This is a genomic window from Moraxella sp. CTOTU48841, from assembly GCF_032061225.1.
GTDB classification, from domain to species: domain Bacteria; phylum Pseudomonadota; class Gammaproteobacteria; order Pseudomonadales; family Moraxellaceae; genus Faucicola; species Faucicola cinerea.
This window is the reverse complement of record NZ_DAMBFQ010000001.1, coordinates 104,611-162,281: the sequence shown is the minus strand read 5'-3', so window position 1 is coordinate 162,281 and position 57,671 is coordinate 104,611. Positions and strand designations below refer to the sequence as shown.

General features: G+C 43.2%; 52 protein-coding genes and 1 pseudogene (1 of these 53 running past the window's edge). 33 read left to right on the top strand and 20 right to left on the bottom strand.

Annotated elements, in window-relative coordinates; translation table 11 throughout:
• On the top strand, positions 1-694 hold the 3' portion of the coding sequence (locus tag RT034_RS00655) for a D-alanyl-D-alanine carboxypeptidase family protein (RefSeq protein WP_313012392.1). Its footprint begins 341 nt before the window's first position; only the last 694 of its 1,035 coding nucleotides appear in the window; its start codon lies off the left edge, out of view; the stop codon is at positions 692-694.
• Positions 695-804: 110 nt separating this feature from the next.
• Here RT034_RS00655 and RT034_RS00650 read toward each other — a convergent pair whose 3' ends face one another.
• Complete coding sequence (locus RT034_RS00650) at positions 805-1,131, bottom strand: TraR/DksA family transcriptional regulator (protein WP_313012389.1); 327 nt, start codon at positions 1,129-1,131, stop codon at positions 805-807.
• A 278-nt stretch (positions 1,132-1,409) separates the two neighbouring features.
• Between RT034_RS00650 and RT034_RS00645 the strand changes: the two genes are divergently transcribed.
• From RT034_RS00645 to ruvA, 4 genes are all read left to right on the top strand, one after another.
• A complete protein-coding gene (locus RT034_RS00645) occupies positions 1,410-2,600 on the top strand; it encodes a phosphoglycerate kinase (RefSeq protein ID WP_313012385.1) in 1,191 nt (396 codons plus the stop codon).
• 175 nt (positions 2,601-2,775) lie between these two features.
• Positions 2,776-3,180: a hypothetical protein gene (locus RT034_RS00640; protein ID WP_095355484.1), complete on the top strand. Its 405-nt coding sequence runs from the start codon at positions 2,776-2,778 to the stop codon at positions 3,178-3,180.
• Positions 3,181-3,390: 210 nt separating this feature from the next.
• Entirely contained in the window at positions 3,391-4,428 is a 1,038-nt protein-coding gene (gene fba, locus RT034_RS00635; RefSeq protein ID WP_239742214.1) for a class II fructose-bisphosphate aldolase, read from the top strand.
• Between the two features lie 108 nt (positions 4,429-4,536).
• Positions 4,537-5,157 (top strand): Holliday junction branch migration protein RuvA, encoded by a 621-nt coding sequence (ruvA, locus tag RT034_RS00630; RefSeq protein WP_313012377.1) that lies wholly within the window; start codon positions 4,537-4,539, stop codon positions 5,155-5,157.
• Positions 5,158-5,208: 51 nt separating this feature from the next.
• Here ruvA and accC read toward each other — a convergent pair whose 3' ends face one another.
• The 6 genes from accC to RT034_RS00600 all read right to left on the bottom strand — a co-directional run bounded on the left by accC (position 5,209) and on the right by RT034_RS00600 (position 12,948).
• Positions 5,209-6,576, bottom strand: a complete 1,368-nt coding sequence (gene accC / locus RT034_RS00625) for an acetyl-CoA carboxylase biotin carboxylase subunit (protein WP_313012376.1) — start codon at positions 6,574-6,576, stop codon at positions 5,209-5,211.
• 56 nt (positions 6,577-6,632) lie between these two features.
• Positions 6,633-7,052 (bottom strand): acetyl-CoA carboxylase biotin carboxyl carrier protein, encoded by a 420-nt coding sequence (gene accB, locus RT034_RS00620; protein ID WP_313012373.1) that lies wholly within the window; start codon positions 7,050-7,052, stop codon positions 6,633-6,635.
• Between the two features lie 168 nt (positions 7,053-7,220).
• Positions 7,221-7,712 (bottom strand): type II 3-dehydroquinate dehydratase, encoded by a 492-nt coding sequence (gene aroQ / locus RT034_RS00615; RefSeq protein ID WP_313012370.1) that lies wholly within the window; start codon positions 7,710-7,712, stop codon positions 7,221-7,223.
• Positions 7,713-7,722: 10 nt separating this feature from the next.
• Positions 7,723-8,904, bottom strand: a complete 1,182-nt coding sequence (locus RT034_RS00610; protein WP_313012366.1) for a tRNA nucleotidyltransferase/poly(A) polymerase-related protein — start codon at positions 8,902-8,904, stop codon at positions 7,723-7,725.
• A gap of 82 nt (positions 8,905-8,986) precedes the next feature.
• Positions 8,987-11,293: an NADP-dependent malic enzyme gene (locus tag RT034_RS00605; RefSeq protein WP_096488862.1), complete on the bottom strand. Its 2,307-nt coding sequence runs from the start codon at positions 11,291-11,293 to the stop codon at positions 8,987-8,989.
• A gap of 140 nt (positions 11,294-11,433) precedes the next feature.
• A complete protein-coding gene (locus RT034_RS00600; RefSeq protein WP_313012363.1) occupies positions 11,434-12,948 on the bottom strand; it encodes a protein adenylyltransferase SelO in 1,515 nt (504 codons plus the stop codon).
• 356 nt (positions 12,949-13,304) lie between these two features.
• On the opposite strand from RT034_RS00600, the gene RT034_RS00595 reads away from it, so the two are divergent.
• Both RT034_RS00595 and lipB read left to right on the top strand, forming a co-directional pair.
• Positions 13,305-14,642 carry a calcium-binding protein gene (locus RT034_RS00595; RefSeq protein WP_313012360.1) on the top strand — a complete coding sequence of 446 codons (1,338 nt, stop codon included), beginning with the start codon at positions 13,305-13,307 and terminating at the stop codon, positions 14,640-14,642.
• Between the two features lie 43 nt (positions 14,643-14,685).
• Positions 14,686-15,366: a lipoyl(octanoyl) transferase LipB gene (gene lipB, locus RT034_RS00590; RefSeq protein ID WP_313012356.1), complete on the top strand. Its 681-nt coding sequence runs from the start codon at positions 14,686-14,688 to the stop codon at positions 15,364-15,366.
• A gap of 46 nt (positions 15,367-15,412) precedes the next feature.
• Here the strand turns inward: lipB and RT034_RS00585 are convergent, their stop codons facing one another.
• Positions 15,413-16,366: a LysR family transcriptional regulator gene (locus RT034_RS00585; protein ID WP_313012354.1), complete on the bottom strand. Its 954-nt coding sequence runs from the start codon at positions 16,364-16,366 to the stop codon at positions 15,413-15,415.
• Between the two features lie 243 nt (positions 16,367-16,609).
• On the opposite strand from RT034_RS00585, the gene RT034_RS00580 reads away from it, so the two are divergent.
• The 3 genes from RT034_RS00580 to RT034_RS00570 all read left to right on the top strand — a co-directional run bounded on the left by RT034_RS00580 (position 16,610) and on the right by RT034_RS00570 (position 19,276).
• Positions 16,610-17,716 carry a DUF805 domain-containing protein gene (locus RT034_RS00580; protein WP_313012352.1) on the top strand — a complete coding sequence of 369 codons (1,107 nt, stop codon included), beginning with the start codon at positions 16,610-16,612 and terminating at the stop codon, positions 17,714-17,716.
• A 287-nt stretch (positions 17,717-18,003) separates the two neighbouring features.
• Positions 18,004-18,375: a hypothetical protein gene (locus RT034_RS00575; RefSeq protein WP_313012351.1), complete on the top strand. Its 372-nt coding sequence runs from the start codon at positions 18,004-18,006 to the stop codon at positions 18,373-18,375.
• A 172-nt stretch (positions 18,376-18,547) separates the two neighbouring features.
• Positions 18,548-19,276 (top strand): hypothetical protein, encoded by a 729-nt coding sequence (locus tag RT034_RS00570; protein ID WP_313012349.1) that lies wholly within the window; start codon positions 18,548-18,550, stop codon positions 19,274-19,276.
• A 153-nt stretch (positions 19,277-19,429) separates the two neighbouring features.
• Here the strand turns inward: RT034_RS00570 and RT034_RS00565 are convergent, their stop codons facing one another.
• From RT034_RS00565 to RT034_RS00555, 3 genes are all read right to left on the bottom strand, one after another.
• The gene (locus tag RT034_RS00565) at positions 19,430-20,626 is read right to left on the bottom strand and encodes a S1 family peptidase (RefSeq protein WP_313012348.1); all 1,197 of its coding nucleotides are present in this window, start codon (positions 20,624-20,626) and stop codon (positions 19,430-19,432) included.
• A gap of 83 nt (positions 20,627-20,709) precedes the next feature.
• Positions 20,710-21,312, bottom strand: a complete 603-nt coding sequence (locus tag RT034_RS00560) for a TerD family protein (RefSeq protein ID WP_313012346.1) — start codon at positions 21,310-21,312, stop codon at positions 20,710-20,712.
• A 67-nt stretch (positions 21,313-21,379) separates the two neighbouring features.
• Positions 21,380-21,958, bottom strand: coding sequence for a TerD family protein (locus tag RT034_RS00555; protein ID WP_065252628.1), 579 nt, complete (start codon positions 21,956-21,958; stop codon positions 21,380-21,382).
• A 577-nt stretch (positions 21,959-22,535) separates the two neighbouring features.
• Between RT034_RS00555 and tolQ the strand changes: the two genes are divergently transcribed.
• The 9 genes from tolQ (at position 22,536) to purF (ending at position 31,546) form a co-directional block, all read left to right on the top strand.
• Entirely contained in the window at positions 22,536-23,264 is a 729-nt protein-coding gene (gene tolQ, locus RT034_RS00550; protein WP_313012342.1) for a protein TolQ, read from the top strand.
• Positions 23,265-23,324: 60 nt separating this feature from the next.
• A complete protein-coding gene (gene tolR, locus RT034_RS00545) occupies positions 23,325-23,792 on the top strand; it encodes a protein TolR (protein WP_313012339.1) in 468 nt (155 codons plus the stop codon).
• Between the two features lie 132 nt (positions 23,793-23,924).
• Positions 23,925-24,890 (top strand): cell envelope integrity protein TolA, encoded by a 966-nt coding sequence (tolA, locus tag RT034_RS00540; protein ID WP_313012337.1) that lies wholly within the window; start codon positions 23,925-23,927, stop codon positions 24,888-24,890.
• 138 nt (positions 24,891-25,028) lie between these two features.
• Positions 25,029-26,339: a TolB periplasmic receptor gene (locus RT034_RS00535; RefSeq protein ID WP_313012336.1), complete on the top strand. Its 1,311-nt coding sequence runs from the start codon at positions 25,029-25,031 to the stop codon at positions 26,337-26,339.
• Between the two features lie 61 nt (positions 26,340-26,400).
• Positions 26,401-27,432, top strand: a complete 1,032-nt coding sequence (locus RT034_RS00530; RefSeq protein ID WP_313012333.1) for a hypothetical protein — start codon at positions 26,401-26,403, stop codon at positions 27,430-27,432.
• Between the two features lie 74 nt (positions 27,433-27,506).
• On the top strand, positions 27,507-28,019 hold the full coding sequence (locus tag RT034_RS00525) for a DUF4870 family protein (RefSeq protein WP_313012332.1): 513 nt from the start codon (positions 27,507-27,509) through the stop codon (positions 28,017-28,019).
• A 278-nt stretch (positions 28,020-28,297) separates the two neighbouring features.
• The gene (locus RT034_RS00520; protein ID WP_313012329.1) at positions 28,298-29,341 is read left to right on the top strand and encodes a quinone-dependent dihydroorotate dehydrogenase; all 1,044 of its coding nucleotides are present in this window, start codon (positions 28,298-28,300) and stop codon (positions 29,339-29,341) included.
• Positions 29,342-29,365: 24 nt separating this feature from the next.
• A complete protein-coding gene (locus RT034_RS00515) occupies positions 29,366-29,872 on the top strand; it encodes a CvpA family protein (RefSeq protein ID WP_313012327.1) in 507 nt (168 codons plus the stop codon).
• A gap of 138 nt (positions 29,873-30,010) precedes the next feature.
• Positions 30,011-31,546, top strand: coding sequence for an amidophosphoribosyltransferase (gene purF, locus RT034_RS00510; RefSeq protein ID WP_138019256.1), 1,536 nt, complete (start codon positions 30,011-30,013; stop codon positions 31,544-31,546).
• 43 nt (positions 31,547-31,589) lie between these two features.
• Here the strand turns inward: purF and RT034_RS00505 are convergent, their stop codons facing one another.
• The 5 genes from RT034_RS00505 to yajC form a co-directional block, all read right to left on the bottom strand.
• The gene (locus RT034_RS00505) at positions 31,590-31,961 is read right to left on the bottom strand and encodes an AzlD domain-containing protein (protein ID WP_313012326.1); all 372 of its coding nucleotides are present in this window, start codon (positions 31,959-31,961) and stop codon (positions 31,590-31,592) included.
• Between the two features lie 62 nt (positions 31,962-32,023).
• The gene (locus RT034_RS00500; RefSeq protein WP_313012325.1) at positions 32,024-32,731 is read right to left on the bottom strand and encodes an AzlC family ABC transporter permease; all 708 of its coding nucleotides are present in this window, start codon (positions 32,729-32,731) and stop codon (positions 32,024-32,026) included.
• A 69-nt stretch (positions 32,732-32,800) separates the two neighbouring features.
• A complete protein-coding gene (gene secF, locus RT034_RS00495; protein WP_409566268.1) occupies positions 32,801-34,051 on the bottom strand; it encodes a protein translocase subunit SecF in 1,251 nt (416 codons plus the stop codon).
• 10 nt (positions 34,052-34,061) lie between these two features.
• Complete coding sequence (gene secD / locus RT034_RS00490) at positions 34,062-35,957, bottom strand: protein translocase subunit SecD (RefSeq protein ID WP_313012324.1); 1,896 nt, start codon at positions 35,955-35,957, stop codon at positions 34,062-34,064.
• A gap of 155 nt (positions 35,958-36,112) precedes the next feature.
• Positions 36,113-36,457 (bottom strand): preprotein translocase subunit YajC, encoded by a 345-nt coding sequence (gene yajC, locus RT034_RS00485; RefSeq protein WP_081454568.1) that lies wholly within the window; start codon positions 36,455-36,457, stop codon positions 36,113-36,115.
• Positions 36,458-36,802: 345 nt separating this feature from the next.
• Between yajC and RT034_RS00480 the strand changes: the two genes are divergently transcribed.
• Both RT034_RS00480 and RT034_RS00475 read left to right on the top strand, forming a co-directional pair.
• A complete protein-coding gene (locus RT034_RS00480; protein ID WP_313012323.1) occupies positions 36,803-37,312 on the top strand; it encodes a hypothetical protein in 510 nt (169 codons plus the stop codon).
• Between the two features lie 215 nt (positions 37,313-37,527).
• Positions 37,528-40,560, top strand: coding sequence for a LysM peptidoglycan-binding domain-containing protein (locus RT034_RS00475; RefSeq protein ID WP_313012321.1), 3,033 nt, complete (start codon positions 37,528-37,530; stop codon positions 40,558-40,560).
• A 161-nt stretch (positions 40,561-40,721) separates the two neighbouring features.
• On the opposite strand, the gene RT034_RS00470 is transcribed toward RT034_RS00475, so the two are convergent.
• Entirely contained in the window at positions 40,722-40,994 is a 273-nt protein-coding gene (locus tag RT034_RS00470) for an HU family DNA-binding protein (RefSeq protein ID WP_099808014.1), read from the bottom strand.
• Between the two features lie 449 nt (positions 40,995-41,443).
• Here RT034_RS00470 and RT034_RS00465 point away from each other — a divergent pair, with 449 nt between their 5' ends.
• The 8 genes and pseudogenes from RT034_RS00465 to fdx all read left to right on the top strand — a co-directional run bounded on the left by RT034_RS00465 (position 41,444) and on the right by fdx (position 48,226).
• Positions 41,444-42,106: a hypothetical protein gene (locus RT034_RS00465; protein ID WP_313012318.1), complete on the top strand. Its 663-nt coding sequence runs from the start codon at positions 41,444-41,446 to the stop codon at positions 42,104-42,106.
• Between the two features lie 225 nt (positions 42,107-42,331).
• Positions 42,332-42,763 (top strand): annotated as a pseudogene (locus RT034_RS00460) (Rrf2 family transcriptional regulator); the annotation flags it as partial.
• 152 nt (positions 42,764-42,915) lie between these two features.
• Positions 42,916-44,133 carry an IscS subfamily cysteine desulfurase gene (locus RT034_RS00455; protein ID WP_065252640.1) on the top strand — a complete coding sequence of 406 codons (1,218 nt, stop codon included), beginning with the start codon at positions 42,916-42,918 and terminating at the stop codon, positions 44,131-44,133.
• 101 nt (positions 44,134-44,234) lie between these two features.
• Positions 44,235-44,618 (top strand): Fe-S cluster assembly scaffold IscU, encoded by a 384-nt coding sequence (gene iscU / locus RT034_RS00450; protein ID WP_050324430.1) that lies wholly within the window; start codon positions 44,235-44,237, stop codon positions 44,616-44,618.
• A 108-nt stretch (positions 44,619-44,726) separates the two neighbouring features.
• The gene (gene iscA / locus RT034_RS00445; protein ID WP_065252641.1) at positions 44,727-45,047 is read left to right on the top strand and encodes an iron-sulfur cluster assembly protein IscA; all 321 of its coding nucleotides are present in this window, start codon (positions 44,727-44,729) and stop codon (positions 45,045-45,047) included.
• A 57-nt stretch (positions 45,048-45,104) separates the two neighbouring features.
• Positions 45,105-45,737: a Fe-S protein assembly co-chaperone HscB gene (locus RT034_RS00440; RefSeq protein ID WP_313012314.1), complete on the top strand. Its 633-nt coding sequence runs from the start codon at positions 45,105-45,107 to the stop codon at positions 45,735-45,737.
• A gap of 158 nt (positions 45,738-45,895) precedes the next feature.
• Complete coding sequence (hscA, locus tag RT034_RS00435) at positions 45,896-47,848, top strand: Fe-S protein assembly chaperone HscA (RefSeq protein WP_313012311.1); 1,953 nt, start codon at positions 45,896-45,898, stop codon at positions 47,846-47,848.
• A gap of 39 nt (positions 47,849-47,887) precedes the next feature.
• Positions 47,888-48,226, top strand: coding sequence for an ISC system 2Fe-2S type ferredoxin (fdx, locus tag RT034_RS00430; RefSeq protein ID WP_036597564.1), 339 nt, complete (start codon positions 47,888-47,890; stop codon positions 48,224-48,226).
• A gap of 131 nt (positions 48,227-48,357) precedes the next feature.
• Here fdx and RT034_RS00425 read toward each other — a convergent pair whose 3' ends face one another.
• Positions 48,358-50,226, bottom strand: a complete 1,869-nt coding sequence (locus tag RT034_RS00425) for a SurA N-terminal domain-containing protein (RefSeq protein WP_313012307.1) — start codon at positions 50,224-50,226, stop codon at positions 48,358-48,360.
• A gap of 198 nt (positions 50,227-50,424) precedes the next feature.
• Positions 50,425-52,119, bottom strand: a complete 1,695-nt coding sequence (locus RT034_RS00420; protein ID WP_313012304.1) for an ATPase — start codon at positions 52,117-52,119, stop codon at positions 50,425-50,427.
• A gap of 222 nt (positions 52,120-52,341) precedes the next feature.
• On the opposite strand from RT034_RS00420, the gene RT034_RS00415 reads away from it, so the two are divergent.
• The 4 genes from RT034_RS00415 to RT034_RS00400 all read left to right on the top strand — a co-directional run bounded on the left by RT034_RS00415 (position 52,342) and on the right by RT034_RS00400 (position 56,665).
• Complete coding sequence (locus RT034_RS00415; protein WP_313012302.1) at positions 52,342-53,040, top strand: DUF8198 family protein; 699 nt, start codon at positions 52,342-52,344, stop codon at positions 53,038-53,040.
• Positions 53,041-53,126: 86 nt separating this feature from the next.
• Positions 53,127-54,158, top strand: a complete 1,032-nt coding sequence (gene ubiE, locus RT034_RS00410; protein ID WP_313012300.1) for a bifunctional demethylmenaquinone methyltransferase/2-methoxy-6-polyprenyl-1,4-benzoquinol methylase UbiE — start codon at positions 53,127-53,129, stop codon at positions 54,156-54,158.
• Positions 54,159-54,213: 55 nt separating this feature from the next.
• On the top strand, positions 54,214-54,855 hold the full coding sequence (locus RT034_RS00405) for a ubiquinone biosynthesis accessory factor UbiJ (RefSeq protein WP_313012299.1): 642 nt from the start codon (positions 54,214-54,216) through the stop codon (positions 54,853-54,855).
• A gap of 145 nt (positions 54,856-55,000) precedes the next feature.
• Complete coding sequence (locus RT034_RS00400; protein WP_313012297.1) at positions 55,001-56,665, top strand: ABC1 kinase family protein; 1,665 nt, start codon at positions 55,001-55,003, stop codon at positions 56,663-56,665.
• A gap of 4 nt (positions 56,666-56,669) precedes the next feature.
• Here the strand turns inward: RT034_RS00400 and RT034_RS00395 are convergent, their stop codons facing one another.
• Entirely contained in the window at positions 56,670-57,629 is a 960-nt protein-coding gene (locus RT034_RS00395; RefSeq protein WP_313012294.1) for an alpha/beta fold hydrolase, read from the bottom strand.
• Positions 57,630-57,671: the final 42 nt, after the last annotated feature.

Genomic DNA, 57,671 nt, shown 5'->3' with positions numbered 1-57,671 from the left:
AAATGCTGATATCGCCCGTCCCATTGCCTCAATCAGTAAATTGATGACAGCTGTGGTGGTAGCGGAATCAGGCGCTAACATGAGCGAAACATTGACGATTAGTCCCTTAGATTTCAAAACCCCAAAACAATCAGGTAGTGACCGTCTAAAAGTTGGCGATCAGCTTAATCGTGCTGAAATGCTACTGATGATGATGATGAAATCAGAAAATCCCGCGGCTAAAGCATTAGCACGTACTGACCCTATGGGCTATGACAATTTTATCAGCCGTATGAACCAAAAAGCGCGTGAATTGGGGATGACGCAAACCCGTTATTATGACCCATCGGGTTTGGATTCTCGGAATGTGGCGTCACCGCGTGATTTGGCAATTTTGGCGCGCTATGCTTATAAGCATAATCTAATTAGCCAGTTTAGTACAACGCCTAGCCGCCAATTTGGGGTAAATAATATCAATTCAGGTTACCGCACGGTTGCGGCGCGCAGTACCAATTACATGGTACGCGATGGTTTATACAATATTGGCCTATCAAAAACAGGGTATATTCGTGAAGCCGGTAACTGTGTTTTGTTTGAAACCAATGTCGGTAATCGTCCAGCCATCGTAGTGTTGTTGGGCGCCAATGACTCAAAAACCCGTTGGAACGATGCAGAAAACATTATTGCTAATTTAAGCATGCGCCGATTCACCTAATCAATTCGCAATTTACAAACTAATTTTTTGATAAAAAAGCAAGGATAACTGTCCTTGCTTTTTTATGGGTGCAAAACTACCAAAACCAGCTATTTGGTGTGTTTTATAAGCTATTTAGCGTGTTTCATACAAGTGGTTGCAAAGGGTACTGCTTCTAGGCGCGCGGGCTCGATTTCTTCACCACTCACGGTGCAAATACCGTAAGTACCATTTTCGATACGAAGTAAGGCATTATTCACCAATTCAAGGTTTTGCTGGGCTTCGACTAGCAAGTTTTTACGTACATCGTTTTGCTCATTAATCACCGCTTGGTCGTCCCAATCTTGGGTCATATCCGTATCAGGATTTTGCATATCATGTTGGATTTTATGCACGCGAGTTTGGTATTCTTGTTTTAAGTCAAGTAATTGTTGTTTTGCTTTGTCAAGGTCAACCATAAAGCCTCCAATTTTATAATAAAATATTGAACGCAGTGCTGCGTTCATGTTTTTGTTATTATAAGCTTATCATCAAGACCCTTCTTAATAAAGTAGTAATATAGTAGTCATACCGTGTTATCACCGCGCGCAGCATTAGTTGATAGCATCAATAATGTTAAAAATACTCAAAATATGCTAATCTACGCTTATTTTTTTATTCAATTTTTGTTGTCATGTGACGACGTTTTATCAACCCCTACGGGTCACCATCCTGTTGTTAACTTAGAGGTTAATCCATGCAATTTGCTCGTTTAAACGATATTGATGTTTCTGGCAAAACAGTTTTGATTCGCGAAGATTTAAATGTACCGTTAAAAGATGGCAAAATTGCCAATGATGCCCGCTTAAAAGCAAGCTTGCCCACTATTCAGTTGGCTTTAGATAAAGGCGCAGCGGTTATCGTGTGTTCGCATCTAGGTCGCCCAGACCCCTCAAACCCTGAAGCCAAATATTCATTGCAGCCAGTCGCAGATTATTTGGGCGATGCCCTTGGCAAACCTGTCAAATTAGTGACCGATTATGCCCAAAATAATGTGACAGTAGCCCCAGGTGAAGTTGTGTTACTGGAAAATGTACGTTTTAATGCGGGTGAAAAGAAAAACGATGCTGCTTTATCTGAACGTTATGCCGCTTTATGTGATGTATTTGTGATGGATGCTTTTGGTACTGCTCACCGTGCTGAAGCGTCGACAGAAGGCGTTATCGCCAAAGCAAAGATTGCCTGTGCAGGCCCATTATTGGCGGCAGAACTTGATGCATTAGCCAAAGCTTTAGATAACCCGGCCAAGCCCATGCTTGCGATTGTTGGTGGCTCGAAAGTTTCTACCAAATTGGATGTGCTTAAATCATTGGCAAAAATCTGTGACCAAATCATTGTGGGTGGTGGTATTGCCAATACATTCTTGGCAGCCAAAGGTGCCAATGTCGGTGCATCGCTATATGAAGCGGACATGGTGGAAACGGCCAAAAGTATTATGCAAGAGACCCATGTATTACTACCTGACGAAGTGGTCGTCGCCAAAAAATCACAGATTGATTTTGATGATTTTTTGGGCTCGCTAGAATCTGCCGATGCGGTAACCAAATCAGTCGATATCATTGCAGATGATGAAATGATTCTAGACATTAGTCCAAGCAGTGCGGCAAAACTTGCCGATGCGATTAAAAATGCCAAAACCATCTTATGGAATGGTCCTGTCGGCGTATTTGAAGTCGATAAATTTGGTGAAGGTACCAAAATCGTTAGTGAAGCAGTCGCAGCAAGTGCAGGCTTTAGCATTGCAGGCGGTGGTGATACACTCGCTGCGATTGATAAATACAAGGTCGCCGATAAAGTAAGCTACACATCAACAGGGGGCGGGGCGTTCTTAGAATTTGTGGAAGGTAAAACGCTACCTGCCGTGCACGCACTGAGCCAACGCGCCTAAATGCCATCAATCATTATGATTAATTCAGCGATTCAAATTTATCATCGCTGAATTAATGTAATGTTAAGTTAATATTTGTATGGTAAACATTGTAATTAATTGCACCAAAAATATATTGTCGATAAGATATTATGCAAGTATGTATACCCATATGTTTGGCGTTTAAGGAATGAATATGTTAAAACGTAATTTAGTATTGGCAACTTTATTAGCCACTTTATCAATTACTGCGTGTAGTAAAAAAACGGAAGAAGCCGCAGCTAACGGTCAGCCTGAAGCTGCAGCGAGCGCAGCGGGTCAAGACATTAAAGACGCGACTGCCAGTGCCGCTAGCGCAACAGCAAATGCAGGTGACGCAGTTGCCAGTGCTGCTACCACGGGTGCCGCGGTTGCCCAAGGCGCAGCAATCAACGCGACTGAAGCTGTTGCCAATGGTGCCGCGCAAGCCACCGCAAACGTAGCCTCTGCTGTAGCGACTGGTGCAGCCAATGTAGCCCAAGGTGCAGAAGCAGTTAAAAACGATGCAGCAAATAGCAACACTGATATCCAAACCACGGTACCAGAAAAACAAAAATACTAATTTTTGCATTTAGCCTAAAAAAGCCCCAAAATGATTTTGGGGCTTTTTATTGGGTTGGGTAGCTTGCCATAATATCGTTCATCTCAAAGTTATTTTTTTTGAATTCAAATTATAACGCACTTCTGTTATACTCAAGCCTTGTCCAACACGGCAAAACCCAATTTTTTTAAAATTTTCAATTGATTATTAACTTTACCAAGAGAAAGTAATATGGCTTTGATTTCTTTGCGTCAGCTTTTAGACCATGCAGCAGAAAACAACTATGGTGTTCCTGCATTTAATGTCAATAACTTAGAGCAAATGCGTGCCATTATGATGGCAGCGGATGAAACCAATTCACCTGTGATTGTGCAAGCATCGGCAGGCGCACGCAAATACGCAGGTGCCCCATTTTTACGCCATCTTATTTTGTCTGCCATTGAAGAGTGGCCACATATTCCAGTGGTTATGCACCAAGACCATGGTACCAGTCCAGAGGTTTGCCAACGCTCAATCCAACTGGGTTTTTCATCGGTGATGATGGATGGCTCGTTAAAAAGTGATGGTAAAACCCCTGCAGATTATGATTATAATGTGGCAGTGACGCGTGAAGTGGTAAAACTCTCTCACGCTTGTGGCGTATCAGTAGAAGGTGAAATTGGCGTTTTAGGTAGCCTTGAAACGGGTATGGCTGGTGAAGAAGATGGCGTAGGGGCGGAAGGGAAACTTGACCACTCACAGCTATTAACCAGCGCCGATGAAGCCGAGCAATTTGTCAAAGATACCCATGTGGATGCACTTGCGATTGCAGTCGGTACTAGCCACGGGGCGTATAAATTTACCCGACCACCTACCGATGATATCTTATCGATTGCACGTATCAAAGAAATTCATGCCCGTATTCCTAATACTCACCTAGTAATGCACGGCTCTTCAAGTGTGCCACAAGAATGGCTCAAAGTGATTAATGAAAATGGCGGCAATATCGGTGAGACTTATGGTGTGCCAGTTGAGCAAATCGTAGAAGCCATCAAACATGGTGTACGTAAAGTCAATATCGATACCGATTTACGTTTGGCATCAACCGGAGCCATTCGCAAATTCCTCGCTGAAAATCCAGCAGAATTTGACCCACGCAAATATTTTGCCAAAACCATCGATGCCATGAAAGCGGTTTGTATTGATCGCTATACTGCATTTGGTACGGCGGGTAATGCGGATAAAATTCGCCCAATTAGTCTAGAAAAAATGGTTAGTTTCTATAACTAAATACTAGAACTAAAGTTTTAGCAAATGACTAAAAAGCATGACATTCAAGTGGGTTGACTGAGGTTGCCCACTTTTTTATTGGATTAAATTATTTGTAGCGAGTCATCAATGATAGGATTAATTCAAGGGCAAGTGCATCATCTAATGGCACCTACGGTAGTGGTGATGACCACAGCGGGCGTTGGGTATGAAATTGAGATGCCGCTCAATGCATTTTGCCAAGTACAATTAAATCAGTCCGTCACCTTGTGGACGCATTTTTTGGTACGCGAGGATGCTCAGTTGTTATTTGGGTTTTTAAGCCATAGCGATCGGGAAGTGTTTAGACTGTTGCTTAAAGTCAATGGGGTGGGGGCAAAGATGGCATTGGCAATGATGTCAACCGTAACAGTGCAGGAATTGCACCAGTTTGTGATGAACAATGATGAGCTTGCATTGACGCGTATCCCAGGGGTTGGAAAAAAAACCGCACAGCGATTGATTGTTGAGTTAAAAGACAAAATCAAGCACTTAGGTGATACGTCAGGTTTTACACCTTTATTGCCACTAGAGACCGATAGTGATAATGAAGGCATTATTATTGCTGAAGTCGAAGCGGGGTTGATTGCACTAGGTTATCGCGATAAAGAAGCGCAAGCTGCGATAAAACTGGCAAAATCTGCCATTGATTCACCGTTAACCACCCAAAATCTGCTTAAGGCGTCTCTGAAAAATTTGGCGATGAATTAAAATTGCATAAAAAAAGAGGCTCAAATGACCCTCTTTTTTTTACCATTAACTTTATTCTTTTTCGGTTTTTGACGTCTCTGGGGGAGATAATAAGTTTTTTTCTAGATAATGAATGTTTTGCGCTTGTTTACAAAATGCCTTATCTTGCAAAATCACATCGCGATGCAATGGCACATTGGTTTTGATGCCCGTAATAATCAGCTCGTCAAGGGCATGGCGAAGCTTGGCAATCGCTTGTTCACGGGTTTGACCATGACAGATTAATTTGCCGATTAATGAGTCATAAAAGGTAGGGATGGCATAGTTGGGATAAAGGTGCGAGTCAAAACGTACACCGCTACCATTTGGCATAAAGAAGTGGGTCACCGTACCGGGTGAGGGCATGAAAGTCACAGGATCTTCGGCATTGATACGGCACTCGATGGCATGACCGCGAATTTCGATTTCGTTTTGACGATACGATAGCCCATAGCCAGATGCGATTTTGAGTTGTTCAACCACCACATCAATGCCGGTAATCATCTCAGTGACAGGATGTTCAACCTGTACGCGGGTGTTCATCTCAATAAAGAAAAATTGCTCGTCTTCATATAAAAATTCAAACGTCCCTGCACCGCGATAGTTAATTTGCTCACAAGCACGAACGCAAGCTTGCAAAATGGGTTCTTTAATATCATCAGGAATCTCTGGGGCAGGGGCTTCTTCAAGCACTTTTTGGTGACGACGTTGTAGCGAGCAATCGCGATCAAATAAATGAATGGCATTGCCTTCGCCGTCACCTAAAACTTGCACTTCGACGTGGCGTGGGTTTTTTAAAAAGCGCTCCATATAGACGCTATCATCCCCAAACCACAATTCGGCTTCTTGTTTGGCGGCTTGCACTTGAGATAGTAACTGCTCAAGGCGTTCAACCACACGCATACCACGACCACCACCACCCGCTGCCGCTTTGATCAACAGAGGAAAACCAATGGCTCTAGCTTGTTCTTCAGCGTTAGCCAAAGTGACGCTGCCTACTGAGCCAGGGACGGTAGGCACACCGGCTTTTTTCATGGCGTTGATAGCGGAGATTTTGTTACCCATTAGGCGAATGTGCTCAGGCGCAGGACCTACGAAGGTTAGCCCTGCCTCTTCCACACGTTCGGCAAATTCAGCATTTTCAGATAAAAACCCATAACCTGGGTGAATAGCATCAGCGCCAGAGATTTCTGCGGCTGTTAAGATAGTATCGATATTGAGATAGCTTTGACTGGCATTGGGCTTGCCAATACAGATGGATTCGTCAACGAATCGAAGGTGCATCAAGTTGTCATCTGCAGTTGAGTAGACGCCCACCGTTTGGATGCCAAGCTGCTTACAAGCGCGAACAATGCGAAGCGCAATTTCACCACGATTGGCGATCAGTAATTTTTTTATCATTGCTATCCCTAATTTTTATCGATAATCAAACTTCAAATATACAAAAAAGTTAAAAATTAAGACTCGTAACGGACAATCGGTTGACCAAATTGCACCACATCGCCGTTTTGTACCAAGATTTCTGCAATGATACCACTTTGGGTTGCTTCAAGCGGGTTCATGATTTTCATGGCTTCAATAATGCCTAAACTATCGCCTGCTTGTACTTGTTGACCGACCTTGATAAATGGCGCGTCATTAGGACTCGGTGCAACATAATAGACTCCAACCATCGGTGATGTTTCTACCATGCCAGATTTTGCAGGGGCAGCATTAGCGGTTGTCGTGGTGGCTGTAGTTGCTGTGACGGGTTGAACATTCGCTTGGGGTAAATGGCGTGAAATAGAGACCTTTTTATCGCCATCTTGTACGGTTAATTCTGCTAACGTTCGCTCTTCCATTAAGTCAATAAGTTGCTTGATTTTACTTATATCCATATCCTAACTACCTTAAAATTATACGCTTCATAGACAACTAATTCATAGATTGCCGTATTGTAACAAGATTTTTCTAAAATAAATAGATATAGCAGGGTATATTTGTGTACGTTTGTACACTTAAAATTTGCTGCCATGTTGCTATTGATTTTAGGATAAATTATGTTGTTATTGATATTTTTGAACCAGATAATTAAACGCTGCGGTATAACCAAAAGCGCCCATACCACAGATGACGGCTTCAGCTTTGTCACTAAAATAAGAATGCTGTCGAAATGGCTCACGCGTGTGAATATTGGAAAGATGAACTTCTATAAAAGGTTTATTTACGGCGAGTAGGGCATCGCGAATTGCCACCGATGTGTGAGTAAAGGCAGCGGGATTGATGATAATCGCGTCAATTTGCTCGTCAAGATTTGTGGTTAACAAACCGTGATGATGGATTTTATCGATGAGGGCAGATTCTTGATTTGTTTGAAAACAGGTGAGTTTAACTTGATGATTACTGGCTAATTGTCTTATATCATCTTCAATATGTTGTAGGGTTTGAAATCCGTAGATTTCTGGTTCTCGCTTGCCAAGCAAATTAAGATTGGGACCATTTAATACTAACACATGGGTTAGTTGGGTCTTTGCTATTGCTGTTGTTGTCGTCGTCATGATGCTTCCTTTATCGTGGCTGATTTAAAATTTCCTCAAGTTTTTGCAACCTTAGCTTGTCAATGGCTTCACCGATGTGTTTGCCGGTCAGCTCACTTGCCACATCTTTGGCAGAAATTTGAGTTAACTGCGTTTTGATGGTGGTTAATAGCGCGGTTTGTTTGACCTGTTGATAAAGATGAACGACTTTCAAGGCTTGCTCTAAAAGTGAGGTGTCTTTAAGGCTATTACTCAATCTTAACAGTTCAAATAATGGGTCTGCAGTTAAGTGATCGAAATTTTTTAATTCATCAAAATGCTCAAGAATAAATAATCCCAATCGCTCAGTGTTTTTTGGTACCTTTAAACCTTGGCAAAATTCTAAATACTCGGTGGTTGGGTTATTGTGTTGCTGGTGAGACTTAAAGCAGGTGGCTATAAGGGCGAATTTCATGACGTTGTCCGCTTGTTGCTCTCCCGCCATTCGCAGGCTAGATAACATCAATTGCCATTGGCTAGGATTGTCGTTGGATGCTTGATGCAGTTTTGGCATAATGACATCGAGGACATTGAGCTGATAAAGCGTGTCAAAATAAATATCCGACCAAACTTGCGTTAACGCTTTTGACGTCTCTGACCATACCCGCTCAGCGACAAGATGATTGAGCTCACCCGCGGCTTTCATTTGGCTGGTAAGTTTAGCGGTTGATTCATCGACCGTAAATCCGAGCGGGGCATAACGACTGGCAAAACGGGCAAGGCGCAATACACGTACCGGATCTTCTGTAAAAGCGATGGACACATGGCGTAATTTTTTTTGCTGAATATCTGCTAAGCCACCATACGGGTCGATGATATCGCGCGCATCAAATTTGCCCTGTTTAAAACCGCAGTCAAACAAGCCATTGACTTGTATGGCCATGGCATTGATGGTGAGATCGCGCCTGGCTAAATCTTCCTCTAAGGTGACAGCGGCGTCAGCGTGTATGTTAAAACCAAGATAGCCGTTACCGCTTTTGCGTTCCGTGCGAGCCAGTGCATATTCGTCATGGGTCTTTGGGTGTAAAAAAACCGGAAAATCGGCACCTACCTGCGAAAATCCCAGCTCCAGCATCTGCTTAGGCGTTGCGCCGACCACCACATAATCGTGTTCAGTGACCTCTCGCGCTAATACATAATCGCGTACCGCACCACCGACCAAATAAACCTGCATGATTACCCCAATGTTTTAACTAAATTAAACCCATAAAAAAACCAGTTTAGAGCACTAAACTGGTTTTATCAATCAACAAAAATTATTTTGCCAATTCTTGCGCTTGCGTTACCGCTACAGCTGTCATATTGACGATACGACGTGCTGTCGCAGAAGATGTCAAGATATGTACAGGTCGTTGCGCTCCCAATAACAATGGACCGACAGTGACACTATTGGTCGCGGTTTTTAGCAAGTTAAATGCGATGTTAGCCGCATCTAAGTCTGGCATGATGAGTAGGTTGGCTGAACCCGTCAACTTGCTAAATGGGAATGAGGCATGGCGGATACGGTCATCAAGCGCGGTATCACCATGCATTTCGCCGTCAAACTCAAAATCAACATTCATATCGGTCAATAAATCATAAACTTGACGCATTTTTTTGGCGCTTTCAAAGTCAGATGAACCAAAGTTTGAATGTGATAACAATGCCACACGCGGTTCAAGACCAAAGCGGCGGACTTCTTGCGCTGCTAATACTGTCATTTCTGCTAGTTGTTCAGCAGTTGGGTCTTCATGAACATAAGTGTCAGCGATGAACAAGTTACGACCTTGAATCAATAAGGCATTTAACGCATAAAAATCTTTAGCATCTGCTTGTTTTTTGATGACGTTTTGCACGTAGTTTAAGTGCAAGTGATATGAACCAAAAGTACCACAAATCATACCATCAGCATCGCCACGTTCAACCATTAGCGCGCCAATCAAAGAAGTTTTACGGCGAACATCACGACGTGCCAATTCAACCGTCACACCATTGCGTTTGTTCATCTCATAATAAAACTGCCAGTAGTCTTTGTAACGTGGGTCGCTTTCGATGTTGACTAGGTCATAGTTTTCACCTGCCACCATACGTAAGCCCAACCGTTGGATTTGGTTGGCAATAATGGTTGGACGACCGACCAAGATAGGTTTTGCCAAGCCTTCATCCACCACCACTTGCACTGCCCGTAATACGTTTTCATCCTCACCTTCACAGTAAACGATACGTTTTGGCTCTTGTTTGGCACGGGTAAAAATAGGTTTCATCAAGAACGCAGAGTTATAAACGAACTCTGAGAGTTTATCGCGATAAGCACGCATATTTTCGATAGGTAGCGTGGCAACGCCAGAATCCATCGCAGCTTTGGCAACTGCTGGTGCAATCTCCAAAATCAAATTTGGCTCTAGCGGTCCAGGGATTAGGTATTCACGACCAAAACGTTGGGTTTCATCCACCGTTTTCTGACCTTTTTGTGGGGTGGCTTCTACATGTGCCATGGCAGCAATGGCCCGCACGCAGGCAATTTTCATTTCTTCGTTGACGGTCGTGGCACCCACGTCAAGCGCACCGCGGAAGATATAAGGGAAACAAAGCGCGTTGTTTACTTGGTTTGGATAGTCAGAGCGACCTGTGGCGATAATCGCATCGGGACGCACCGCTTTGGCGTCTTCAGGTAGGATTTCTGGGTTTGGATTGGCGAGGGCAAAGATAATGGGATCTTGCGCCATGCGTTTTACCATATCTTGGGTCAGCATGCCAGCGGCAGATAGACCTAAGAACATGTCTGCGCCTTCAATCACATCCGATAAGGTTTTGGCTTCAGTATCGCGGGCATAACGCTGTTTTGACTCATCGAGGTTTGCTCGGTTGCTGGTGATGATGCCTTTTGAGTCAGCGACAAAGATGTGTTCTTTTTTTGCGCCCAACGCACAAATCAAATCCAAACAAGAAATCGCTGCGGCACCCGCACCAGAGACCACAATTTTGATGTCTTCGATTTTTTTACCGGTAATTTCTAGCGCGTTTAATAACGCGGCAGACGCAATAATCGCGGTACCATGTTGGTCATCATGGAACACAGGGATATTCATGCGTTTACGCAGTTCTTTTTCAATATAAAAACACTCAGGGGCTTTGATATCTTCAAGATTGATACCGCCGAAGGTAGGCTCTAAAGAGGCAATCGCTTCGATGAATTTATCCGGATCGTTTTGTGCTACTTCAATGTCAAACACATCAATGCCGGCAAATTTTTTGAACAGCACGCCTTTACCTTCCATCACGGGTTTTGACGCCAAAGGACCGATATTGCCCAATCCTAAAACAGCGGTACCATTGGTCACCACACCAACTAAGTTGCTACGAGCGGTATAAAGCGCGGCTTTTTTGGGGTCTTTTTCAATTTCTAGACAAGGTACGGCAACGCCAGGCGAATAGGCAAGTGCCAAATCACGTTGATTGGCAAGTGCCTTGATGGGGGTAACAGAAATTTTACCTGGGCGTGGATTGGCATGATAATGCAAGGCGGCTTGTTCAAATAATTCTTTGTCTGATAAGCCATTGTTGGTCGGCGATAATTTATCCATAATATCCTTCGTTGCGACAGTCGTTTTCGAATCGTAGTGTTCGCTATTCTAGCACTATTGACAGATTGATGACTAGTTGAGTACCGGCAAAAAATAAAACTAGTTAGGTAAAAATCGCGCTACCGACCTTGGCTATCATCTCAAGATGAGCAGCTGACGCATATTTCAGGCGCATCTGCCAACGGTGGCTCAGTGTCACTTGGCTTGGCTAATGCGCTAACTTGGTAAGGATTAGCCAATAGCTGATAGAGTCTATCCACCTCGCTCATGTCATTTTGTTCAGCCAATTCAATGGCTTGCTGTGCCATGCTGTTTCTTAATACATACACGGGATTGTGTCTCATTACCAACTGCAAAGAATCCTGCTGTAATTTGGTATGGTAGGTAGCAATCCAATCCGCTAAGGTGGCATTGGGTTGACCGTTACCGCTGCTAATTGAAATTTTCAACTGATTAAGTAAATTAAATTCATGTAATAGGTTTAATTTATCATTAGGTTTGGCGTCAGCAACGATTGCTACTAGCGCTCGCAAGCTATTGGTAAAGTCGAGTTTGTTTTGCTGCATGATCTCCAAGTACTGCAAAGCAAAGTCACAGTTTTCTTCACTGATGGCTAAGCCAAATTTTTGGCAGAGACCTTGCTGATAATACTGATAAAAAATCTCACCAAAACTGTCTAAAATGTCGGTCAAATGCTCGCGCGACAAGGTTTCTGGCGGATGATTGGCGGTCAGTTTTTCGCCATTAAGGCGTAAAAATAAGGTAATCAGACGTGACAAATTCCAAAGTCCAATGGAAGGCTGGTTTTGATAAACATAACGCCCGTTGTAATCAGAATGGTTATTGATCCAAATCGGATTAAAGCGCTCCATAAAACCGTAAGGACCAAAATCGATGGTAGCGCCTGTGATAGATAAATTGTCGGTATTCATCACCCCATGGGCAAAGCCAATCAGCTGCCAATCCGCCAGGGTTTTGGCAGTTTTATCAACGACTTGCCGCAAAAAATCTTGAATGGGCGTGTCACTGTCAAAACATGGGTTAAAATAGGTTTTGATGACATAACGGGTAAAATACAGCAATAAATCAGGCGCATAATTTGCCACCCATTCAAAATGCCCAAAGCGAATGTGACAATCTGCGGTACGTAGTAGCGCCGCGCCGCGTTCGCGTGTCTCACGGTTGACAGGGGTATCTGAAACCACAAAGCCCAGTGCGTTGCTAGACCGAATGCCTAAGGAATTAAGCGCATGACCCGCCAAATACTCTCGCACTACGCTTCGAATCACCGCACGACCATCCCCCATGCGCGAGTAGGGGGTTAATCCTGCCCCTTTCAGATGTAAATCCGTTAATTGTCCGTCTTTATCGATTACCTGAGCGAGTAATAGACCACGACCATCGCCTAATTGCCCTGCCCATTGCCCAAATTGGTGTCCAGCATACGCCATGGCTAACGGTTCAAAGCCGTCGGGAACGATGTCACCGCCCAAGATTTTGACCCAATGCTGTGTTAAAAATTCATCATCTGCCCAACCAATTTGGCGGGCGACTTGCGGATTAAAATGCCCTGCTTGCGGGTTGTTGAGCGGTTTGGGGGGTTGTTTATGGTAGAGCCTTGGATCGAGCGTGGCATACGAGTTTTCGATTTTCATAATTTTTCCATGTTTATAGGCATGACTAATCTGGCGGTTAAATGCACCCTGTTTAGGGCGTTTTAAGTTATTAATTGCGCTATAATAGCGCGTTAACGGCCGGCTTAAAATTTGATAAAGCTTGCTGATGTTTTTGAAAATTTATATTGCTTACTATACCTTTATCCGACGATAAGGTCTGTGCAATAACTGTGCATGAGTCAATGCCGCTATAAAACTCACTTTTTGCTGTTATAAAGCGTTACTTGATAGAAGATCCGCTTAAAAAAAAGCAGTTAAAAAAAACAGGTAAAGAAAGCCTCTTAAAAAGCCACTTAAACAAACTACCTAAAAAGCCACTTACTTAAAGGAAGGTCATGCCTGCGTTAGATCTGAACAATCCCAACAATGTCTATTTGGTTCAGTCGGGGTTTAATGTCGAAGATATCGAAAAATCGCCTACCTTGGTCAATTTGCTTAATCGATTTCAAGGTAACTTACTCATTGATGAGCAAGATACCACCGTCGGTGTCGGCGCAAAAGCCTACGGCAATACCATTCATATTGCTAAAAGTTATAAAAATTTTTTGAACATCGCCCATGAGCTAGGGCACGCAACCGGTCAATACCAACAAATTAATCGTGATAAAAACAATTTGTATCAATTTGATACGCCACAAGCCTATGGAATGGCACGCGCCAAAGCGGAGGGTGAGGCAACTTATTATGAGTTTTTGGTGGCAAAAGAATTGGGGTATCAACGGTTTGTCAAACCCTTGTGGCTTGATAACGCGGCAAAACCGCAAGATAAAGATGTGTTTACTGAAGTCGATGAAATCATGCGCCAAGCAATCAGTGAAAACGACAAAATAACCCAATTGGCAGTCCTTAATCAAAGCATGTTGCCCAGTGGGCAGTTTCACGCGCCACTTTATACGTATGATGAATACAATACCTTGGTGTTCTTGAATAACCGTTTTGCTATTTCGCGGATATCGCAAGATTATCAGCAAGCATTTGGCAAGCCGCTGGATTGGAACAGTTATGAAGCTAAATCCCTTGCCAATAAAGCTAACCAGCATTTTGGCACTTTAGTTAATGACATCATCATCAATCACCATATTGACGGTTCTGTACTTGGACAGCAGGGTTTAGGGGATTTATTATGGGGTAGTCAGGGGGATGATGTGCTAGTGGGTAATAGCGGTCAAGATAGGCTGCTAGGCGGTGCTGATGATGATGTGCTCATCGGCAATGCCGGTGATGATGTGCTAGTGGGTGGCATGGGCAATGATGTATATTATTTCACCAAAGGATTTGGTCATGATACCATCATCAATGTGGGCGGTGGTAAAGATACGCTTTATCTTGCAGATAGAGGCTATGACGAGCTCAGCTTGTTCACGCAAGAAAAGCAGGATTTAACGCTGGATTTTGCAACTAGTTTGCACAATGAGAAAACCCGTAAAGCGACTGACGATCAACTTACCATCAAAGATTTTTATTTGGGCGGTGATAACGCAAGTTTAGCCATCGGTTTTGCAAAAAGCGGCAACGCCAACCCTGCGATGCTGATGCCAGTCAGTCAATTAACCAGGCAATTAACAAATTTTGGCTCAGTCGGGCAGCGTGATATGAGTGATTATCAGTCAGTGCTAGAAAAATCTCTTTTACAACTGGGCAAAGTCAATCTTACTGCTACAAACGACAAATAAGCGGTTTGTCACACAAACTTGAAAGCTACTGCAAGGAAATGCGATGTTACCATTAGAAATTAAATATTTGCAAAACGCTCAATATGAACCTACCCATGCGGCGATGCTGGCACGTGTGTTATCGCGTATCGAGCAAAAAAAATCTGCCAGCAGCGAGCAGGCGCAGCTTAGCGCTGATGAGTTATGGATTGTAGATCATGATAATGTGTTTACACTGGGTCAAGCGGGCAAACCTGAACATATTTTGCAAAGAGATAATACCCCCATCATCCACACCGATCGTGGCGGTCAAGTCACTTGGCACGGTCATGGGCAATTGGTGGTGTATTTTTTATTTGATTTAAATACGTTGGGGTGGGGCGTGCGCGATTTGGTCAGTAAAGCTGAAAACATCATCATTGATGTCATCACGCCTTATTTGCCGCCAGATTTTTATGCCAAAGCGCGTGCGGATGCGCCAGGGGTGTATGTGTATAATCAAGACGATTTAGAACTTGGTAAAATTGCGTCATTGGGATTTAAGATAAAACACGGCTTTAGTTATCATGGCATCGCAATCAATGTACAGAATGATTTGACCCCGTTTCAAATGATCAACCCTTGTGGCTATGCCGGCATGACCATGTTGCGTCTAGCAGATTTTGCGGACGTGGATTATCAAGCATTTACCCAACAATTTATCAACCGTGTCAACCAAGAACGTCAATTTAGCCTAAGCAAATAAAATTTTACTAGAGGCTTAAATATAAGGGTCTTTAATATAAATGTCTTTAATTCAACGATTGATTAGAGTAGGTAATGCCTTTAGCTTCATACACTTGGTAAGTCGCCTGCAGTAAATCATCAATATACGGATTGGATTGGTGTGCCAACACATTCATAAAAATTGGGGTTGTCGCATCTTCGTGGCGTAGACGATGATAATGAATTTGCTCGGTACGGACGGTTTTTAAACTATCAGGCACTAAGGTGATGCCTTCACCTGCCGCCACCAAGCCCAAAGCGATTTGGATATCGCGCACTTTGGTGGTCAAATGAGGTGACAACTGATGGCGGGCAAACAAATACATGAGTTGGTCAGTTTCGCCATTCAATAGCGGATTTTGCAGGATTGGCAAGGGCGTGCGATGATACAAAATGAGGGTATCTTCTAGCAGCTCTTTCAATGCGATGCCTATATCATCCGGGCGTGATGCCAAGGGGTGCGCCATCGGCAGCGCCACCACAAAGCGTTCATGCCGTAAAAATATCTGTTGCACAAAGTTGTCAATGTGCCGAAATCTTCCAAACCCCACATCGATGTCTCCCGACTTTAGCGCTGACATTTGCTGCTCCGAATTGATTTCGACCAGCTTGATATCCAAATTGGGATGTCGCTGTTTGACTGTAGAAATAATCTCAGGCAACAAACCGTACAGCACCGAGGCGACAAATCCAATCGTGAGATGATTGGTTCGATGCGGCTGGGCAAAGCGCTGAGTCAACTCACGGGCTTGCTCAAGTTGCAACAATATTGGCTCAATCTGTGCCAAAAAAAAATTCCCTGCTGCGGTTAAAGTCATTGGGCGGTGATAGCGATCAAGCAGCTCGACACCCAGCTCGCTTTCAAGTTGCTGGACATGGCGGCTTAACGATGGCTGCGATATAGCCAAGGTTTTGGCAGCTTGGCTAAAACTGCCTGCTTTTGCCACTACCACAAAATAAGTGAGTTGTGAAATATCCATATCAATACTCAATGATCATTACAGCGTTGTGTTATCGGGGTTAAAAGCTATTTATTGATTTATTAAGTTTGCTATCACGCCAAAAAATTCAATGAATGTTACAAAAAATGTCAAATTTATGTCCCCATTTTAAGATATTCTAACCAATATATTATAAAATTTGGGTAATACTATGCTAAAAATATTACGCTAAAAACCTTACGCTAAAAAAACAGTTTAAACCTCTAGATTAAGTTGCTCATTATGGCCATCCGTCTACCCAAGCCAAAAAAAGCCCAGTCTTTACCCCCGATTGAACCCAGTTTCGATAATGTGCATCAAGTTGATGAAATAATTGAAACTGACGCAGGTACGTCTTTTGTCACGTTAACCGAGATGCATGAAGGCTTTAATAATCGTCGGTTTTTTGATTGGCACGGTCGGGTTAGCCGTGTTCAGTTTTTAGCGTATTCCACCTTCAATGCGTTGATAGCATTAATGCTGGTCGCTTTACTATTTGTGATGATTGGCGGCTTTCAAGGCATAGTGAATGCCAGTAGTGAGCAGTTGCCGATGAGTCTGCTTGGTGCAAGTAGTGTTGGTGTGGCGGTTTTGTTTTATCTACAGCTTGCCGTTAGCAAACGCCGCTTCAATGATCTTAACAAAACAGGGTGGCTTGCGCTATTGATGCTAGTGCCTGGGGTAAATATCTTAGTTTACCTTTACTTGCTAGCAATCGAAGGGACGGCAGGCGCCAATTATTATGGCTTACCTGCTAGACCTGCTAGCCAATTAAAAACGGTACTGATGCTATTGATTCCGCTTTTAGTCATGTCACTCATCGGTTTGTTAACCCAAATTGTCATGCCCAGCTATCACAGTTATCAAGTGATGAAAAATAGTAGCGACGCTCAAAACAATGTCATTGTGACGGCAACAAACCCTAGCCAATCGGCGCAGATATTGCCTGCAACTGCTTCAGCGGTTGCCGCCTCGACCACTCAACCAGAGAATTTAAGAACAGAAGCGGTAATAATTACCGGTGAGCAATTAGGAAACGGCGTGGCGTCAAACCCACAACCCACCGCGCCAGCGAATGTCAATCCCGCTACAACCACCAATCAAGTGTCAGACACGCTCGCCAACACGCCAAGTAGGACTAATCAGATGCCTGAGGCGCCAATTGACACCGCTAATCCCAATACCCTAAATCCTAATAGCTTAAATCCCAATAACCTAAATCAAGGTTCAAATGAGCGCGCGCAGACGGGCAGTAATCCAACAACGAATGCCCCTAATAGTCAAGGGGTGGTTTCTTATGAAGACTTTGTCAAAGCCTCTGAACAACAAATATTTATCGATAGAAGATAATTTTTTTAAATCTACAGGTTAAATAAAAATTTTCCATCCTAGTACAAATCATGGGTGCCAAAAATTATAAATTAAGAGGGCGCAAGTTTAACTATTAGCGGTTTACAAACGGTTTCAAATCTGCACATTTGCTAATACAAGTTAGCTAAGTATAACAAAACCACAATTAAACCTATGCTTAAATTAAAGCACGATATCCCTATAATGTTAGCTATCAAAAAGGGGTATTTTACATGAAAATGAACAAAACACATGATAATATAAGGAGGGGCCTAACATCTCAAAGTATGGCGTCTCAATTAGTTTTTGCTGACGTGGGTGAGAGTGATTATAGTCAGGCAACTATTAAATCCCTATTACCGCGCTACGATAGTCAGCAAACATATTTGGCAGATTGCCCGTCTAATTTCTTTACTATGCAAGATGAGGACAATCAATTAACTAAAGACTTGCGGTGTAAAGATAGCGTTAAAGAGTCTGCAAAACTACCAAAAAAGCTACCAAAAAAATCAGCCAAAGATGATTTAGTGGATGATTGGGCAACCGATAATAAAATCGATGATGAGTCTTGGCGCTATCATCGTAAATGGCTTAGTACCGTCTTTATGATTTGGTTCTTTTTAGCGGTCGCCTTATTGCTAAACGCTGCTTATTATTAACTGTAACTTTTAACTACCACAGTTTTTTTGAGTAATCATTACATTTCACAATGTAATGATTTTTTTTGGCTCAAATAAATGAAAAAAGTTTTATAATAAAGCTATTATGATGAAAAAAATCATTTAGATAAACAAACCATTTAGATAGACAAATCATTTAAAAGGAAATCCCTTGCCAGTCACTCAAACGGATGTTAATACACAAACTATAGCCAAGAGTACAAACAATAACACAATCATAGATTTGCTTGCGCTTATCACTGATACCATGCCGCAGTGGAAAGTGCATCGGTGTCAAGTGACGGACGGGGTTATCTCACAGCACCGGCCTATGAAGTTTATTTACCATTATGAGTATTTATCCGACCTACTCAAACTGCAACATCCGCTAAATGGTCAATTGCTAGCAAGCTTTGATCGATTGCTGACGCGAGAGCAATTTGCGCAAATGCTTGGCATTCATCCCAACCAAGTTGTTAATCCTTGGCAAATAAAGTTTGCTGGCAAATTGGTGGTGTTTTATCAACACCCTGACATTGCATTACGCTTGCATTGGGTTAATACTAGCAAAACATTTGAGCCCATCTATCTACAATCAAAATTATCTCAAGCAGAATCGTTGCCCTATGCGATTGATAATGCTTTTACCAATTGGCAGATTACGGGAGTGGAAATTATTCAAAAAAATCCACAGGTCGAGCTTGTGTATGACAGCGATGCCACCAATGGCACCCAATCCATTTTGCCTTCCACCCAATTTGTGCCTGTGCCTAAGCCGTTAGCCAATTGGATGATTGCATATTTTCAGTCGCATCCCGTCATTGCCAATGAATGGTTGGCGCTAATCAAATCAGAAGCGCAATCTTATGCCCAAACACAGCACTTTATTGCCGACCCGTGAATAGCCACCAAAAATCTAGACACATTTAGCCATCTGCTGCAGCTTTAGCGCTTGATTGAGTGATTTTTTAATCTTTATGCGTCGAGAGTGTTGACTTTTTTGATTGTATATCTTCTCTGCTGACTTCGATAAGTTCAGTCTGATAAAAAGCTGTCACGCCCCACAGCCAACTAACCACAAAGCAGATTTACTCTGTTTGGTAATCTGAGGCGTGGATAGCGGTAGCGGTGTTTGGCTAATAGTGTGGGTAAGCTCGCTCACATTAACACCGCCACTTGTCAAAAGCGCAGATAATAATTGATACTTGACTGCATAATTCATGTTTTGGGTATTGGCAATTGTATAGGTAACCATACCAACGACTTCGCCTGTGGGAAGCAGGAGCGGACTGCCACTTGAGCCAGGCTGAATTGGCGCAGTAAACTGCATAAAACGAATATCATTGCCAATGCCTTGTAGCCCTGCGATATTGCCTTGGGTGACTTGTAATTGACTACCAAGACCTGTTAGCGGGAAACCAAGCGTGGTAATCTGCTCACCCAGCAAATCATAGCCACGTTCTCGCACGGGAAGATAACTTGGTAAAGGCTGATTGACTTTAAGTAACGCGGTATCACTACCTTCATCTGCCAGCACCACTTGGCATTCCATATCGGGATAGCCTTGTTGACGCAGTGCGATTTGCGTTGCCCCGTCCACCACATGCTCACAAGTGAGTAAATGATAGGGATCAATTGCAAAAGCCGTCCCAGTCCAAGTTTCACCTGGCTGAGGGCGAAGACGTCTGTTGTCTGGTATGGACTGCAAAACGTTGCCTGTCGTCATGTTATTAGGGTAACGGGCGTCAAGGCTGATTTGTAAACGTTCGGCAAAATTGGCTAGACTTTGACTAGATGTTTCCGCGAGTGCTCGGCATTTATATTGCCCATTACGCTGGTAGATCTCCAGTACAATACTGGCTTTGATATGGCGCTCTGGGGTATGAAACGCATAGTCAATATCGCTAGCGACTTTGATACCCAGATCATTGACTTCCACGGCTGGGGCAATCACACTAGCGTCTTGGTAAGCATACACGATCAGTTGCAGATACTGGGTTTGATTTTGGGAAAACACATTGGCTAAGTCTAATGTCCAAACATGGCTTTTCTCACTCTCGACTGTCAGCGCTGCCCAATCTTTGCTTTCATGCAGATAAGCAGGGCTAGTAGTTGCTCGGCGACTTGCATCCATCGCTATCCAAACGCAGCCCATCTCAACTCCAAAACGACTGGCATTTTGGCTGGTTACTGTCACTTGGCAGGGCGTGTGGGGGATAGGCGTATTTGCCCCAGGTACCAAAGTTGGCATCGTGTTTCCTTATTTTTTTTATTATCTGAATAAAAAAATACCCCATTGACAGCAAATAGGGCATTTTTATCTACAATTAGACGTTAGGCATGTGGTGTAATGGCGGGCATCAAATCATGAAAGGTACGACCACTAGCAATTTCACCAATGGCATGCATTTTCCATTCACCATTGTGGCGATAAATCTTTGCCAAAATCAGCGCGGTATGACTGCCTTGGGCTGATAAGTTATAGCGAGCCACTTCGCTATTATTGCCCGCATTAACGATACGACAAAACGCATTGGCGACTTTCTCAAACGTTTGACCCGTAAAGCTATTTACAGTAAATACCAGTGACTGTACATGAGCAGGGATACGAGATAAATCGACATTGATGACTTCATCATCGCCATCCCCTGCCCCTGTGCGGTTATCGCCTGTATGAACGATACTACCGTCCTTTGACTGAAGTTGACCAAACCAAATTGCATCGATGGGCTGTTTGCTCGCGTCAAACATGATGCAAGATGCATCCAAATCAATACTATCATTACTACCGCCGCCACCGAATAGACTGCCCAAAAAGCCACCGGATTTTGGGGTGGATGCAACATCCCACCCTAGACCCATTTTAATACGAGTCAGTGCCGTGCCTGCTTCTTTATCCAGTGAGATTTTTTGTCCTTTTTGTAGACTAACCGCCATCTTCATATCCTTTATTTAATGAATTTTTATCATTATTTTAATGGTAAATTGCTGCTTAAAATCCGATTTAGCCGATATTTACGCCATATTGTTGGCACATAGCTGCTAAGCCACCTGCATAGCCTTGACCCACCGCACGAAATTTCCATTCGCCATTGTGTTTATAGACTTCGCCAAATACCATGGCAGTTTCGATGGAATAGTCTTCTGCTAAGTCAAACCGTACTACCTCTGCCCCTGTTTCTTCATTGACCACACGGATGAAAGCATTGGATACTTGACCAAAGTTTTGATTACGAGCTTGGGCATCGTGGATGGTCACAGTGACAGCAATTTTTTCAATATCGGCGGGTACTTGTGACAGGTTGACTTTGATTACTTCGTCATCACCGTCACCTGCCCCTGAGCGGTTGTCCCCAGTATGTTCAACTGCACCGTTGTCAGATTTTAGTTGGTTATAAAAAATAAAGTCATGGTCGCCTCGTACTTTGCCTGTATTATTAAGCAAAAATACGCTGGCATCTAAGTCAAATTCTGCCCCTGATGTGGCACGCTCATCCCAACCTAGACCAATTAATAACCGTGTTAAGCTTGGATCTGTTTTTGACAGGGATAAGTTACCGCCTTTATTAAGTGAAATAGCCATTTGTATCTCCTATATTATAATATTGAATTAGCTAAAATTTTTCTGAGGGTGTTTTCCTCCCTTAAATTAAACAATTATCTGTATAAAGTCAAAGCTCTATTCTTTAGCTTAACGCTTTATACAAAAAATATTTTAAAATTTTTGAGGTATGCTTAAAAAAACGGAAGAAAAATATTTGCTAAACTTGCATCCTAAACCAGAGTTTACCATGAGTAAGAAAAGAGTAGAACACAGCGACACCTATAAGGCTGAAGCCCGCGCCAAAATCAATTGATGGCAGCTTTATCACCTGCGGGAATTTCTAATACTTTGACCGTCAAGCTGCTTGATAAAATCTACCAAAAGTTTTTATACGATTAGCAGATGTTATTGGTTACAATATGCTTATGTAAATTCTAGTGCTCGACCTTATAATTGCACTAGCTTTTGGTTTTTGGTTTTTGGTTTTTGGTTTTAATCGGGTATGGCTGGCGGGCTGTTAACAAGCTGGCATCAAAATATTTAGTAATTTATATTTAGTGACTTATATTTAGTATTTTATATTTAGTGATTTAGATGGTTGGGGAAGCATAACTTTATGGAAGGCTCGATTGATCTCGTTAGTTTGGTAACGCACGCCAGTATTTTCGTCAAAATTATCATGGGCATCTTATTATTTGCTTCTTTGTTGTGTTGGGTCACTATTTTTCGTTTAAGCAGTCGTTTGGCAATTGCCACGCGCGCCGATAATTATTTTGAAAAAACCTTTTGGTCCGGGGTTGAATTGCCAACCCTATACAAAGGCGTTCAAGGTAATCCTGATAGAAGTGGTCTTGAGCAAATCTTTTTTATTGGCTTTAGTGAGTTTTTAAAACTGCTCAAAAACACCCAAGCGCGTAGTGAAATCATTGAAGGCGTGGAGCGCAAACTTCGCGTTGGCTTGGGGCGTCAGCAACTCGAGCTTGAGCAAGGATTGCCGTTGCTAGCCAGTATTGCCTCGGTCTCGCCTTATATCGGTCTGCTTGGCACGGTCTGGGGGATTATGACGGCTTTTATGGGCTTATCGACTTCTGCGCAAGCCACACTGGCTGCGGTTGCGCCTGGTATTGCCGAAGCCTTGATTGCCACGGCGCTAGGTTTGTTTGCTGCGATTCCAGCGGCACTGGCTTTCAACCACTTTACCGCAAAAAACGATAAAGTTTATCAAAGTCGTAGCTTGTTCTGTGATGAGATGACAGGCATGTTGCTGCGACAAACTGTGGATACGACTACCAACTTACCGACAGGGCTTAATTCACCTGCCATGATGCCTCCGCTCGCTAGATAAATGCTAAACGCTAAATGGCTAAATGAACGTTAGATAAATTTTATTGAACAACTTGACACTATGAAAGCAAACCCTTACAGCCGTAACCGTCCACAAAAACTCAATGCAGGTATGAATGTGGTGCCTTATATTGATGTTATGTTGGTGCTGCTCGTCATATTTATGGTGACCGCGCCCATGCTAACGACGGGGGTAGATATTGATTTGCCAAAAGCGCAAACCAAATCACTACAGCAAGGCACGCAGTTACCGGTGATTGTGTCACTAAAATCTGATGGACAGCTATATTTAAGTACCCAAGACAAAACCGATGAGCCAATGAGCGAAGAGGCGTTAATTGCGACTTTGAATAACTTACAATCTCAGCCTCAATACCAGTTCGATGGAAAGCCCAATGTCAATGTGATGATTAATGCCGATCAGAATAACCAATATGGGGATATTATCCAATTAATGGCAAACTTGCAGCAAGCGGGCATCCAAAAGGTTGGCTTGTTAACGGCACCACCAAAAACAGCCAGCAAGTAGCTTTTTAATCAAGTAGTTTTTTAATCAAGCAGCTTTTTAATGAAGTAGCTTTTTAATCAAGTAGCCTTCTAATACGATGACCTTTTAATTTTTGATTGAACATTTTTGCTAGAATAAGGAAATACTGAGACGATGTATGCTGAAGTGACCTCAGTCTATGTACCCGTCAAAACACCCGATTATCCGGTATGGGCGATTGTGCTCAGTGCCATTGCCCATGCCTTGGTAGTTGGGTTATTGTTTTTCTTTTATCATAACACCCCGCTAGCGCCCATGGAAACCTCGTTGATTACCCCTGAGCAGTTGTCGGCAATGGAAGGGCAAATCAAAGCCAACCAACAAAATGAGCTTGCGCAAAACCAAGCCACGGCTGGCGAGATGGCTGGTGCGCCAACACCGTCTTTAAATTCCCAGAACCTATCCACTGTGCCAATGAACACGCCCCATTCGACCTCAACCAATCAAATTGAAACGGTTAAAAATACGTTAGCCGCCAAGCAGGCGCAATGGGAAAAAGAGCAGGCGCTATTTGCTGAAAAGTTAGATCGGGAAGTAGAAGCTGAAAGACAAGGCGTGATTGATGAATTAAACCAGCGCAATGAAACCCAGCAGCGAAATCTGCAAGATTATAAAATTGCCGAAAGCAATATTGATGAAGTAAAAAACGAAATACGCGCCAACAATGCCGCCTATAATAAAAATCTCACTGCCAATAGCGAGCGGCAACGTGACAATAGTATCAAGTCACTGGATTTGGGTAAAGATGGTCAATCTACAGGTGCAGCGCAATCACCATCATCTGGCGGTCAAGGTTCTAGCAGACGTGGTGGTGCATCGGGTGGGAGTTCGGCAGGCTATGTCAGCCAAGTCATGGCGATGATTGATGCAAATTGGAATGTACCAACCAACAGTAATGGCAATTCATTAACGGCGTCATTTAGCATTGCTGCGGATGGTACAATTAGTAATATCACTATTCGCGGCAGTAGTGATGCCGCTTTTAAAGCAAGCTTACAACAAGCAATCAACCAATCAAGTCCATTGCCGCCCCCGCCCAATGGGGCAAGAAGCATGAGGGGCAATTTTAGAGCTAAATAGTAAAGTCAAATAGTAAAGCTAAGTAGTAAAGCTAAATAGTGTTGTAGCGCCTAGTCTTGCCCAATCTTTTTTGGCGATTAAAACAATGCTATTATTTTAAAACCAATTTTTAATAATTATAAATATTGCAGGCTAATTATGAACCATACTCTTTTGAAAGCGGCAGTCGTTGCCTTGGCTACCACTGCGATGCCACCTCTAGCGAACGCTGCCGACAATGTTGATTTTACCCTAGTCAAGCAGGCACCACGCTCTAACTTGCAAGTCGCCATTGTACCATTTGCTGGCGCGGAGAGTATCTCAGGGATTGTCACCAATGATTTGACCAATTTGGGGCAATTTACTTTGGATAGTAATTTGCCAGAGCGACCTCATAGCAGTAGCGAAGTCACTTTACCTGTCTGGCAGCATAACGCCGTCCCTTATCTGGTAGTCGGCAATACGCGCAGCAATCGGGGCAATGTTGAAATCAATTTTGAAGTGATTAATGTGGCGACAGGCGAGGTGATGCAGGGTCTGCAAACCGTCACTAGCAAAAATAACTCACAAAGTTTGCGTATGGCAGGGCATAAGGTTGCTGACCGTATCTATGAGATATTGACAGGCATCAAAGGCGATTTTTCTGGGCGCATTGCGTATGTAGTCGAAACAGGCAAGCCTAAAAACCGTGTGTCACGTTTGGTCATTTCTGACGTGGATGGGTTTAACCCAAAAGTGATTTATGAGTTTAACGGTACCATTAAAACCCTAAATACCTCTGCTGACAATCAAACCTTTACTTTCCAAGTTCAGCCCGACACGCTAGGCTATCCACAGGTCATGTCTGCCAATATTGTCAGCGGGGCAGTCAGCAATTTGACGAATTTTAAAGCCATGAATTATGGCGCATCCGTTAGTAAAGATGGTCGCGTGATATTTAGTAGCAGTTTTGAGAACGGCATACCGCAGATTTATTTGGCGCAAGGTGGCAATTCTCGTCGATTGACCAATGACCCTGTGGGGGCTATTTATCCTAGTTGGGCGCCTGATGGGCAATCATTTGTCTATACTTCAGACAGAGCCGGTGGTAAAAAAGGCGGTAATAAAGGTCAAATTTATCTATATAATCTATCAACCGGTAGTGAGCAGCGGTTGACGGGCGGCGGACTGAGCAGTATGGGACGCATCAGCAATGATGGTAAAAAAATGTCCTATTTGTCGGGTGCCAATCAAGGCGCGGTGATGGATCTGGGTTCGCGCTCGGTAACTGCTGTGAATAACGTTGGGTTAAGTGAAGCCCCAGGTGTCTCACCCAATGGACAACACTATATTTACTCCAATAAAAATGTCATTACCATTGTATCAAATGGCAAATCCATCAGTATTAGCCCCTCCCAAAATGGCGTACCCAATGGCTTGATTTATGGGCCACTTTGGCTCAATCCAGACGCCAATAATGTTTTACCTTAATCAAGCCACAAATAATATGAAGCATGTTTATCCGTTATCACGGTTATGGTGCGCCGCTGTTATGGCAATTGTCATGGCAATTAGCTTGGCGATGACAGGGTGTCAGACCATGCATTCGCCATCAACAACCTTATCTAACACCATCCTGCAAAGTTCGTCCTCACTGCCCAAAGTCATAGAGGCTGTACCCACCAATTTGCCGCACATGGATGCTAGCCAGCTGTCAGGCAAGTTAATTTTTATTTATTTAACCGGATTTGGGGAAAATCGCCAAGCGCAGCTGATTGAGACCCAAATGGATGGCAGCGACCCAAAGACTTTGTATAAGGTCAATGGTACGATAATGAGCTTATCCGCCAGTCGCTTAGGCGACCGCCTGATTTTTACGGTTCAAGCAGGCAAAAGTTATCCTAAAGTTGTTATCCTTGATAAAGCGACTTTGCAAGTCACTGATGTTTCTGCGGTTTCTGTGGTTTCTGGGGTGTCGGGGGTTTCTGCCAAACGCACCCATAATTTTAGTGGGGCAATCTCCCCCGATGGGCGCCAATTGTTACTAGCAAATAGCCAAATGGGTAATCCAGAGATTTTTTTGACTGATAGCAGCGGCAATGTAAAACAACAACTGACGCATCAACCAGCAATTGATTTAGCCCCTGTGTGGCTGCCAGATGGTCAATCCTTTATATTTACGTCAGATAAAGCCAAATTTTTACAACCGCAACTTTATCAATACTATTTTGCAAAACAACAATTTTTGCCTTTAAACTTGCCTGGTAAAACCAATGCCATCGCTCGGGTTAGTCCCTCGGGGCGTTTGATCACTTATGTCAGCGATAATAGCCAAGGCAGGCTCGCAGATATGGCAACTAAAAAAAGCATCGCTATAAATAATGAAGGATTGGCTGAACCTGCCAACTTTTCGCCAAATGGCAACTATTTGTTGTATTCGGCAAAAAACCGCATAAAAATCATCCCAGTACCAACCTTTGAGTCATTGACACTGCAGCAGTCGCCTGCTAGCTGGACGATTCAGTTTGCCGATAGCAACCACCAACCATTTACCATTCGAGAACCGATTTGGGTAATACCCTAAAGTCCATAACAATCAATTGAAATTCTACTGTATGACCCGATAAAAAAAGTAATAATCATTGATGGAAAATTATAATGAACCTAGAAAAACCAACCGATTCTCACACACCTGACCCAGCCAACCCACAATTTGGTAGTGGGGCGAATGGTTATCCATCAGCGTTACCGCAATACACGCAGCTTAGTCAAAACTTACCGGTGACCCAAAGCCAAATCAGTTATAACCACATTACTTATGCGTTGGCGCTGTTTAGTTATTTTACTGCGGGACTGACTTGGATTATTCCGATTGTGATGAATTATTTAAAGCGCGATGAGGCTAGAAATACGTGGCTTTATAGTCACTTTGATTGGCAAATCAAAACGTTTTGGTACAGCATATTTTTTTGGGTGATTGGTTTTGTCATGGTGATTTTTGCAACGGGTGGGCTGTTTTTTGGCGCCGCCGTTGATAGCAATCATACGATGGGTGGTAGCTTTATTGTCGGGGCTTTAGGCGGCCTGATAATCGTCGCCACCCTTTTATGGCATCTGTATCGCATTATTCGTGGTTGGATTGCGTTGTCAAATGGTCGAGCCGTGCCTTAGCCTTTGATTAAAAGACGTTAAAAACTAAAACCTGCAATCTATACTCTGAATACTCTGGGTTAATAGCTGATATAGTAGTTACTATAGCGGTGAAGGCAAAGAAAATTGCAGGTGTTTATTTAGCGTCAACACTGATATAATAGCTTTTCTGATTTTGACGAGATAGTCTAGACAGCGCGTTAACGGGTGCTATCTCTCAAGCTAAATAGGTTAGTTCTGCTTGTATAAAGGGCAGAGTCAATTAGATTCACCCATGCAATGTGAGTGCTTATTCAACTATGTATGCCTTTCTTCGTCCGTTCTTATTTAACACCGATCCTGAAAAAGCCCACGAAATCACGTTATCATTACTCGAAAAATCGCAAAAATTTGGGATGCTCGGGTTTTTGTACGGTAAACAAGAACTAACAACTGAATGTATGGGGTTAACCTTTACCAATCCGGTTGGTTTGGCAGCAGGGCTTGATAAAAACGGCGAATATATCGATGCGTTAGCGGCGTTGGGTTTTGGCTACATCGAAATTGGTACGATTACCCCAAAACCACAGCCTGGCAATGACAAACCCCGTCTATTTCGTATCAAAGAAGCCCATGCCATTATCAATCGCATGGGATTTAATAATAAAGGCGTCGATTATCTCATTGAGCAAGTCAAGCGTGCAAAATATCAAGGCATTTTGGGTATTAATATTGGCAAAAATGCCAGCACGCCTGTTGAAAATGCCCTAGATGACTATATTTATTGTCTAGAGCGAGTGTATCCTTACGCATCTTATATTACGGTAAATATCTCCTCTCCCAATACCAAAAACCTGCGCGACCTGCAAAGTGGTGATGCGCTCACGGCGCTGCTTGATGGTATCAAATCACGTCACAGCCAACTCGCTAGCCAACATCAGTATTATGTACCATTAGTGCTGAAAGTTGCCCCAGATTTGGAAGAAGACCAAATTGATTATATTGCCAAAGAATTGATGCGTTTTGATATTGATGGGTTGATTACCACCAATACCACCTTAAGCCGCAATGGGGTAGAAGATTATAAAACCAGTCAAGAAGCCGGCGGGCTATCAGGTCGACCACTGAGCCACCGTAGTACCCAAGTTCTTGAGCAGTTTGCCGAACGCTTACCGAGCTCAGTTGCGCTTATTGGTGTAGGCGGTATTGACAATGGTCAACGTGCGGTTAAAAAGATTGAAGCAGGTGCGGATTTGATTCAGCTCTATAGTGGTTTGATTTATGAAGGACCAGAGCTCATTCAAACCTGTGTTGAAGCTATTGACGGTTATCGTTTAAGCCAACATTCGCCGTCTACTTTGTAAATCCCATGATACGAGCTTGACCCGATGACTATGTTAGATATGCTAGTGTTGTTTGTATTGTTTATGGGGTTGTGGCAGGGGTTTAATAATGGCTTGATGCGCTCACTGGTGGGCATGTTTGGTTGGCTATTGGCACTGCTGCTGGCCAGTTATTTGGCAAAACCTTTAGCACCGTTTTTTGTGTCATTCACTGGCTCAACCGGCCTTAGTATCATTGCGGCATTCTTGGCAATTGGCTTATTTGTCATCGTGGGACTGCAAATCGTATTATGGGTGATGAGTAAAACCTTGCAGGGGCTTAGACTAAGCATTCTAGATAAATTGGCGGGCGCAGGGTTTGGCTTGGTCAAAAATTTGGTCATTGTGTTGATGCTGCTGAGTTTATTGGCGCCTTTTGTCGGTCAACGTGACTTTTGGCAGCAGTCTAAGTTTGCCAATGCGCTACTGCCAATGGCACCTTTTGCGACACAAATCACCCAACAGCTTGCTACCACGCTCGGTAAAACCGCTGCCGATAAAATGGGTCAATAGTGGGACAAATGGGTCAATAGCATTGGTAAGTTTGACTGACGGCTAAAGTATTGTAATTGTCAGCCGGCAAATAAAGGTAGTTTCATTCAATTTTCATCAGGTCTCATAGCCATCCGTGAAAAATCAAAGGGGTAAAATATGTGTGGAGTTGTCGGTATAGCCGCTCACAGTCCGGTTAATCAAATGCTATACGATGCGCTGACTATGCTGCAGCATCGCGGGCAAGATGCTGCGGGTATTGTGACATGTCAAGATGGACGTCTGTTTTTGCGTAAAGAAAATGGCATGGTGCGCGATGTGTTTATGACACGTCATATGATGCGTCTTGTCGGTAATCAAGGCATCGGGCATGTACGTTACCCAACAGCTGGTACGTCTAGCAGTGCAGAAGCTCAGCCTTTTTATGTCAATTCGCCGTATGGTATTACCTTAGCGCATAATGGTAATTTGACCAACGCCGAAGAGATTGCCAAAGAACTGTTTATGGAAGATATGCGCCATATTAACACCGATTCTGATTCAGAAGTTTTGCTCAATGTGCTAGCGCATGAAATGCAAAAACTCGGTATCCAGCATCCAAGCCCCGATGATATTTTTGAAGCGATGACATCTGTCTACAAACGTATCGAAGGCGCGTATGCGGTTGTTGCTATGATTACAGGCTATGGTATTTTGGCTTTTCGTGACCCCAATGGCATTCGCCCGCTGATTTTTGGTCAACGATTAGCGGAAAATGGCGGTTTTGAATATCTGGTGGCATCTGAGTCAGTTGCGTTAACCGCATTGGGTTTTGATATCGTTCGAGATGTGAAGCCCGGTGAAGCGATTTTTATTGATGAAAACAATAACTTCTTTAGTCGCCAATGTGTCGAAGCCAAAGAGTTTAGACCTTGTATTTTTGAATACGTCTATTTTGCCCGCCCAGATTCGATTATTGATAATATTTCTGTTTATAAAGCCCGTATGCGTATGGGCGAGACTTTGGCGCAGAAAATCATCAAAGAATGGGGCGAGGATCACGGGATTGATGTGGTTATTCCTATTCCCGATACCTCACGTACTTCTGCGATGGAGCTTGCCCAGCATCTAGGAGTAAAATACCGTGAAGGCTTTATGAAAAACCGCTATATCGGTCGCACCTTTATTATGCCAGGTCAACAGCAGCGCAAAAAATCGGTGCGTCAAAAATTAAGCGCGGTGCCTTTTGAATTTAGAAATAAAAACGTATTGTTGGTCGATGATTCAATTGTACGTGGCACGACTTGCCACGAGATTATCCAAATGGCACGTGACGCTGGCGCCAATAATGTGTATTTTGCCAGTGCCGCGCCACCGGTCAAATATCCCAATGTGTATGGTATTGACATGCCAGCGCGCAATGAGCTGATTGCCTCAGGTCATAGTGTGGAAGAAGTGTGTAAAATCATCGGCGCGGATCGTTTGATATTCCAAGATTTGGATGATTTGATTGAAGCGGTACAAGACAAACACAGCGATGCCAAAAAATTTGACTGTTCGGTATTTGACGGCAAATACATCGCCGGTGGTATTGATGAAGATTATTTGGATGAATTACAGCGTAAACGCAGTGATAAAGCCAAACAGAAAAAATCTGGGATACAAGACGTGGCTGATACGCCTGTGGATATCGTCGGGGTGCAAACCGAGGTATAAGTTATCCTGCATAAAAAAAGCCCAAGTTGGGCTTTTTTTATGGCTATTGAAAACCTATCAGATGCAATCCCCATAAAAACCCATTAAGGCTAGCAATCCCCACCAGCATACTTAGCAGTAATTGCTTTTTCCAATGATAGCTAAGTAACACCACTATCAGCGCTAATATCTCTGCCACAAGTAATGGCGATAAGCCCAGACTCATACTTATAGGCTTAGGCTGCTGCCAATGCAAGGAAGTTAAAATCAACAGCGTCATCACGGATAATGGCAATGCTTTATTCACCGCCAGCAACAAGGGAGCATCCAATAAACGCTTTGGCAAAATTATCGGGGTTAAGCGGGTGAGAAAAGTCACCAACGCCATGGCAAAAGTAGCGGCGACTAAATAAACGTTATCAGGTGGTGTGTTCATAATATTCTAACGATTAATGGATAAATTTTTTTGGCGGTTGAGCTGTCAGATAGTTTGAACTGTCAGAGAGCTTGCTCATGAGCAGATTTATTGCTCATAAAAAAGTGGATGATAATGAGTCCCAAACTCACGCAAATCGCTGATAGTAGCAACCAATCGGATATAAAATAAAACGCCGCTATAAATGCAATGATGGCGATGAATATGGGATAGTAAGCCTTGACCGCTTTAAACTGCTCGTAGGCTAAAATAGCAAACAAGCACACTAACGCAAAATCCAAATGAGGCACCCAATCATTGAGCCCTGCACCCAGCAAAATCCCCAATATGGTACCGATAACCCAATAACACTGATTGAGCAAACTCACCGGTAGTATCAGCCTTTGGCGTTCATTTTCATGAAGGGTGGTTAACACGGAAAAAGTTTCATCGGTTAACGCAAACAAGCAATAAAATCGACTGATAGGATTGGTTGGTAATTGTTTTAACAAAGGAATGGCATAAAAAGCATGGCGCAAATTTATCGCTAAGGTATTGCTGGCGATGGTTGAGACTCCAACCCCGCCCGCTAACAGCGCAATAGAAGCATATTGCGCCGCACCCGCATATAACACCACACTAGATAAAATCGCCGCCCATATAGGCAGTTTTGCTGCCACAAACAATACGCCAAAGGCAATCCCTGCGGGGATATAACCCATTGCCACAGGAAAACTTACTTTAAACGCCTGTTGCCATAACCCATCTTTTATCCATTCATTTTTCATCATTGCTATTCTTTTTTAAATTTTAGCCATAAAAATACCCTAGCAAGTAGGGTATTTTACCGCTCAACCCATTTATTGATTATCTACTACTTTGTTGTCATATATAGGCGCATTGCGGTCTTCAAAAACCACTTCGTCCTCAACAAATTCTGGTTTGACTTCGACAATAAAGTCTTTGCGCGACATACCGAGCCACAGTGGAATCGCACTGGCGATATACACCGATGAGAAAGTACCTAAAATCAAGCCAATGAGTAATGCTACAGAGAACCAATGTAAGCTTTCGCCGCCAAGCAGCAGCATCGCGACTACCACCAGCAACACCGTTGAAATGGTCATAATGGTACGACGGAGCGTTTCAGTGAGCGATAAATTGACAATTTGCGTTGGGCTGGCACCACGGACACGGCGAAAATTCTCACGGATACGGTCAAAGACGACGATGGTATCGTTAATCGAGTAACCAATCAGTGATAACACGGCGGCAAGCACGGTCAAATCAAACGGCCATCCGAAAAGTGCGAAAATACCCACGGTGATAATACTATCATGAAATAACGCCAACACTGCGCCTAAGGCTAATTTGGCTTGGAAACGCACCATCACATAAATAAACATACACACTAATGCCAGTGCCGTTGCCCCCAAGGAGCTGACGTAAATTTCATTACCTACTTGACTGCCAACCACGTCAATGTTCTTGATGGTGGCATTATTGTTGGGTAAATCTAACGCAGTATCGAGAGAGTTTGATAACCCTTCGATTTGTTTTTGCGGCGGCAGGCGTACCAGAATTTCTTTGTTACTGCCCAAATATTGCACCACACTGTCATTGATTTTATGGCTCGCTAAGGCAGACTGAACTTGGGCTTGTTGCACGGGTTGCTCATAAACAACCGTGGCTGACACACCGCCAGTAAAATCTAAGCCTAGATTTAAACCTTTGGTTAAAATAGCGACCAAACCCAGAATCGTTAAGATGGCGGATAATATGGCAAAAGGTTTAGCTACCTTTAAAAAATCAATAATACGCCGACCCGCAAAGAGTTTTTCACCGCCAAAACCCTCTGCCGAAAATTCAGCACTGGCAGCATTAGCCACCGCTAACCCAGCGTTTTGGGTTGTCGTATCGGAGGAGTTGGCAGGCTGCTTGACCAAATTTTTATTCACCCCTTTACCATTACGGCGCGGCGTTTTGCGGTGCTGTGTATTTGATGCCATTTCATCACTACGACGTACGCCCAGCTCTGAGAGTTTTTGCTCGGGATTGATGGGTTCTGAACCGTCTAAACCGTCTAGATCCTCTAACTTGTCATCATTCATTATTCGCTCCTTAACCAATACTTAGGCGTTTGACAGTTTTGCGGTAGCCATAAGCTAACTGTACCAGTGCACGCGTGACAGTCACTGAGGTGAAGATAGAGCTGGCAATACCTATGGCTAAGGTGACAGCAAAACCTTTAATCGGACCTGTACCAATCGCAAATAAAATAAAAGCGACAATCAAGGTAGTCAGCTGTGCATCAAAAATACTGGTAAATGCGCGGTTAAAACCCGCCACAATCGCAGATTTGGGTCTGGCGCCGTTAGCAAGCTCTTCGCGGATGCGTTCAAATATCAGCACGTTGGCATCCACCGCCATCCCGATGGTTAACACGATACCTGCGATACCCGGCAAGGTTAGGGCAGAACCAATCAATGACATGATGGCTAAAATCATCATTAAGTTAAAAATCAACGCGATATTGGCAATTAAGCCGAATAAACGATAAAAGATAATCATAAATAAGAACACGAGTAAGTAGCCGACTTGGGTAGAGAACATACCTTTTTGGATGTTATCTTGCCCCAATGATGGACCAATAGTACGTTCTTCAACAAAATACATGGGCGCCGCTAGCGCACCTGCACGAAGTAACAAAGCCAGCTCTGAGGCTTCTGCATTACTATCTAAGCCCGTGATTTGGAAAGTTGAGCCAAAGACGCCTTGAATGGTCGCTTGATTGATAATATGGCTTTCTGCGTAAGGTGTTCTTACTTCTTTATTTTGACCCGTCACTGGGTCTGGCTGGAAGGTGACACGCTGCTTATTTTCAATAAACAGCACCGCCATTTGTTTGCCCACCGATTTGGCTGTGGTATTTTGCATCAAACGACCGCCTGCGTTATCCAGCGTGATATTGACTTGAGGGCGACCATTTTGATCCATCCCTGCTTGGGCATCCTGTACGTTTCGACCGGTCACCACAGCTTGACGTTCCAATAAGGTTTTTTGTGGGCTGTCGACTTCACCAAATGAATAGGCTTCAGTGCCTGCAGGCAATACCCCAGATGGATTGGCTTGGAAAGTATTGTTTTGCTCAGACACCATACGAAATTCGAGATTGGCGGTACGACCAATGACCCGTTTGGCTTCTGCGGTATCTTGTACCCCGGGTAATTCCACCACAATACGATTGGCACCTTGTGATTGCACCACGGCTTCAGCCACGCCTAGCTCATTAATACGGTTACGCAAAGTCGTCAAGTTTTGGGTGACCGCATCTTGAGAGATTTGTGAAATCGTCGACTGGGTCAAGGTCATGTTAATTGCTGGACCCCCTGCATTGATGAGCGGTTGTAACTCGTAATTTGTCCCAAAGCGACTACGTAACACATTAATGGCTTGATCACGCGCGGCATTATCGACAAAGTTTAACGTCAGATTATTTTGCCCTGCTTGTAAATTGGTCACGGCAATTTTTTGGTTGCGTAGCTCTGTACGGATATCTCGGGCTAAGTTTTCCAAACGCTGAGAGACGGTTTTGCTCATATCGACTTCTAGTACAAACCGTACACCACCTCGCAAGTCCAAGCCTAATTTAATAGGATTGCCGCCAATATTACGTAGCCATGCTGGCGTGGTTTGCGCCAAGTTCAGTGCTACCACGTAATTATCGCCAAGCTTTTCCTTTAGCACTTGTTGCGCTTTAAGCTGCGTTTCAGTCGACTCATCACCAATTTTTAACAAAGCTGATTTACCATCAAAACTGTTGTTTTTAGTTGGGATATTGGCGGCATTTAGGATGGTTTCCGCTTGTTTTAGCACATCATTGGTCAATGTGGTACTAGCGGAAGCCCCCGTGATTTGAACGGCGGGCTTGTCTGGATAAAGGTTTGGTAGGGCATACAGGGTGCTCAGTAGCAGCACAATGCCGATTAAAAAGTATTTCCAAGCAGGGTAGTGCATAATCTTGACTTCTTAAACTTGATTTTTTTTAGGTAACTAGTTGTTCTACTAGGGCTATTAACCGCGATCAACAAGGCAGTACAATATCATAATAGCCAGTTGGCAACTTAACAGAATGCTAGGTCGCCAACCTGACAGGTGAGCTGCATCAGCAATTATTTAAGACTATCAATGGTACCCACAGGCAATACCGAAATGATTGAGGCTCGTTGCACCATCACCTCTTGGGTAGTATTTAATGCAACAACCGCATATTCACCTTGAAGCTTTTTGATTTTTCCCATCAAGCCACCGGCAAATACCACTTCATTGCCTTCTTTAATGGCATCAATCATTTGACGATGCTCTTTGTTACGACGGCTTTGTGGTCGGATAATAATGAAGTAAAAAATAGCAAAAAAAGCCAATGGCAATAGCATTTGCATGATGGTGGAAGCACCTGTTCCAGTAGGCGCTGCCGCCGCACCTTCCGCATGGGCAGATTGGATAAATGCTAAAATAGCGGTAAGTAGCATAGTTAAAATACCCTTCAATTGAGATTTAGTCATAAAACAGTGATAAAAACAACCTGTAATGATAACCGATTTAGCCAAATTAATAAATGATTAACCCTTGTTTGCTGAAATAATTCAGCGCTAGGAAGATGAACGGTGAGTAGAAAATCCAGCGATTTTGGATGGTTTTGGATAATAAGGTCAAAAATTTTTATCGGAATTATTCACTATTTTATGCTTGATTATTAACAATGACGTAACAATAAAGTTAATGGTTATGCTATGCTTAGTTGTAACAAATTATTTCTTTTAGGGTCAAACAATTGGTGTTACCAATTGAAGGAAAATCTCATGACTATCACGTTAAATTTTCAACCGATTGATAAAATCCGAAAGCAGGTAAGGTCAAAACTATGGCTAGGTGTAGTCATCGCGACTTCGTTAACCGTCCCAACGCTGGCAAACGCTGAAATCACCCAGCGTGATATCGATAATTACGGTGCGGCGATGGCGGCTGCAGCAAATGCTAAGAGCATTTCGCGCGTTGCAAGCCTAGTGGCTGATGATGCCTTGATATCTGTGTCGCGTAAAGGAAAAACCACGACCTTAAATAAAAGCAATTATCTAAACCTCTTGCAAAACAACTGGTCAAAAGCAACGCGATATGGCTATGATATACAATTAAACAACGTGGTATCTAGCGGTAACCAGGCTAAGGCAGATGCGATAACCACAGAAGTCATCGTCGAAAATAACGTAACGACACGTTTAGTAACAACTTCACGTATTACCTTCGCTGAAAGCGGTAACTCAGTGTTATTGTCCAGGGCGATTAGCCAACTTGTGATTGAAAAGCACTAATTTAGTGGTGTTAAAAAGGGTGGTACAAAAGTTTTGTGCCACTTTTTTTATGGATTCTAGTATAATTTCAGCCAATATTTAATTTCACTGGCTTGAAATCACAGCCGTTTTTTTATTTATAATGTCAAATTTTAGCTTATATTCTTCCATAGTTTTACTCTAGGGGATGGATATATGTCCTACATCTAAATTGCAAAAAAGAGCTAGGAATTATCATGTTGCTTTCGATAAGCCATTCATCAAAAAAAACTATCAAACCGTTAAGTTTAGCTATTTCCTCTATTATTTTGGCAGCCTGTAGCAGTGCGCCAACCACCAGCACCACCAGTCCAGCCGGTAAACCTATGATTGGATCATCCAGTCACAGCAAAAGCACGGTGCGTAGCGCGCAAGAAAATGCCGCCCTACTGGATATGGATAGTTTGGATGAACTTGAAGGGCTTCTTGAAGCCACCGACATGAGCATGGTAGAGAATAACGCTTTGTTGGTTCAGCGCTATGGTAATCTATGGGATAGATTGCGCGTCAATTTTCGTATGAACTCGAATGTGTACGATCCGCGTATTGAAGCGCAAAAAAGTTGGTTTATTAGCCGCCAAGACTATCTAAACCGCTTAACAGCGCGTGCTAGCCGCTATTTATACTACACGGTGCGAGAAGCTGAGCGTCGCAATATTCCAACGGAACTGGCATTATTGCCTGTGATTGAAAGCTCTTATGACCCCAATGCCAACAGTAATGCATCGGCTGCAGGGTTATGGCAGTTTATTCCAAGTACAGGTCGTATTTATGGGTTGAATCAAACCAGCACCTTTGATGGTCGCCGTGATGTGATTGAGTCAACCCGTGCTGCTTATGACTTTTTGACCGCCTTGTATAACCAGTTTGGTAGTTGGGAGTTGGCATTGGCATCGTACAATGCCGGTCCAGGCCGTGTCCAATCTGCGATTAATTACAATGCAGCACGGGGGTTACCCACGGATTATTGGTCGCTCAAATTGCCCACTGAAACGATGAACTATGTTCCTCGATTTTTGGCAGTGGCGCAAATTGTCAAAAATCCGAGTACCTACAATGTGTATTTACCCGCAATTGCGAACCGTCAACATTTTAGAAGTGTCCCTGCCAATGTTGGCGTGAGCTTGTATGAAATTAGTAGTTTGACAGGCGTAAGCTACGATGAACTGCGTGCCCTAAATCCTGCGTTAATTGCAGGTACGGTAGATATGTCAGGCCCAAGCCGTATTCTGATTCCCAATGATCTCAATGAATCAATTGACCGTAAAATCACCCAATTACGGGGTAATGGTTATATGAGTCAGCAAGGTTATTTGGCAAACAATAGTTATGTCACTCCTAAAACTACTACATCTACTTATAACACACCGCCGACAAACTTTGGCAACCAAACTAGAACCACAACCGCAAGTCAAGGTGATTCGCTCACTGCCGCCCAACAAGCCTATAGCAAAAAAGAAAAAGTTACCTTGCCATCCTCTAGCAGCGACTTGGCGGCGATGGCAACTAGTATGGTTAAAAACCAAACCACGACTTATATCGCCCCCATTCCTAGTGCGCCAAGTATCCAAAGCCGTAATACGGTAATCAAAGAACCGCCGATTACCGCCACTGAGCAAAAAATGGTGACCGCTGAAATGCAGTCTAGCAATACACTACCAACGACTTCAGCGATTGTCACTGCCAATAACACCGTTGTGCAAGAGCCGCCTTTGTCCAATCAAGAGCGTAACTTAATTGCTAAAGAAATCGAACAAACCGCACCACAAGTAGAGCAAGCCATTAACCCTGCCGATGGCCATATCAAGCTCAATGCCATTCAGACCCAGCAATCTGTGCTAGAAGCCAAAGGTGAGACCAAAAAACTCACTTACGAAGAACCACCCGTGGTGTTGCCAAAAGAGGTCAAAATTACCCAATCATCGAGTTTAAATGGCAAAGCACCAAGCACGGCGCAAGCAACCACGAGCAAACCTGCCACAGTTAGCAAACCGGCTGCCAAAAAACGTCCGAGCGGCACCCGCAGCACGTATCAAGTCAAAGCTGGCGACAACTTGGCAACTATCGCCAGCCGCATGGGCGTAAATTGGCGAGATATCGCTGAATGGAACCAAATTGATCCAAATGCCGCCTTACTAGCAGGTTCAACACTTTACTTATACAACGCCAAACCTATCGAAAGCAAAGTAGCGGAAGCGCCAAAACGTAAAGCCAATAGCTATATCGTGCAAGCGGGGGATACCTTGACAGGCATCGCCGACAAGTTTGATTTAAATGTCAGTGAGTTAGCAAAATTTAATAATTTGCCTGTAACTTATCAAGTTCGTACCAACCAAAATTTGTGGTTAATTCCAGACAAAATGCCCAAGCCACCAGTGGCACAGCCCGGAGCGCAAAAGCCTGCTCCTACTAGAGCCGAAGTGCAACCGGTATCAAGTCGATATACGGTTCAGACGGGTGATACCTTGTCGGGTATCGCTGATAGATTATCCGTATCGCCCAAAGACATTGCCGATATCAATGGTTTTAACACCAATTATCGTGTGCAAAAAGGGCAAGTCATCATCGTGCCTGTCACAGTTGAAAAGGTCAAATATGCGCTAGCTGGCAAATCGATTAACTACACGGTACGCCCAGGTGATAGCTTAGGTAGCGTCGCCAATAACTTTGATTTAACGGTAGCAGCTTTAGCCAAAGCCAATTATCTAAAACCGACGGCAAATTTAATTCAAGGGCAAAAACTGGTTATTCCTCAAGCAGGATTGGGTACGGTGGCTAGCGTGACAGCGACCCGCGAACCGATGAGCAAGCAGGACTCTGCAAAACCAGAGAGCAAAAAAGAAACAAAAAAAGAGACCAAAACAGCCAAAGATACCCAATCAGAAGATGATAACAAGCCAGCGTCAAAACCAGTAAGCAAATATAGCCGTGGTGATACGCAAAGCTACCAAGTAAAATCTGGTGATAGCCTGACAAACTTGAGTGCAAAATATGGCGTTTCCAAAAGCGAACTTGCCGCCTTAAATAATTTAAAAGGTAATGAGTCGTTATTGATTGGTCAAAACATCAAAATCCCGAAAACCACAACAACCTATAAAGTTAAAGCAGGCGAAGGCTTAATTTCTTTGGCAGGACGCTTTGGCGTCAGCCCTAAAGAACTGGCTAGTCTAAATAACTTGTCACCAACAGCGTCGCTAAAAGTGGGTCAAACCCTTACTGTGCCAAAATAGGTTAACTATAGTTTATAAAATAAAAAACCACTATGTAAAAATAGTGGTTTTTTACTTAAGTTTTTACTCAGTTTTTATACTTAGTAAGGAAATTATAAGACAATAAAAAAGCGTATTTAATTAAAAATACGCTTTTTTAGCTATAAAGAGATAAGGGTTAATTAGTTAACGATATCTTTTAAACTTTTGCCTGCTTTAAAGCTTGGGACTTTGCTTGCTGGGATTTGGATTTCTTCTTTAGTTTGTGGGTTACGGCCAGTACGTGCTTGGCGTTCTTTGACACTAAACGTACCAAAGCCAACGAGCGATACAGTATCATTGGCTTTCATCGCTTCGCCAATCGTTGCGATAAAGGCATTTAATGCTTCAGTTGATTGGGCTTTAGAAAGACCACTTTTTTTAGCAATGCTATCAACTAATTCTGACTTATTCATAAGAATATCCTTCAAATTTTTAGGGATGAAAATAAACGTTATATATACAAAGCACACGCTTGGCAATCAATGAGGCTCAAAGCCTTAAGTATCAAGTGCTGCATAAGTAATTATGATTCGATTATAAGTAAACTCCAACGGCTTCACAAGCAGTTTAAGCATAATTTCTGTGGAATTAAGCATTGATTAACGTGTTTTTGCAAAATATAGTAGTTGGCACACCAAACGATAACATTTTTTTTCAACAAAAATCGCTAAAACTTGTTATATAAAACCATATGGCTAAAATCAATCTAGCCATTATGCTTTTATTAGCAGCCAATATGAATATTGAACGACTAGCATTGTTTTATACCAGACTTACAATAATTAATGTTATTAACAACCTTTTGAAGTTACACTATCGACAAATTACAAAACCCATATTTGATTAATTTTGTGGAAATTTAATGAACGATAATTTTCAAACTTCGACCAATGCCCCAAGCAATATAGCCACGACAGCGCTCAATGTGGTATTAGTGATTATTGAAACCTTGCTGACCCTGTTGCTACGTTTTGACGCAGATCTTCGTAAGACTGTTTATCCTTTAGCCACTACCAATACCGTCGTCCGTATTCATGCTTATGTCCCAAGCGTCACTTTTTATATGACCTTTACGGTTAATGGTATTTTGCTAGACAGCCAATTACAGCCTTCTCAGCAGGTCGATGTGACCATCAATGGCTTTACTTGGCAAATCGCCCAAAATTTATTTACCAACCAGCCTAAAGCCATCGAGCAGCTACAAATTCGCGGCGAAGCACAAAAGATGGGAGAGGTGAAGGCTTTTTTACATCAAATTGGTATCAATCAGTTATTACAAGTCATCACAAAGGCAGTCAAAGGTGATAAAGATAAGCAAAAAACCAAAAAGCCGACCAAAACCGACACTGATTATAAACAACAAGTTGAGGCACTCAATAGCCAAGTCAACGCCGCAGCGGTGCAAAACACCGCACTTGAAGCACAAATTGTAGAATTAAAAAGTAAAAATCAATGGATGAAACGCGCGGCAATCGCATTTTTTGTATTATTCGTTATTTGCGCGATTGGCTGGGCGGTAAAATAACACCCATTCCCCTATATTGCTTTGATGAAAAAATTACTTTAATAAGAAAGTGCTCATCATTGAGTAAATAAATTCGAGAAATAAATAAATCCGAGTGTTTTAGTAAGAATTAATCTTGACTAAAAGACTCGGATTTTCATATAATAGTCCTACCAACCATAAAACGCGTTTTCACAGCTTACGATGCTTTAACAGATTTAAATTTTTAACTTAAGTGGGGCTATTATGCGATTGACAACCCGAGGACGCTATGCAGTGACGGCGCTGCTAGATTTGGCATTGCAAGAGCAAAAACATGAATTGGCTGTGTCATTGTCTGATATCGCAAAACGTCAAGAGATTTCTATTTCTTATCTTGAGCAGTTGTTTTCAAAGCTGCGTAAAAAAGGTTTGGTGGTAAGCACTCGTGGGGCATCAGGTGGTTACCATATTGCCAAACCCATCAATGAAATCTCAATTATGAGTATTATTTCAGCAGTGGATGAGTCGGTTGATGCCAGAGCTTGCGAAGGTAAGGGCAACTGTCAAGATGGCGCCATGTGTTTAACCCATGATTTATGGAATGGCTTGTCAGAGCAAATTGAAAATTATCTGTCCACCGTGACATTAGATACGCTCATTAATCGTCAAATTATCCGTGAGATTTCTGAGCGTCAAATTTTAATGGTTGAAGATATGCAGGATAAAAATCAGTCTGCGGTAAACCCAATTACAGATGCACCCGTATCGCAACGATCAAAGAAAATCAGCAATAAAGTTAGTAACAACAGCAAAACCTTACAACAAAATTCCGGGGAGAATTTGTTAGCATGAATAAATTAGTCTATTTAGATTATGCCGCGACCACACCAATTGATGAGCAAGTCGCCCAAAAGATGATGAAATACATGACCTTTGATGGCGTGTTTGGTAATCCTGCCTCGCGTTCGCACGGGTTTGGTTGGCAAGCGGAAGAAGCGGTTGAAACCGCACGCGAGCAAATTGCAGAATTAATCAACGCCGATCCACGTGAAATTGTATTTACTTCAGGGGCCACTGAGTCAGACAATTTAGCGATTAAAGGGGTGGCACAGTTTTATAGTGGTAAAGGCAAACACATCATTACTAGTAAAATTGAACATAAAGCCGTGCTAGACGTCTGCCGTGAATTAGAAACAGAAGGTTTTGAAATCACTTATCTAGACCCACAGCCAAAGACAGGTCTGATTACAGTTGATCAAGTCAAAGAGGCTATTCGTGAAGATACCATTTTAGTGACCCTGATGATGGTTAATAACGAACTTGGCACGTTAACAGATGTCGCGGCGATTGGTGAAATCACACGTGAAAAAGGTATTATTTTTCATGTCGATGCGGCACAGGCAGCCGGTAAAACCCCGATTGATTTGGAACAATTAAAAGTTGATTTGATGAGTTTTTCTGGGCATAAAATTTATGGTCCTAAAGGTATTGGTGCCTTATATGTTCGCCGTAAACCGCGTGTGCGTCTAAAATCACAAATGCAAGGTGGTGGTCATGAGCGTGGTATGCGTTCAGGTACTTTGGCAACGCATCAGATTGTAGGAATGGGTGAAGCCTTTGCCATTGCGGGCAAACGTATGGCAGAAGATGAAGCCAGACTGACAAAACTGCGTCAACGTCTATGGGATGGGTTAAAAGAGCTTGATGAGGTTTATCTTAATGGTGACATCAATCACAGCATTCCAAATATCGTCAATATCAGCTTTAACTTTGTAGAAGGCGAATCGTTGATGATGTCATTGAAAGATTTTGCCGTTTCATCGGGTTCTGCTTGTACATCAGCGACGCTTGAGCCTTCCTATGTATTACGTGCGATTGGATTATCAGATGAGCTTGCTCACAGTTCAATTCGTTTTAGTTTGGGACGTTATACCACCGAAGAAGATGTTGACCATGCGGTTGCTGAGATGCGAACCGCGGTTGAAAAATTACGCGCTTTATCACCGCTTTGGGATATGTATAAAGAAGGCGTTGATTTAAATAGTGTGGAATGGAATGAACATTAATTTGAATTAAAAATTAATTTCCATTAAAAATTTATTCAATTGAATTAATAAGTAAAGATTAGTCAGTTACGTTTGACGTAACCAGCCAAAAGGAAAATGAAATGGCCTACAGTGATAAAGTGCTTGACCATTATGAGAATCCACGAAATGTGGGAAACTTAGATAAAGATGCCAAAAATGTCGGTACCGGTATGGTCGGTGCCCCAGCGTGTGGTGATGTGATGCGCCTGCAAATCCAAGTGGGTGATAACGGTATCATTGAAGATGCGCGCTTTAAAACCTATGGTTGTGGTTCAGCCATTGCATCAAGCTCATTAGTGACAGAGTGGCTTAAAGGCAAAACCCTGGATGAAGCTAGCGCAATTAAAAACAAAGATATCGCAGAGGAGCTAGCCTTGCCACCGGTTAAAGTGCACTGCTCAGTGTTGGCAGAAGACGCAATTAAAGCAGCGATTGAAGATTATAAATCTAAAGCCAATGCTTGATTGATTGTACGATTCTAAAAGTCTTATTGACTCATCCTCAATAAGACTTTGGCTCAGTTACTTAAAGTGAGTCGCTTAAAGATTGAAATTAGTAGATGGGGTAGTAAAGTGATTGAATTATCAAACGATGCAGCTCAACATGTACGCGATTTTTTACAAAACCGTGGTCATGGCGAAGGTATCCGTGTGGGTATCCGTACCGCAGGTTGTTCCGGCTTAGCGTATGTACTGGAATTTGTTGATGAGCCAGACCCTAACGACCAACGTTTTGAAAGCAACGGGGTTAGTGTATTTGTCGATCCAAAAAGCTTGGTTTATCTTAATGGTTTGAAAATGGATTTTGTCAAAGAAGGTCTCAACGAAGGCTTTAAATTTAGTAATCCAAACCAAAAAGGTGAGTGTGGCTGTGGTGAATCTTTCACTGTTTAATTTTTAATAATTTTTTTGTTCTTTATTATAGTCAGGGTTGGGTAGGGGAAATTGAAAATGGTTAATTATTTTGAGTTGATGAATTTACCCCAACACTATCAAATTGATATAGCCAAGCTTCAGCAGACCCTTCGTCAACTTCAATCTAAGTTCCATCCTGATAATAATCTTGATGCGTCTGTATCTGAGCAAAACCTTTTACCACCTGCTAACACTGATGGTTTTTTGCGTGAATCAGTCGCCAAATTATCCGCACTAAAGCCTGAGCAAGCGTCTGCTATTATTAACGAAGCCTACAATACGCTTAAAAACCCTGATTCTCGCGCGTCACATTTATTGGCACTCAAAGGCATTTCACAATCTATTAACCAGCCGATTCGTGATTTGGACTTTTTAGACGATGCCATGTCATTTCGTATCGATTTAGACGATGCTGATAGCCAAAGTATTACCTTGCTTAGCAAAAAACTTACCGAATGGCTAAATAATTATCAACTTGCTTTTGACGAAGTTTATCAAAAAATTGATAACTCAGATGCAGCTGAGGCTAATGATGATGCCTTAACCAAGCAAGCGATAGATATCATTCAAAAACTGCAGTTTTTGGTTAAACTGCAAGTAGATGTGGCAAAAACCACCGATGAATTAGCCAAGCAGAATTTTGATAATGATGACGATCTGTATGTGTAAATCATGATTAAAGGGTAAGTTGTCATAGCGTTGGTTAATTTATTTGGTTTATCATATTTTTAATTTATAATACCATCCGTTTTGACTTTCTATAAAGATATAACCTAAGCTGGTTTTATCTTCAAATTATTTTTTCTATTTGTTAATTGGTCCAATTTATGTCGTTATTACAAATCGCTGAACCCAATCAAAGTGCCAAGCCCCATGCGCATCGTTTTGCTTTAGGAATTGATTTAGGAACCACGCGTTCAATTGTAGCGGTAGTCCGTTCAGGTGAGCCACAAGTGATTGGCGATAAAGTTAGTGAGTGTCAATCTAGTGACAATAACGCCAATGACGACAGTCAAATTGCTAATCAGGTAAAAGGTATCGATTGCCAAAAGCTTTTACCATCAGTAGTATATTTTGGCTTAGATGACAATGGCAATCCAGAAACTTTGGTAGGTAGTCAAGCGGAAGCAATGGCAGAGCAAGCGCCAAGCTATACTGTACGCTCGGTCAAAAGGTTTATGGGTCGAAGCATCAAGGATATTAAGTTCAATCATCCTTACGAATTAGTCGGTGATGTCGACGTCATGCCAAGTATCCAAACCCCACAAGGTGCCAAAAATCCTGTTGAAGTATCAAGTATCTTGTTAAAACATCTGTATGATCGGGCAAAATTGGCGTTACCTGACAATAGTATTGTGGGTGCGGTGATTACGGTGCCGGCTTATTTTGATGAAGCACAGCGCCAAGCCACCAAAGATGCGGCTAAATTGGCAGGCATTCATGTGATTCGCTTATTAAACGAGCCGACGGCTGCCGCGATGGCGTATGGGCTGAACCAAACACAAAACGAAGCTTATCATCTCATTTATGATTTGGGCGGCGGCACGTTTGATGTATCGGTGTTAAAGCTCAATCACGGTGTGTATGAAGTGCTCGCAACGGGTGGCAATAGCGCACTGGGTGGCGACGATATTGATCGCTTGATCGCTAATTGGCTCATTCAACAAACAGGCTTGCATCCATCAAGCATTGATAACCATCAAAAACAACTGCTAAACGTACAGGCTCGCACGCTCAAAGAGCAGTTGTCAAAAGCAGACCAAGTGACTGCCGAGCTTTCAATGAGCGGTCAAACTTTTGATATTGTGTTAACCCAAAGCAATCTTCGTCAAATCATCCAGCCTGTGACTGACCGTACATTAGCGGTGTGTGCGCAAGTGCTACGTGATGCTGGACTTGAGACGTCTCAGCTTGATGAAGTGGTATTGGTAGGTGGTTCGACACGAATGCCATTGATTCAGCAAATCGTAGCAGAAACGTTTAACCAATCGCCACTGTCACGCATCAATCCAGATGAAGTCGTCGCGTTAGGCGCAGCCAAATATGCTGACCAATTAATCGGACAACAGCAAAATACGGTGTTGTTGCTTGATGTCACGCCTTTATCCTTGGGGCTTGAGACCATGGGCGGTCTCACTGAAGTGATTATTCCGCGTAACACGCCAATTCCTGTGACGCGTAAACAGGTATTCACAACCTATCAAGATAACCAAAATGGTATGATTATCCATGTGGTACAAGGTGAACGCGATACGGTGGCTGACAATCGCTCGTTAGGGCAGTTTAAACTGACTGACATTCCAGCGATGAAAGCAGGATTGGCGCGTATCGAAGTCACTTTTCAAATTGATGCCAATGGTCAGTTAACCGTCTGGGCTAAAGAGTTGACAACGGGCAAAGCAAGCCAAATTCAAGTCAAACCGTCTTATGGATTGTCAGAAGATGAGCAGGAAAAATTGCTCAAAGCAGGTTTTGATTTTGCCATGCAAGATCGACTGCAGCGCAGCTTGATTGAAAGTCAAGTAGAAGCAAAACGAGAATTATTGGCGCTAGCATCCGCGCTTGCAGAATTTGGCTTTTTATTAACCGATGAGCAGAAAAATACGCTGCAAACCTCGATGGCTGATGTTCAACAGGCGATTGATGGTGCTGAACAAGCCCAGCTAGAAACAGCGAGCGCGCAGCTAAAAGTTCATAGTGATGATTTTGCTGCACTTATCATGAACCAAGCGGTCAATGAAACCATGAAAGGCACTTCAACCGCGGATTGGTCAAATTAATTTTGAATACATAAGACTATTAATCGTTAAGAGATTGCTATGCCAAAAATTACTGTATTACCGCATCACCAAATTTGCCCTACTGGCGCAGAGATTGAACTCAATGAGGGCGATAATCTATGCCGTGGTTTGCTAGAAAAAGGCGTGAAAATTGAGCATGCTTGTGATATGTCAAAAGCTTGTACTACTTGCCATGTTATCGTGCGAAAAGGCTTTAATAGTTTAGAGGAAATGGATGATATCGAAGCTGATTTGCTAGATCGCGCTTGGGGGCTAGAGCCAGATTCAAGACTGTCTTGCCAAGTTATCATCGAAGATCAAGATTTGACCATTGAAATTCCAAAATATACCATCAATCACGCCTCTGAAAATCATTAATACCAACCAATAAAAAAAGGCTTACTAATTATCGTTAGTAAGCCTTTTTTTATGGCGCTACGTATCGCTAAACACTCGTTATTGCTAGAACAAGGCGCTGATTCATTCAGCGCATATATATTCACAGCATATTATGGCGCAGCAGTCTGCGGTTTAACCGTGACTTGAGTGATGGATTTTAGGTATGCTAAATAATCCTCAAACTGAGACTGACCGATATTTTCGCGCACGATTTGGGCAGTTTGTTGTTTGACTTGCGGTGTGATTTGCGCGTTATCATTGCTGATAACACCACCAACAATCACGCTCGCACCCGATACAGTAGGCCGCGTCATGACCGCTAGTTGATTGTTCAGAGCAGGTTGACTAAATGCCACACCACGCTCGTCATCGGTCAGTTTGCTATCTTGACGAGTCACAATCCCTAAATCTTGGAATGGGGCACCCGCCGCCACGATTGAATTGGCTTGTTTGACTTTGGCAGCGATGGCGTTGGCCTCTGCCACGGCTAAACTTTTTGCTTTATCTTCAATAAGTTTGGCTTTGATAACCGGCTCGGCTTCGGCTTGTGTCATGAGTTTGCTGGTGCGGTGATTGGTCGATTGTAACCATACCACTTTATCAGAGACATCTATGCCTACTGATACACTGCCTTCTTGCAGCGCGAGTGGCTCAAATGCCGCCGCTACAATGGCAGGTTGATTGAGAGCAGACGAGTTATTGGTTTTAGGGTAGTTTTTAATCGCTTTGGCGGTTAATTTATAGCGATTGGCAAGCTCGGTGATAGTAGCACCAGCGACTGCGTCATTGTTGATTTTACCAATCAAATCTTGATAGGCGGCTTCACGCTTTTGCACCATAATTTGTTCGGTTAACACAGGCGTCAAGCTTTCAATGGTTGGTGGGGTTTGACCATTGATTTTTACCAATTTGAATAAATGATAGCCATAGTTGGTTTTGATGGGGCTCGTGACTTGACCGACTTTTAGAGTCTTGATTTGGGTCATGATGGTGTCATAATCATTGGGGAACATCGATTGGGTAATCGGACCGATATTGCCGCCATCGTTTTTGCTACCTTCATCTTGCGAGTACTGTTTGGCAAGTGCCGCAAAATCCGCTTGGTTGGCATCAAGTTTACTTTTTAATGAGGTTAAGGTGGCTTGTGCTTGAGCGCCATTCATCAAAATCATTGCCAATTCGTATTCGGTCTGGTTGTTGCTATTTTTCAAATAGCTTTGATACTGTTGTTGTAATTCCTGAGCTGTTGGGGCAGCAACAGGCAGGGCATTTTTATTGAGTTCTAAATAAGTTAAATCCACCATGTCACTAGATTTAAGTGTCGCTTGGTTTTTTTGATAATAACTTGCAATCTCTTGCGGCGTCACTTGCACCTGCGGCGCAAAGCTGTGCCAGTCTAAGCGTAGCACTTGCACAGGGCGCGACTCAGACTGCATTGACATCAGTTTATCAATACTCCCTTGCGCAAAAATCCCTGTATTAATGATACCGCGGCTAAAGGCAGTCACTAACAAGTCTTGACGAACCGAATCAAATAATTGTTCTTTGGTCATGCCGCGACTGGTTAAATAGCTAGCAAACAACTCGTTAGAAAATTTTCCGCTGGCGTCTTGAAAGGTTTTTTCTGCCATCAACATTTGGGTGATAGTGGCGTCCGATACAGTAAAACCAAGCTGGTTGGCTTGGTTGATAATCAAATAACGGTCAATCAAATTGTGCAGCATCTGCTCACGTAATTTATCGCTATTAAGTAGGCTTGCATCGCCGTTCACTTGCTCAAGCAACGTTTCGCGGCGATTGTTAATCATGGTTTGCAAGGTAGCATTATCGATATTTAACTCTGCAACTTTGGCAACAGCATTGGGGTCATCTCCGCTACGGACAATTGACTCAAACCCCGTGATGGCTAAAGGAAGTAAAAAAAGAACGAGCAAGGCTTTGCCCATCCAACCTTTCAAAAAATTGCGTAAAGATTCCATATTGCTCACTTGCAGTTTAGATGGATTTATTAAGGATAACTAATCAGGCTAAATAATCAAATCAAACACGATATTATAGGGGAACTGTCCACCAAAATCATTATCTTTCATCAAGTTGGGTAGACAGTTTTGGGATATAGCAAAATAGTAAAGTAAAAAGGCAGACTGTGAACAGTTTATAAATTTTTAGATAACGCGTTATAAATTATTAGATAGCTCGGAAATAATAGCGTCAAGGATTTTGAGCCTCGCGGTATATTTATCATCGGTAGCAATCACATACCATGGGCGTTTTTTATGGTGGGTTAAATGAATCATGTCGGAAGCGGCTTGCACGTACTCATGCCATTTGGCACGGTTACGCCAATCATCATCGGTAATTTTAAACTGTTTATTGGGCGTCTCTTCACGCGCTTTAAACCGTTTAAGTTCTTCATCTTCACTGATAGCGAGCCAAAACTTGACCACAATGGCGTTGCTCTGTACCAAGTCGTTTTCAAAGCGATTGATTTCGTCATAAGCACGTTGCCAGTCTGCCTCTTTTGCAAAGCCTTCAATACGCTCAACGAGTACCCGACCATACCAACTACGGTCAAAAATGGTCACTCGGCTATTATGCAGGCGTTGTTTGAGTAAGGCGACGCATTTATTGCGTTTGAATTTTTGCGATAAATACGCTATATCCACATCTGCCATTTCATCATGGGGCAGGCGCGTCCAAAAACGCCACAGATAGGCGTGTTTTAATTCATCTTCGGTCGGTGCAGAGATAGCGTGGATGGTAAATTCACGCGGGTCGAGTGGGGCAATGATGCGGCGTATTGCACCGCCTTTGCCTGCGGCATCCATCCCTTCAAAGACAAAGATGATATGGCGCTGACCTCGCTCACGAATCAGTTCAGCGAGTATATGTTGTTTGCTATGCAGTTGTTCTTTATAGTCTGCCTTTGCTAATGTTTGGTTATCGACGCTAACCAACTCACCAATCAGAGGGGTGGGTTTAAAAGGATTTTTGTCCGTTTTAGGGTTAGCTGATTTGTCGGCTTTTGCTGGGTTGTCTTGGGCATCATCGGCTGCAGATAGTTGGTTCATGGTTTGCAGCGCTGCTAATACAACATTCGCAAATTGGATGTTTGAGGCATCAATATCCTGTCCATCTATGTGGTGCCAGCTTGATTGTAACCCCATCAGTTTGCTGCTAAAGCGTTTGAAACGTTTCACATCTTTTTTTCGAAACCAATCTAAATGATACAACTGCTCAGGGTCAGGCTCTTCATCGGTCAAGCGTTTTTTTAGGGTTTTGTTATCAACTGAAAACCAGCATTTGACGATATCGGTGTTGTTATTGACCAAATCTTGTTCAAACGCCTCAATGTCTTCAATCATTTGCTGTAAGCGCTGTTCATCTATATCATCGCCGCAGTCAAACACATAACGAATCAAGTCAGCGTACCAGTTGCCAAAATACACCGCAATTTCACCCTTTCTAGGCAGTTGCCATGTGTGACGTTGCCAAATAGGTTGGTAGCGGCTGGGATGCTGTCCCATGGTGGCGTGAACCTTGATATAGCGTGCGTCCATCCATTCGGTTAGCGCTTTAACCGCTTCGCCTTTGCCCGAATTTTCCATGCCATTCACCAAGATTAGTAGCCCGCGCGAGTTTTTGCCAGCCCGTTGCTCGCGTAAGGTGGTTTGCTCGGTAATCAAGTCAAAACTTAATTGTGCCTCAAGGGTTGCAGGTGGCGTTTTGTGAGCTTTATCGGTTTTGGTAGATTTAACAGATTTGGCAGCGTGATTGGTGGGTGCTGACGCGGCTGTATTGTTATTATCCAAGTTGCTATTTAAGTTGTTATCTAAGCTATTGTTTAAACTGTTGCTATTTTGCGTTGGCATACGACCTTCTTAGGGAAATACCCGAAATTTTGCTAATGACCGCTTCATTTTTTTAAAAGATAGCAGTTATCCTACTCTTGAACAATTTACGATTTGTATTTTTGGTAGATTTACATTAAGGTAATGCGGCACAAAACTTCATTTTACTGTGGGTTTATACAATGGATAAACTGCAGTTTCTCTGTTTTGAATTTAAAAATTTTGCAAAAAAATCGAGGCCCTATGAGCAGCTTAAGCCAATTAGAACAAGATTTAAAACAATTCCGCGCCCTTCCATACCACAGCGATACCCAGTTAGCGCAAAAACTCAGTGAAGTACAAGCCTGGCAACGCAGTCGTATTCATAAAACCCACCAAGCCTTATTTGCCAGCGCCAACAACCAAGCCATGGGGGAATTTTTAATTGACCAACTGTATGGGGGCGAAAAATTCAACGTGCTCGCTGAACAGCTAGAGCGCATGGTACAAAAGGCTGAAAAACTAGAAAAATTCATCCCTGCCAATGCCGTGAGCACAGGGGCAGCCGGTATTATCGAAGCGATTAACGCCATTAAGCTTGATCTGCAGCTTGCCCAGTATTTACAAGAGAATCATTTATCCGTGGATGAGCCATCCATGATTAAAGCCTATCAATCCGTCAATGCAGAGTCGGCAAGACGCCAGCAGATTGCTGACCTCAAACAAATGTGCTATCGCACGGATAAATATCTTAAATCATTTATCTTACAAAAAGCATTTTCACTTGCCAAAGGCACAGCGTACAAAAAAGGTTTTCAGCCGTTATATGACTTTATCGCCGAAGGCTTTGCTGCCATCAAACCGATTAAAAGTATTGGCGCCTTTATCGAGCCATTTTGTGAAAAAGAGTTGCAAATCATTACCAATGTGCATGCTGGCAAAGAACATCCCTTTGATGTTTAGTGATAAAATAGAAAAAAATTTTGCAGTACCTTTGCGCTTTTAACTTTGCCAATTTGTGATTGGCGATGACCTCACTAGGAAACCACATGAACGACAATAACCATAATTCAATCCAAGACAGCTTGGTTAAAGACAGCCTCCAAGCCAATGACAAACTCAATAGCCAAGTACAACAGTCACTGACAGCTGACACCACCATCAACCGTCAATTTACTGGCACAGCTGATTTGCCAGAATCCGTGCCGCAAGGTCAGCAGCTCACTCGCCCTGCATCCGCTACCCCAAATGACGCTATCCCCAATGAGTCGTCAGCGCAATCAACTAGCGGTTTTGATAAATCAGCTATCTACAATCCGCACACCGAAGCCACTGATGGTAATGAAGAAACCCATTTTGGCTACAAAACCGTCAAAAAAGCTGAAAAACAAGAAAAAGTAGCAGAAGTGTTTACCTCTGTTGCCAAAAAATACGACATCATGAATGATTTAATGTCATTCGGTATTCATCGTCTGTGGAAACGCTATGCCATCAGCCTAACGGGCGTGCGTGCAGGTCAACGGGTACTAGATATCGCAGGGGGCACAGGTGACTTGGCAAAAGCATTTAGTAAAGAGGTGGGTCGCACAGGTCATGTGGTATTGTCCGATATCAATGAAGCGATGCTAGAGGCCGGTCGTGAGCGTCTGCTCAATGCAGGCTGTAGTAACGTCGACTTTGTACTAGCCAATGCTGAGACGCTGGCGCCATTTGACGATGAAAGTTTTGATTTGGTGACAATTAGCTTCGGGCTACGCAACGTCACCGACAAAGACGCGGCACTGCGCTCGATGTATCGGGTGCTCAAAAAAGGTGGTCGCTTGCTAATTTTAGAATTTTCAAAACCTGTGTTTGAGCCATTTGGTAAAGTGTATGATTTGTATTCATTTACCGCATTGCCACTCATGGGTAAATTGGTGGCGAATGATAGCGAAAGCTATCAGTATTTGGCAGAGTCTATCCGTATGCACCCAGACCAACGCACCCTAAAAGGCATGATGGAAGACGCAGGTTTTGTCAATTGTGACTATAACAACTTAACAGGCGGTATCGTGGCGGTACATCGTGGGTTTAAAAAGTAACTGATGGCGAAAAATATAATAGCTCACTGAAATTTATATACTAAAAGAGAATCAGATGTTTACTGTATTGCTACTCGCAGGCATTGAAAAATTGGTTAATTTAGCGATTGCCACTGACTCCATCACCCAAGCAGGGTTACAACCATTATCGGGTAAAGTTTTGCGCCTAGTGATGGCAGAGCCAGCCATTGAATTTGATACGATTTTTAATGATGACCACATTCGCTTTGAACCTGTGACGGTTGATGTTTTTGAACCTAAAGGTAGCGCTGTGGTAAGCAAACCTGATTGTGTTGTCAAAGTGGACAATCCTGTGCATTTGCTCAATTTGATGGGTGAACCACAAGGCAATCTGCCGATTGAGGGCGATTATAAAGTGCTGATGCAAGTCAAACAGTTAGTCGCCGGGTTTGACCCTGATATCATTGATAAACTGCAACCGCTGATTGGTCTGCCGATGGCAAGTCAACTGTCTAATCTGTTAGCCAACCTAAAAGGCACAATTGCTGCACCTGCCAAAGAGATGTTTGCCGATATTGCCAATATCAGAGAGTGGAAAACCAACGATGCAAGTATTGATGCCAATGCAGGCAATGAGTTAAAACAACAGCTGCTAAAACTGCGGGCGGATATTGAACGTGAACAAGCCAGACTCGATGCCATCAAGCAACAGCAAGCGGCTTTATTAGAAAAGTAGATTACAAGCGTAGATTTATTGCAAAATTCGCTTTTGCACAATCAAAATGACGGGTTAAATCCCCGTCTTTTTTTTAACCATTAAAAAATTGCTTATATCATGCTAGAATTCCCACCATTGATAAGCTTTCTAACGAGTTGCCAACGTGTTACTAAATCATCGCAAACGTCTTTTACAACTGTGGCGCATTGCCGCTCATTATCGTGTTGATACGCATCTACCTATTGAAGATACGCCGCAGCTTGAGCCCATTGCCAAGCTTATCCGTATGCACCCTGCCAGTTATTTTCAAAAACCTAATCCAGACGGGGTTAGGCTAGCACTTGAGGAGATGGGCACGCTGTTTTTAAAATTAGGGCAGCTGCTTTCCACCCGTCGTGATTTGGTCACCCCTGAGATTATTGAGCAGTTGGTGCATTTGCAAGACAGGGTGAAACCCTTTAGTGTCGATACGGTTATCGAGCAAATTGAACAATCGACAAAAAAAGGCGGTTTGGGGCAACCTATCAACCAGCTATTTGCTAGATTTGATGGCACACCGTTAGCGGCGGCATCCATCGCCCAAGTACACACCGCACGCCTGCATGATGGGCGTGAAGTGGTGGTTAAAGTAGTTCGCCCAACCATCCGCGAACAGATTATTGAAGATTTTGAATTATTGCGCGATTTGGCAGGGTGGGCGTCAGCACGGATTGAAGCGGCGCGTGCCGTACATATTATCGATATCGTTGAAGATTATCGGCAAGTCTTGCTCAATGAGCTTGATTTAACCCTTGAAGCTGCCAATACCACCCAAATGCGTAACAACTTTTTGGGTTCATCGATGATGTATGTGCCTGAAGTTTATCAAGCCAGCAAAAACATCATGGTGATGGAACGCATTGTTGGGGTGCCGATTTCGCAAACCCAAGTATTTGATGCGCTTGGATATGATAGGGCGGCACTTGCGGCAAAAGGATTAACGATTTTTTTCACGCAAGTGTTTCGGGATAATTTCTTTCATGCCGATATGCACCCTGGCAATGTGTTTGTTGAAACGCTGCCCGCCGATACCCCAAATCCCAATCCCCGCTACATCGCCCTTGATTGCTCAATCGTGGGCGAGCTGTCTAAAGCTGACCAAATGATTGTGGCAAGGCTTTTGCTATCGGTAATGAACAATAACTTTACCGGTCTGGTGGATATCATCGCGCGGGCAGGCTGGATTCCACCCAATACCGATAAGTACGCCCTCATGCGCGATATGCGCCGCACCGTGTCACCGATGATTAGTAAGCCAATCAACGACATTGATTTTGCAGGCGTGCTCATGTCGGTGCTCGATATTGCGCGTCGCTATCATTTGGATATACCGCCGCAATTAATGCTACTGCTTAAAACGCTAGTGCATGTGGAAGGTTTAGGACGGGATTTATACCCTGAGCTTGATATTTGGTCGCTCGCCAAACCGATTTTGACAGGCTGGGTGAAGCAGCAATTTGACCCGATGCAAAAAATTGGCGAGCTACGCAAGCAATTACCTGAATTGTTACTGAGTCTCAATGACATGCCACAATTGCTGGATAACAGTTTGCAAAGTCTGTCAAATCTGGGTGGTCATCAAGATCAGCAGCTGCGTGAAATACAGCAAATTCGCTCAGATATGCTCAAAAGTCGTCAGCAGGATTGGCTGGCGATACTTGGGTTTGTGGGGTCGTTGTTTATCGCGCAAATGATTGCCAGTCATGCCATTTGGCAGGTGAGTAGCTGGCTTGCACCGATTTTTTATGTGATTGCAGTGCTGTTTGTATTGTGGCGGCTATTAAATTAGCGACTTAAGCATGCTTCATATAATGATCGGCTAGTAGTTTGACAATCGCAGGGATAAAGGGTTTTGCCAAATCATGTCCCATGTCTTTAATCAAATGGAACTCACTGTGCGCAATCGCTTTGGCAATCGCCCGACCATGCGCCGATGGCACCAGCCCATCTTTTTCCCCATGAATGATAATGGTTGGCTGTTTGATTTTTTGGTCGAATTTAACAATAGAGCCCGTGGCTAATATTGCTTGCAGCTGCTGGAGTGCGCCACGTGGGTGATAACTACGTTCAAACCGCAAACGAATGAGCCTTTCTACTTCTTGCTCGTCCACATGATTGGGCGAGCCGATACGCTGCATACACCGCACGCCGTATGCGACCACGTCATCAATTTGGGTGGTTTTGGGATGTGACAGTAGGGTTTGCAGCTGCTTGGGCTTGGTGGGTGGTAAAAATGGCTTGTTGTTACTGGTAAACATGAGACCCAGTGTCGACACGCGTTTTGGGTATTTGGCAGCCAAAATTTGCGCAATCATCCCGCCCATGGATGCCCCCACCACATACACATTGTTGAGCGCTAATTTATCAAGCAAGCGGCGGGTATCTTCCACCATGTCAAATAAGTTGTACGCCACAGGAAAATGACGGTTCGTCAAACCCACTTGCATACGCAGCATCATTTTGACATTGTTGACGGGAAAACGGGGGAAGGGTCGGGCGATTTTTGAGGATAGCCCGATATCACGATTGTCAAAACGAATCACAAAAAAGCCTGCATCAATCAAGCCTTTGACAAAACTATCGGGCCAAAACACTAACTGCGAGCCTAAGCCCATAATCAGTAGCAAGGGCGGATGATCAGGATTGCCACCAACTTCAACACACAGTTGTAATTCATCACCAATATCAATGATGGCACTTTGCATAAAGTCCGTAATCACTGAGGGTTCAAAATTAAATTTGGCTAAATCCATAATTTATTCCAAAAATATCAATCTGCTAGTGGGGTGTTGAAT

Coding starts and splice junctions, on each gene's coding strand:
- RT034_RS00580 (WP_313012352.1), top strand. CDS start 16,610: ATGGCCATCCGTCTACCCAAGCCAAAAAAAGCCCAGTCTTTACCCCCG.
- RT034_RS00605 (WP_096488862.1), bottom strand. CDS start 11,293: ATGGATAAATTATCGCCGACCAACAATGGCTTATCAGACAAAGAATTA.
- RT034_RS00555 (WP_065252628.1), bottom strand. CDS start 21,958: ATGGCTATTTCACTTAATAAAGGCGGTAACTTATCCCTGTCAAAAACA.
- RT034_RS00470 (WP_099808014.1), bottom strand. CDS start 40,994: ATGAATAAGTCAGAATTAGTTGATAGCATTGCTAAAAAAAGTGGTCTT.
- tolA (WP_313012337.1), top strand. CDS start 23,925: ATGTATGCTGAAGTGACCTCAGTCTATGTACCCGTCAAAACACCCGAT.
- RT034_RS00475 (WP_313012321.1), top strand. CDS start 37,528: ATGTTGCTTTCGATAAGCCATTCATCAAAAAAAACTATCAAACCGTTA.
- RT034_RS00535 (WP_313012336.1), top strand. CDS start 25,029: ATGAACCATACTCTTTTGAAAGCGGCAGTCGTTGCCTTGGCTACCACT.
- RT034_RS00500 (WP_313012325.1), bottom strand. CDS start 32,731: ATGATGAAAAATGAATGGATAAAAGATGGGTTATGGCAACAGGCGTTT.
- ubiE (WP_313012300.1), top strand. CDS start 53,127: ATGAACGACAATAACCATAATTCAATCCAAGACAGCTTGGTTAAAGAC.
- hscA (WP_313012311.1), top strand. CDS start 45,896: ATGTCGTTATTACAAATCGCTGAACCCAATCAAAGTGCCAAGCCCCAT.
- lipB (WP_313012356.1), top strand. CDS start 14,686: ATGTTACCATTAGAAATTAAATATTTGCAAAACGCTCAATATGAACCT.
- RT034_RS00585 (WP_313012354.1), bottom strand. CDS start 16,366: ATGGATATTTCACAACTCACTTATTTTGTGGTAGTGGCAAAAGCAGGC.
- RT034_RS00420 (WP_313012304.1), bottom strand. CDS start 52,119: ATGCCAACGCAAAATAGCAACAGTTTAAACAATAGCTTAGATAACAAC.
- RT034_RS00610 (WP_313012366.1), bottom strand. CDS start 8,904: ATGCAGGTTTATTTGGTCGGTGGTGCGGTACGCGATTATGTATTAGCG.
- RT034_RS00455 (WP_065252640.1), top strand. CDS start 42,916: ATGAATAAATTAGTCTATTTAGATTATGCCGCGACCACACCAATTGAT.
- iscU (WP_050324430.1), top strand. CDS start 44,235: ATGGCCTACAGTGATAAAGTGCTTGACCATTATGAGAATCCACGAAAT.
- RT034_RS00565 (WP_313012348.1), bottom strand. CDS start 20,626: ATGCCAACTTTGGTACCTGGGGCAAATACGCCTATCCCCCACACGCCC.
- fba (WP_239742214.1), top strand. CDS start 3,391: ATGGCTTTGATTTCTTTGCGTCAGCTTTTAGACCATGCAGCAGAAAAC.
- RT034_RS00530 (WP_313012333.1), top strand. CDS start 26,401: ATGGCAATTGTCATGGCAATTAGCTTGGCGATGACAGGGTGTCAGACC.
- RT034_RS00560 (WP_313012346.1), bottom strand. CDS start 21,312: ATGGCGGTTAGTCTACAAAAAGGACAAAAAATCTCACTGGATAAAGAA.
- RT034_RS00405 (WP_313012299.1), top strand. CDS start 54,214: ATGTTTACTGTATTGCTACTCGCAGGCATTGAAAAATTGGTTAATTTA.
- secF (WP_409566268.1), bottom strand. CDS start 34,051: ATGAATGATGACAAGTTAGAGGATCTAGACGGTTTAGACGGTTCAGAA.
- RT034_RS00595 (WP_313012360.1), top strand. CDS start 13,305: ATGCCTGCGTTAGATCTGAACAATCCCAACAATGTCTATTTGGTTCAG.
- tolR (WP_313012339.1), top strand. CDS start 23,325: ATGAAAGCAAACCCTTACAGCCGTAACCGTCCACAAAAACTCAATGCA.
- RT034_RS00480 (WP_313012323.1), top strand. CDS start 36,803: ATGACTATCACGTTAAATTTTCAACCGATTGATAAAATCCGAAAGCAG.
- RT034_RS00395 (WP_313012294.1), bottom strand. CDS start 57,629: ATGGATTTAGCCAAATTTAATTTTGAACCCTCAGTGATTACGGACTTT.
- RT034_RS00640 (WP_095355484.1), top strand. CDS start 2,776: ATGTTAAAACGTAATTTAGTATTGGCAACTTTATTAGCCACTTTATCA.
- tolQ (WP_313012342.1), top strand. CDS start 22,536: ATGGAAGGCTCGATTGATCTCGTTAGTTTGGTAACGCACGCCAGTATT.
- RT034_RS00575 (WP_313012351.1), top strand. CDS start 18,004: ATGGCGTCTCAATTAGTTTTTGCTGACGTGGGTGAGAGTGATTATAGT.
- accC (WP_313012376.1), bottom strand. CDS start 6,576: ATGATAAAAAAATTACTGATCGCCAATCGTGGTGAAATTGCGCTTCGC.
- RT034_RS00465 (WP_313012318.1), top strand. CDS start 41,444: ATGAACGATAATTTTCAAACTTCGACCAATGCCCCAAGCAATATAGCC.
- purF (WP_138019256.1), top strand. CDS start 30,011: ATGTGTGGAGTTGTCGGTATAGCCGCTCACAGTCCGGTTAATCAAATG.
- accB (WP_313012373.1), bottom strand. CDS start 7,052: ATGGATATAAGTAAAATCAAGCAACTTATTGACTTAATGGAAGAGCGA.
- aroQ (WP_313012370.1), bottom strand. CDS start 7,712: ATGACGACGACAACAACAGCAATAGCAAAGACCCAACTAACCCATGTG.
- RT034_RS00440 (WP_313012314.1), top strand. CDS start 45,105: ATGGTTAATTATTTTGAGTTGATGAATTTACCCCAACACTATCAAATT.
- RT034_RS00600 (WP_313012363.1), bottom strand. CDS start 12,948: ATGAAAATCGAAAACTCGTATGCCACGCTCGATCCAAGGCTCTACCAT.
- ruvA (WP_313012377.1), top strand. CDS start 4,537: ATGATAGGATTAATTCAAGGGCAAGTGCATCATCTAATGGCACCTACG.
- RT034_RS00650 (WP_313012389.1), bottom strand. CDS start 1,131: ATGGTTGACCTTGACAAAGCAAAACAACAATTACTTGACTTAAAACAA.
- RT034_RS00645 (WP_313012385.1), top strand. CDS start 1,410: ATGCAATTTGCTCGTTTAAACGATATTGATGTTTCTGGCAAAACAGTT.
- secD (WP_313012324.1), bottom strand. CDS start 35,957: ATGCACTACCCTGCTTGGAAATACTTTTTAATCGGCATTGTGCTGCTA.
- RT034_RS00520 (WP_313012329.1), top strand. CDS start 28,298: ATGTATGCCTTTCTTCGTCCGTTCTTATTTAACACCGATCCTGAAAAA.
- RT034_RS00525 (WP_313012332.1), top strand. CDS start 27,507: ATGAACCTAGAAAAACCAACCGATTCTCACACACCTGACCCAGCCAAC.
- RT034_RS00425 (WP_313012307.1), bottom strand. CDS start 50,226: ATGGAATCTTTACGCAATTTTTTGAAAGGTTGGATGGGCAAAGCCTTG.
- fdx (WP_036597564.1), top strand. CDS start 47,888: ATGCCAAAAATTACTGTATTACCGCATCACCAAATTTGCCCTACTGGC.
- RT034_RS00505 (WP_313012326.1), bottom strand. CDS start 31,961: ATGAACACACCACCTGATAACGTTTATTTAGTCGCCGCTACTTTTGCC.
- RT034_RS00515 (WP_313012327.1), top strand. CDS start 29,366: ATGACTATGTTAGATATGCTAGTGTTGTTTGTATTGTTTATGGGGTTG.
- RT034_RS00415 (WP_313012302.1), top strand. CDS start 52,342: ATGAGCAGCTTAAGCCAATTAGAACAAGATTTAAAACAATTCCGCGCC.